The sequence below is a fragment of the Marinomonas sp. BSi20584 genome, from assembly GCF_002792415.1.
In the GTDB taxonomy this organism is placed as follows: Bacteria; Pseudomonadota; Gammaproteobacteria; order Pseudomonadales; family Marinomonadaceae; genus Marinomonas; species Marinomonas polaris.
In genome coordinates this window covers 57,113-113,432 of sequence record NZ_KZ454871.1, presented here as the reverse complement: position 1 = coordinate 113,432, position 56,320 = coordinate 57,113, and the positions used below count along the sequence as shown (strand labels likewise).

Below are 56,320 nucleotides of genomic sequence, written 5' to 3'. Positions count from 1 at the left end.
TTCGCGAACAGGAACACCTGTTACGTCCACACCATTCATGAGGATTTTCCCTTTAGTTGGTCGATCAAGACCGGCCATGAGGCGCATAAGCGTGGTTTTACCGGACAGTGTGCGCCCAAGCAAAACGTTGAAAGAGCCGGGTTCGAGAGACAAATTTACATCGTCGATCCACGTCTCGCCTTCAACAACGCGCGATATATTCTGCAGCGTCAGAGACATTGTAAGTACCTTTTTTGTTGTTATTGTTTTCTAGTGCAAACGCTTCTTGGTCTTCTGCAAGGCTCAAAAATGAATGCACAGTAATCTTGTCTGTATACGGTAAGTACTTACAAAAGCCATGCCAAAAAAATTTTTATACTCTCGGTCAGATTTAACTTATTGAAAAACATGATTTTTATATGACTTTTTGGTTGCTTTAGGTGATTTTCGCTTTCGAAAAAGGACTGTTCACGAGTGTTCAAAGTGTTTACAGTCTCGCAATCACAATGAACATTTCATGCACACTTTGGGTGTTTTACCTGATGTGTTGGAGTTGGAAATGCAAGACGAAGAAAAACAAAAACAAGAAAAAAACGCTGCCGCAACAGCAGAAATAAATTCCGCTTCAGAAACGAATATGGTGCAGACTCACAAAGAGCGAATCCAAGCGTCTTGGTATCGTTGCGAGCAATTTGGCTTGGATCACAGCAGTAGTCCAGATTTTGCGACTTTGCCAAAAGGCACCTTGAGTGACTTGATCGATCAGCATCGTAGCTTGCTGGAGACCACCGAAAACGAAGTGCTGCCGTATTACGAAAATATTCTCAGCAATTCGGCTTGCATGATTGTGTTAGCGGATCGCCAAGGACACGTGCTGAACACATGGGGACAACCGCGTTTTGGTAGTGCTTCACAGCATGGTTTGGTGGGTGGGAACCAGTGGACAGAAATGGGCGTCGGCACCAATGCGATTGGTACTGCGCTGATTACTGGTGAAGCGATTCAAGTCGGCCGGGATGAGCATTTCTTACGTGCCAATCGCTTCATGGTGGGTTCCGCTTCGCCTATCTACAACACCAAAAACGATTTGGTCGGTGTCTTAGACATTTCTTCAGACGCGTATCTTCCGCAGGATCATACCTTTGGCATGGTCAAACTCATGTCCTTGAGTGTGGAAAATCGCCTGATATTTGCCGCCTTTCAGCAAGAGCATTTCATTCTCAGTTTTAATACCAACGTGGTCAGTTTAGACAGTCATTGGTCAGGTATTTTGGTGCTAGATGAAAACGGCACTATTGTGTCGGCAAATCGTCGTGCGGAAGTGGTGCTCGCGCAGGACTTAGCTTTGCTCAACATCAACCAAATATTTGATATCGAAATGCGGGAGATCAAACATCATCCCTATAGTTTGCCGATGAAATTGATCGCTATGGGACGTTATCAGTTCTATGTCAAAGTGATTCCTCCCGTACAGCAGATTATGCGCATACCTGACTTTCGTCAGCGTGCTGATTATGTTGCTCCTCCACAGCCAGAAGCCATTGTTATGAATGAAAAAAATCCGCCATTTGGAAAGGTAAAAAAGCAAGAAATACCGTTATCGACAGCGATTCCAGACAACGTCATTCCAATGGCTGAATTGCAACATGGCGACGACCGAGTAGAGCGTTTAGTGCGCCAAGCTCATAAGATTATGGAAAAAGACATTCCTATCTTGATTCATGGCGAAACGGGCGCTGGTAAAGAGATCTTCGTACGCAGTCTGCATTATCACAGCTCCCGTGCCAAAGAGATGTTAGTGGCGGTAAATTGCGCGGCTATTCCCGCTGAACTGGTTGAGTCTGAACTTTTTGGTTATGAAAAAGGCGCATTTACTGGCGCACAAAATCGAGGCTCCATTGGCTTGATTCGTCGTGCTCATCACGGCACTTTGTTTCTGGATGAAATAGGTGAAATGCCGATGGCAGTTCAGTCGCGTTTGCTGCGTGTATTACAAGAAAGAGTAGTGACACCTCTGGGTTCAACAGAAGCTTTTCCGGTCGATATTAAACTGATTTCTGCCACCAATCGAATCTTAAAAGAGGAAGTGAAAGAAGGGCGTTTTCGTCAAGATTTGTACTATCGTATTTCTGGTCTGAACATAGAATTGCCAGCTCTGCGAGAGCGAACCGACAAAGCGGAATTGATTAAATATCTCCATGAACGTTTACGAAAAGAAGAGCCTGGTCCTGCCTTGTCGCAACCTATGCTGGATTTACTAGTGACTCATCCTTGGCCGGGAAATATGCGCCAACTGGTTCATGTACTTAAAGTTGGTATGGCCATGGCGGATGAAGAAGTATTGGAAGAATGGCATTTGCCTGATGATTTCTTTGATGATCTCGATGCGATGGTGCCAACGGACGATTCCGTGCAACTAAGCTCAACTAGCGAGCAAGATGAACCACTGGAAAAGCTGATTCCTCGATTATTAAACGAGTTCAAAGGCAATGTATCGCAAACTGCGAAAACGGCTGGCGTTAGCCGAAATACGGTGTATAAATACGCTAAACTAAATGAAGAAAATTGAGCCTGCTCGTTTGCTGGCATTAATACATCATTTACCATTTTGAAGGGTGTTTATATTCATGATCTTGAAAGGCGTCATAACCATAGTGTTTGCGTGTCTAGTGTCTGCATGTAGTACGGTGTCTCAGCAGGCTACGATAAGTTTACCTTTGTTGCACGGTTGGCATGAAGGCAAAGAAGTACTTTATATAACGACAGATGTGTCTGATCAGGCTGTAGCAAAAGCAAAAAATGCCAATTATGCGCCTCGGCTGCGTGACGCTGTTCCTCATTATCCGAAACCACCGCAAGTCAAAACAGTGCTAGAGCGTGTGTATGCTTTTCCGAATCAAGAGCAAGCGTGGAGCGTATTTGCTTCCGTTCCAGAGCCATTAGGCTATAAAAGCCAAGATACTCATTACTCACCGCTTTGGTTGATGTACGTCGTAGCATGGAAAGACCCAAGCAAGGCAACAGAGCTGAGGTCTGAAGAAGCGATTCTAACAGCGGAAGATCAGGGTTTGGTTACCATCGAACGAACCGATATCGTGCTCAATTGTCCGGTTATTCCATTCTCTCTTGTTGATTAGTGTCCGATAAAGTAGCGCTCTACCTGGGGCGCTCTTACCTCCTATTACCCATCCTATTTTTGAGTGAAACTATTCAATCAAGAGTCGTATCTATTCTTCATTATGAATAAAATTCAACAAATTAAAATTCAATTCATTTTTGTTCATGATTATGATTGCGTATAACTGTACTCACATAGTAACTAGGCTGATCGCCGCCAATCGAAAACTGGCAAGTGAAAACAAGGAATAAATCCCTATTTCACTTCAGAAAATAGGATACCAGATCACCATGAACAACAACTTTACCTTTACCATTAAGAGCATTTGTCTCGATGAAAACTATCGCCCATCTGACAATACCCGTATCACAACGAACTTTGCGAATTTGGCTAGGGGAGAGAGACGACAAGAGAATTTACGCGACGCATTAAGGATGATTAACAATCGTTTTAATGCCTTGGCGCATTGGGATAACGCAAAGGGAGATCGTTATTCTGTTGAACTTGAAATCGTTTCGGTCGATGTCGATATTGAAGGAAAGGGCCAGTCCTTCCCGACCATTGAAATCCTGAAGACGAATATTCTTGATCACCACACTGAGCAGCGTATCGAGGGAATTGTAGGAAACAACTTCTCTTCCTATGTGCGTGATTATGACTTCAGCGTATTACTACCAAACCATAACAAAAACCAAACGCAATTTAGTATTCCTGACAACTTTGGCGATCTACATGGAAAGCTCTTTAAAAGTTTTGTGAAGTCAGACAGCTTTAAAGAAAAGTTTACCAAGCCGCCAGTTATCTGTCTGAGTGTTTCAGACAACAAAATTTACCAGCGAACAGGAAATCAGCATCCAGTATTGGGGGTTGAATATCAGCCAAATAGCACTTCTTTGACCGAGCAATATTTTCAGAAGATGGGCTTACAGGTTCGATACTTTATGCCTGCAAACAGCGCTGCGCCGTTGGCTTTTTATTTTGTGGGTGATTTGCTTAATGATTACACCAATCTTGAGCTTATTGGCACCATCAGTACGATGGAAACCTTCCAGAAAATCTACCGTCCAGAAATTTATAATGCCAACGCGGTTGCTGGAAAGAGCTATCAGCCTAATTTAAAGAACCTTGATCATTCATTAACGCAAATAGTTTATGACCGTGAAGAACGCAGTCAATTAGCCAGTGAACAAGGCAAATTTGCTGAACAGCACTTTATAAAACCCTACCAAAAGGTACTTGAGCAGTGGTCTGCTAATTACGCATAAACGCGATCATTGATGGTTATTTTCCAACATTATATTTAATAGACGGCATCTTTTATTATGAAAACAGTTATTGAAAAAACAGGTACTAAAAACACACTACTACCCACTTCAACGGCTGGCAGTTTGCCTAAACCCACATGGCTTGCAGAACCTGAGACACTTTGGTCACCTTGGAAACTGGAAGGCGATGAATTAATTGACGGTAAACATGATGCGCTGCGTATTTCACTACAAGAGCAACAGCAAGCGGGTATTGATATTGTCAGTGATGGTGAACAAACTCGCCAACACTTCGTTACCACATTTATTGAACACCTCAGCGGCGTTGATTTTGAGAACCGTCAGACGGTAAGAATTCGTGATCGTTATGACGCGAGTGTGCCAACGGTCGTCGGTCCTGTTGCTCGCATAAAGCCTGTTTTTGTTGAGGATGCTAGGTTTTTGCGTCAGCAAACCAAGCAACCGATTAAATGGGCACTTCCAGGCCCAATGACCATGATTGATACGCTTTATGATGATCATTATAAAAGCCGCGAAAAACTCGCGTGGGAATTTGCCAAAATTCTCAACCAAGAAGCCAAAGAGTTAGAAGCGGCTGGTGTGGATATCATCCAATTTGATGAGCCAGCATTTAATGTGTTTTTTGATGAGGTCAATGATTGGGGAATTGCGACGTTAGAAAGAGCCATTGAAGGCCTTAAATGCGAAACCGCAGTACATATTTGTTACGGATACGGCATCAAAGCCAATACCGATTGGAAAAAGACGCTTGGGTCTGAATGGCGACAATATGAAGAAGCTTTTCCTAAGCTGCAAAAATCCAATATCGATATTATTTCACTGGAGTGTCATAACTCTCATGTGCCAATGGAATTACTCGAGCTGATTCGCGGTAAAAAAGTTATGGTCGGTGCAATTGACGTGGCAAACCATGCTATTGAGACACCGGAAGAAGTGGCCAATACCCTACGAAAAGCCCTGCAGTTTGTCGATGCAGACAAGCTCTACCCTTGTACTAACTGCGGTATGGCTCCGCTGCCTCGCGCGGTGGCGAGAGGCAAGCTACAAGCATTGAACGCTGGCGCAGACATAATTCGAAAAGAGTTGGCTTTGTCGTCGAATTAATGGGCCTCAAGCGTAAAACAATCCCGTTTCAAATTTATGTTTTGAAACGGGATTTTTTTGGCTTTCTGAATTTGCTAATTTAGGTAGGCGTGCAGCTAAAGCTAGTTTTGCTCTGTTTAAACTTCCTGTAACTTTCTCTCAACAAGACCGTCTTCAACTAAAAATTTTGACGGAGCTTGTCCTGTATGTTTGCTAAAAGCAGAGCTAAACGCACTGGCAGATTGGTAACCTATCCTTTCTGCAATGGTGGCCATAGTAAAGGTTTGGCGTCTTAAGAGGTCTTTCGCAATCGCCATACGCCATGCAATAACATATTCCATTGGTGTATAACCCACGGCTTTACTAAAGCGCTGAAAAAAGCTGGAACGAGACAATGAGGCTTCTTTGGCTAATTGATCAATCGTCCATGCCTTACTCACATCTTGATGGATTTTTCGAATTGCTATTGCAAGTCGCTCATCGGCTAAACCGACTAACAAACCAGGAACTTCTGGTGTGTCCATCTTCGTTCTAAAAGCTTCAATCAGCAGAATCTCTAATAATCTAGCCAATACAGAATCACGGCCGGGGCGTTGCGCCAAAGATTCCTCAATAACAAGCTCGACCAGCGTGGTGAGCCTTTTCGCTTCGCGGAGGTGAACAAGTTTCGGAAGAAGCGATACTAGTATTTTTGAATCAGGCGCCTCAAATTGACAATGGCCAATAAGTAAATGCGCATTCAACTCTTGCTCTGCTTCACCTACAAAATAGGTGCTAGCAGCCGTTTTAATGGGCACAGTATCGGCTTCGTCCAGTGCTGGAGCATGGCTGCTAGCTACCGTAAAAGCATGAGCTTCTGGAACAAGGACAAAATCGCCAGCGGTTAGATAAATCGGTTCATCGCCTTTTAATGTGAACTCGCAATTTCCCTCTAGCACGACACAATAGAAAGGATTACCGATTTCTTCGCGTCTAATACGCCACATGCCTGCGGCGTGGACTACCTTAGAAAAAGCGGCTTTTGGCTGCAATAGAGTCACAATACTCGAAAGAGGATCTATCATTTAAACACTATTGGTAATGTAATGTGGATTTTTCATTATATATTGTACATTCGCCTTTAGGTAGAGTTAGCACCTCAATTGCTTAAGGAGCTTTTATGAATAATCTCGTTACCGAATCTAAGAATATCCCAGAGTCTAATCGACAACTTACCCTGTCTATTAGCCCAATTACCCTAACGGTAGAAGGCCGTGAAACACCACTTGAACTTCGTATTACCCTGCCAGTAAGTGGCGATAATATTCCAATTATCTTACTTTCTCATGGTCATGGGCCATCGTCGTACCTGCCTTCTAAAGATGGTTACGCCCCGTTGGTAAACTATTACGCTGAGCAAGGATTTGCCGTTATTCAACCTACCCATGCAAGCTCAAGAGTGGGTGGTCTCGATAATACTCACCCAGATGCGCCACTTTTTCTCAATGAAAGAGTGATTGAAATGAAAACCATTTTGGACAATTTGGCGCAAATTGAGCGCGATATAGTCAGTCTTTCTGGCCGATTAGATAAGGAACGCATTGCGATCGTGGGGCATTCTGCAGGGGCGATGACAGCGGCTATGTTAATGGGCATGACGCTACCACATATACGCAGCGTATTCGATCAGCGTATCAAAGCCGGAGTCCTATTAGCGGCAGTGGGCAAAGGGGGAGATGATTTAATTGAATCAGCAAGAGAAAGGTTCCCTGAAATTAATCCAAATTATTCATCAATGACCACAAAAAACTTAGTGGTGTATGGTGATCAAGATCTTAGCACCCACTTCACAACCCGAGATGCAGACTGGCATGCGGATCCGTACTATATTGCGCCGGGTAGCGATTTTTTGTTGTCATTAATTGGAGGAAAACATGGGTTAGGTGGCATTGCTGGTTATGATGCAAAAGAAACCGATGACGAAGATCCTGATCGTCTCGCCATTACCCAAAAAATGACATCAGCGTATTTAAAATCTGCTTTATATGAGGGTGACAATGCATGGGAACAAGCTTGTGAAGCTCTGCAAGCTTTTGCCAGTAAACACGCTTATGTAGAAAGTAAAGACTGAGCACTTTGAAATTTAAAGATGTTTAAGGCTCCGTTAGCCTAAAAACTAGTTTTGAGTCAGATAAAAATCCCGTTTGATTTTATATTTCGAAACGGGATTTTTGTGTGTTGCAAATAGTACCAATCAGTAAATGGTACGAAGTGAATTAAATGTTCGACACCACTTTTAGCATATCTAGAAACGCATCCACCGATTCCACCGCTGCCGATTCGTGCATGGTGTGGTAGCCTATGGTTGGAATTTGAATTGTGGTGCCATCTACCAAGCCATTTGATGCGGCGATAATGCGACCAAGTTCAGTACTACCTAGCGAGCTTGGCGGCAATCCTTGCTCAGCACGTTTCGCGTTTTCGTTTTCCACGTAACGGTTTTTATACAAATAACTGATGTTGTTTTTTACGCACAGTTCTTCAAGAAGTTGTGTACTGTCTTTATTGAACGTGGCGTTGGCGTCTTTTTCCCTAAGTACCAGAAGCTGTTCATTGGCGGCATCGACATTTGGAAAAGGGCTGGTATCAACCACAAACAAGCGGTTAGTTGAGCCACCAAAGCGACGGAACCACTCAAGCAAATAGCGCCAGCTTTTTCCTGCTTCTTCTTGGGCAGTAAAAAAGGCCGTACCTTTAAAACCATGATCAAAAAGATGCACCAAGGCCGCCGCTGAAATCACGTTATCAAGCTGGCCTTCTAAGCGATTGTCAACGATGTGTAATTGGTCTTTAAACGCAATGGGTGTACCAGCAACCACACCTTCTAACCCTTCGGTTTCGAAAATTAAGTTGTTACGGAATTCACAAACGTAAGAGCTTTTTATTGTGCCTTTACCACGGTAAACCCCAGACCAAGGCTCGTAGGCGTAGATCTCTTCATGGTTGAAACGCTCTGTGACCTTGGTCATCAACTCTTCAGAAACCGAGTTGTTTAATAAATCGGTGCGGTTTGCTGATACAAACGCTGCGTATTGGAATTCATTCGGGCCCGTACACACCAAGCCGTGACGATCTATATGCGCCGAAAACATGGTGCTAAACGGATCACTGCCTTGGGCAACTAACAAACCTTCGTACCAAGTGACTTTTGCCCCTCGCTCTTCCAGTTCGCGTTGTAACACGCGGAAAAATGAATGCTCTGCGCCAACCACACTGGGCGCGCGAATAAGCAGTTTGAGCAGATCGATAAAGTCATCACTAGGCATGCAAATAGGTTCCAAAAAAGGGGTAAGTCGAAGCTTGTTTATAAACTGAATCGGCTGATTTACATAATGTTTTTGTGTAAATAGTGCTAAGTCGTTTTCTTAAAACAAAAATAATGTCGTGTTCGTGTAAAACATCCGCTACTCTTTAATAAAAATTGAATTGAGATACTTAAGGAAGAAGTAAATGTTATTTGGTAACAATAAATTATTGACCCGAATTACTGAATTGGAAAAAGAACTTGTTTCCTTTCAAGAGACTCAAGCCGATCTTAGACAGGAAATGCTGTATTTCGCTATGACATCAGACGGAAAAATAGTCGATGCAAACTCGCTTTTCATAAAGTCCTGTGGTTTCGAAAAAGCTGAATTAACAGGTAAAAATATTCAAGATTTCATTCTTGGCAAGTCTTTAGACAAAGACCATTGTCAAAAAATGTTGGCTGCTATTAGTGGGAAGAAGCACTGGCATGGCGCTTTACAGCTAGAGACCAAGAAAGGTCAAGAAGCATGGTATAGGTCGATTATTCAACCGAAAAAACAAGTTGAAGATGGGCGCGTGCTGTTGGAAGTTTACTCGGCTGAGCTTACGCGAACGATTTCTCAGTCTAAAGAAGTTGAAGACATGTTAGCTGCATTGAACCGCTCGTCTGCAGTGATCGAATTTAGTCTAGATGGCATCATCTTAAATGCTAACGACAACTTCCTTAAAAGTATGGGGTATTCAAAAAGCCAAATTATTGGTAAACATCACAAAATGTTTTGTGATTCGAAAGAAGTTGAGTCTTCAAAATATCAGGATTTTTGGCGTCAACTTAGGTCGGGTAAATTTGTTTCTGAACGTTTCAAACGTTTTGATAGCCATGGAAATGCGGTGTGGTTGGAAGCTTCTTATAACCCTGTTCATGATGACAGCGGAAAATTGTACAAAGTCATCAAGCTAGCAACGGTGATCACCGAGCAAATGGAGAGGGAGTTTGCGATTTCTGAGACTTCCAAAATTGCCTATGATATTTCAAAGAAAACAGATGAAAATACGTTGAAAGGGATGAGTGTTTTAGAATCTACTATTCAGACCATGGATGAACTTTCAGTGCAAATGAGTAGTGCTAGCAAAGGAATAATCGAGCTCAATACTCAGTCATTAAAAGTGGCTGCTTTGGTAGAAAGTATCCGCGGTATTGCAGATCAGACCAACTTGCTTGCTCTGAACGCTGCAATAGAAGCGGCGCGAGCAGGCGAGCAAGGCCGAGGCTTCGCTGTAGTGGCTGATGAAGTTAGACAACTTGCTTCTAGAACAAGCTCGGCCACCGAAGAAATTATCAAGGTGGTTGGGGAAAATAAAAACCTCACCGAAAAAGCTGTATCTCTTATTGAAGAAAGCATGGATAAAGCTCATAAGGCATTAGACCTTTCTACCGAAGCAGGTAATGTGATGAATGATATTCAGATCGGTGCAAGACAAGTCGTTGATGCGGTGGGCCAATTTAACAACAAACTATAGTTGTTCTTGAAACAAAGACTCGACATTCAAATTCCCTAAGAGTTTTGCTCTTAGGGAATTTTGCGTTAAGCAGACTGCTTAAGTTACTAAAACAACGCCATCTGATCGCCTTCCTTTGGTGGAACGGCAAAATGGCGGCAATCGAGATAGCTCAGTCTGTTGTCATCCAATCCATATTTGCGTCGCGCTACGTGAAAGCGTTGGTTAATCAAATCTGCAAAGATGCCTTCCCCAGTCATGCGTTTGCCAAATTGGCTGTTGTAGAGCTTGCCACCGCGCATATCCATAATGCGCTGCAAAACATGCTCAGCTCGATCTGGATAATGCTGGTGGAGCCAATCCGAAAACAAAGGCGCAACCTCGTGAGGCAAACGCAACATTATGTAGTTAATGGATTGCGCGCCAACCTCAGAGCAAGCAGCGACGATTTCTTCTAGCTCGTTATCGTTGATAAAAGGAATCACCGGTGCAACCAAAACCGATACAGGAATCCCAGCATCGCGTAAGGTTTTAATGACTTGTAAACGTGTTTTTCCAGACGCTGTTCTGGGTTCCAAAATACGCTTTAAATCGTTATTGAGCGTCGTCACACTGATCGCTACATGAATCAGTTTTTTCTCTGCCATTTGCGTGAGCAAATCTATATCTCTGAGTATCAAAGTGCTTTTGGTTATTAGCGAGATTGGCTGATGATGCGCCAAGGCGATTGCCAATAATTGACGAGTGATCTTGAGCTGTTTTTCAATCGGCTGATAAGCATCGGTATTAATACCTAATGCAATGGGTTCACAACGATACTTTGGGTGCGCCAGTTCTTCTTCAAACAAAAATGCCGCATTGGTTTTGGCAACCAGCTTGGTCTCAAAATCCAACCCTGGCGACAAATCTAAATACGCATGAGTAGGGCGAGCAAAGCAATATACACAGCCATGCTCGCAGCCTTTATAAGGATTCACCGACAGGCGAAAAGGAATATCAGGAGACGAATTGCGACTAATAATGCTTTTGGCGCGTTCATGACGAACCTCAGTCTTAGGCGAAGAGGTTTCCAATAAGGCAATGGCTTCGTCGTTTTCATCTACTTCAACCAGCGTAATAGCAAAGCGCCCCGCCATATTATTGGCTATGCCGCGCCCCTTGATAGGATTATTGAAAGGAGATTTTTCGCCTTTTTGATCGCTGTTATTGATAAAAGAAGTAGACATAAAAACACCTAGAAAGCTGTACATATAACCAGTATTTTGGTCGTTAGATTTCAATAAAGCAAGCTTGTTATTGTAGGTTTTTAAGTTTGCTCGTGTAGTGTGTTGAGATCTGCTTATTGATAGGTACACTCAATTGAACGATCGATGTGTTTCTAGGAGAGCTGCGTGTTGTTTCAAAACAATCATTTGCCAAATAGTGTTGTGGCTTACGCACAAGATTATGAACATGGTAAATTTGAGCCTTATCATGCTCATAACTGCGCACAGCTGATTCACACGTTAAGCGGTGTGATACGTGTGGAGACTCGTTTTGGTAGTTGGGTGATTCCTCCAAATCGGGGAATGTGGATTCCTGCAGGAATTGAACACAGCCTCCATATGACAGGATTGGTAAAAGTTAGAACGCTGTTTATTGATCCTCTTGCTCGGGCCGATTTGCCCCATGATTGCTCTGTCATTGACGTATCCATGCTGTTAAAGGCACTTATTGTTGAAGCGTTAGAGCTTCCTAACGAAATTGTTTTAGGAGGTCGTGATGAGCGAATTATTGAATTGATTTTGGACGAATTACGTCGTTTATCGAGCGTGTCTTTCTATGTGCCATTGCCAACCTCCGACTCTTTGGTTTCTTTGTGTGAGCATGTCAGTCAGCGTATTGCTCATGATTGGACAAATGCCGATGGTGCTCATATTTTGGGCATAAGCGAGCGTTCTGTTACTCGAAAGTTCCAGCAAGAAATGTCGCTAACATTTGCAGAATGGCTGCGGCGGAAGCGTTTACTTTTGGCTCTGGAGTATCTTGCCAGCGGAAAAAGCGTCTTAGATACCGCGATTCTGATTGGTTACGATAGTCCTAGTGCTTTTAGTGCAATGTTTAAAAGTCGAGTCGGCGTATCACCGACTGACTATTTACTGCAATCTCAATAGACGTAATGAAAGTTACCGTCTCGCTAAGCTTCTTTGTATAAAGGATGGCAAGCGTTGATTAGTGCTTGTAGCGAGGCCTTGGTCGAATCTTCATCAATGGCAACGCCAAAACTTGGTGTAACCTGATCGGACTCAATTTGAACATAGCTCACCGCTTTGCTTTTCGTCTGTTGTCCTAAGGTGTGTTCATGAAAGTCACTGATGTTTATCTGCCAGTTAAAACGCTTTCTTAGCGCATCAAGCATGGCGGACAACAATCCTTTACCTTCGCCAGTCAGTTGCCATGTTTTTTCCTGGTAGCGTAAGGTAGCGCGAATTTCCTGTAATCCGTTTGAGCTATGGCTGCGATAAGTCATTAATGTCATTTGGCCTTTGTCATCTGGGTTCAGCCTGTAGGATTCTCTGAATAAACGCCAAACATCGGCTAGAGGCATTTCGTGACCAGTTTGATCCGTATGATTTTTGACTTTTTTGCTAAAGTCTATTTGTAGTTTGCGTGGTAAAAACAGTCCATGATTTTCCTGTAATAACCAAGCAGCACCGCTTTTGCCAGATTGGCTATTTACTCGAATGACTTCTTCATAAGAGCAGCCAATATCTTTCGGGTCTAATGGTAAATAAGGGATTTGCCAAACAGTCGATGAGGTTAATTTTTGTGCGGCAAAGCCTTTTTTGATCGCATCTTGGTGTGAACCTGAAAACGCCGTAAAAGCCAATGAGCCAGCATAAGGATGCCGAGGATGAACGGGAAGTTCATTGCATTCTTCGACCAACTCCACTGTGCGTCGTATGTCTGAAAAATCCAAATTAGGATGAACGCCTTGGCTATAAAGATTCATCGCCAAGGTGACGAGGTCGACATTGCCGGTTCGTTCTCCATTACCAAATAAACAGCCTTCAACTCTCTTTGCACCAGCGAGTATCGCCATTTCTGCTGTGGCAACGCCTGTGCCTCTGTCGTTGTGAGGGTGCACGCTGATGGTAATGTGTTCTAGAGAAGAAAAAGACGTCATGAAATATTCAATTTGATCCGCAAACACATTGGGCGTGTTTACTTCTACCGTAGTTGGTAGGTTCAAAATCATCGGGCGTTCTTGGCTTGGCTGCCATGTTTTTTTCACTACTTCGCACACTTCTAAGGCAAAGTCAGGTTCGGTAAAACAAAAGGTTTCTGGCGAATATTGAAGAGTCCACTGAGTATCTGGATTTTGCTCGCACAATTGGCGAATGTGTTTAACGCCTTGCACGGCTAATTCAAGCGTCGCTGTTTTGTCTTGGCAAAAGACGACTTCACGAAATACGGGTGCTGTGGCGTTGTAAATATGCACTATGGCTTTTTTTACGCCAAAGAGAGACTGTATTGTGCGTTCAATTAAATCCACACGAGATTGCGTCATTACTTGAATCGTCACGTCGTCAGGGATGTGGCCGCCTTCGATAAGCAAGCGAACAAAATCAAAATCCGTTTGTGACGCAGCAGGAAAGGCAACTTCAATTTCTTTAAAACCACATTCAATTAAATGCTTAAAGAAAGCCATTTTCTTCGCGTGATCCATCGGATTAGCAAGCGCTTGATTGCCGTCGCGTAAGTCTGTTGAGCACCAACGAGGCGGAGCCTTCAACTGCTTTGAAGGCCAAGTGCGGGCAGGAAAATCGATAATTTGAGCTGGGCGATATTTTATAGAAGGCTGGGTTAGCATGATGTTTTCTCTTTAGCATTAGAAATTGAATCCTTATGCTAAAGAGAAGTTTTTTGTCTGTCTGAGCTGTAATTGACAACTATCGTCGCTAAATGGACAGAGCCATCTACAAAAAAGCAATCCACAAAAAGCAGCTTACAAAGAGACGTTACGCTTTTGTCGCATCAGAAAGACAAAGGCGATGCCGCCGACAAGGCCAGTAAGAATGCCAATTGGCATGTCTTCGGGTGGCATGATGATTCTGGAGGCAATATCTGCCGCGACGAGAAATAAAGCGCCAAATAGCGCTGACAAAGGCAAGACTTTGCGATAATCGCCGCCAACCAACAAACGTACGATATGTGGCACCATTAAGCCGACAAAGCCGATGACACCGGAAAAGGCGACGGCTGCGCCAGTAAGTAGCGCGCAGACAACAATCACAATCAGGCGGAATCGTTCGACAGGAACGCCTAAGGTGCTGGCGCTTTCATCGCCAAGAGTCATGGCATTAAGGTAACGAGCGTTGTAAATCAAATAGCCGGAACCTAGTAATAGTGTTACTAGTGGGAACCAAAGTTGTCCCCATTGAGCAAGCCCCAAACCGCCGAGCATCCAGAATATCACCGTATGAGACGAGCGATGATCGCCCATAAATATGAACAGGTTCCCTAAAGCTGTCAGTACAAATGCCACTGCCACGCCCGCTAGAATTAAACGTCCTGCGCTGTGTGCCGAAGAAAAATTCGCTACCGCCAAGACTAGGAACATCGCCAACAAAGCGCCGATAAAGGCAAATACTGGAACGGTAACCACACCCAACACCATACCTGTATGCAGCAAGGCGATAATCGCCCCTAACGCCGCGCCAGAAGACACGCCTAATAAATGTGGATCGGCCAAGGGGTTGCGAGTAACGGATTGCAATGCTGCGCCAACAACCGCCAAAGCTGCACCGACCATGGCTGCCAGTAGCGTTCTTGGTAGGCGCACAGACCAGATGATGTTTTCGCGTCCCATCGACCAGTTAGGCTGCATATTGGTAATCGATAATTTATGACCGATTACGCTCCACACAGTCGACTGGCTAATCGACACAGAGCCGACACCAATCGCCACGCCCATTAATAACAGCAGCAAGATGCTCAACATAATTAACAGTGCAGGTAAGGGAACACGTCCCATGATGGTGAGCTTTTTGATGTCTGCTTTCATGACGCGGTTCTAAAAGCCTCAGCTAGGCGTTTGATCGCATTGATATTACGCGGACCCGGAGTAGCCTCGACGTATTCCAATACTACGAAATGGTTGTTTTTCACTGCTGGAATATTTTGAAAGGCAGGGTTGCTGCGCAAGAAGTTGATCTTCTGCTCTGCGGTAACGTCACCATAATTAACGATAATAATAAACTCTGGTGCTCGGTCAATAACGGCTTCCCAACCAATTTGAGTCCAGCTTTTCTGCACATCATCGACGATGTTTTTACCGCCAGCAGCTTCGATCAGCGCTGTTGGCATGCCGAAGCGACCAGAGGTGAAGGGTTGTTCTTCACCGGAATCGTAAACAAAGACTTTTGGAGCGGTTTTTAATAGCGCTAGATTAGCTTGGAAATTAGCGAGATCTTCTTGATAGCCTTTTACCAAGCGTTGGGCTTGTTCTTCTTTGCCAAAAATTCGGCCTAAGTTGAGCAAGTCTACGTACAGGTCATCCATGGAAACTTTTGCTTTGTCCATGATGTGAATGCAGCTTTCGGTTAACTCGTAAACCTTGATGCCGAGTGGTGCCAAGGTATCAGGGGTAACGCCGCCACCGACGCGCATGCCGTAGTTCCAGCCTGCAAAGTAAAAGTCCGCATCTGCACCTAAAAGCACTTCTTTGCTAGGATATTTTGGTGACAATTCTTTTAATTCGCCGATGCCATTGCGCAGCGTTGGATCAAGGGTTTTCCAGCCTGAAACACCAGTAAATCCAGCCATGTGATCCTGCAAGCCAAGTGCTAACATCATTTCGGTTAAGTTCACATCGTTTGAGACAGCGGCTTTTGGTGCGTGATCGAAGGTCACTTGTCGGTCGCAGCTTTGTACCGTCACAGGATAGCCAGATGCGCTGGCTAAACCTGTGTGTAAAATGCCAAATAATGCGCCGCTGATAAGTAATGAAGTTCGCTTGATGGTTGTTTTGACGTTCGCTGTCATGTGTTTATCCTGTTAATCATTCCGTTAATCATTCCGTTAATCATTCCGTTAATCATTCCGTTAATCATTAATAAAAAAAGAAAATCTGGGTCTTTGCGTGATTGGATGCTCATCAATGATGGTTTCCACATCAAATACTTGTTTTATGCGTTGTTTGGTAAACACATGGCTAGGTGGCGCGCAGGCTTGCATTTCACCTTTCAGCATTACTAAAACTCGGTCGGCATACGCTGAAGCAAGTGCTAAATCATGTAAGGACACGATCAGCGTACAAGGCAATTTTGATAATAAGGCAAGTACATCGAGCTGGTGGCGAATGTCTAGATGATTGGTTGGCTCGTCTAGAATCAATATGTCGGGGCGTTGTGCCAAGGCTCTGGCTATCATAACCCGCTGGCGTTCACCGCCGGACAAAGAATCAAAAGATCGTTCTGCTAAATGCGCCACATCAAGCAAAGCCAATGTGCTTTCAATAATGTGGGTGTCTTCTTCGGAGCGTCCCCAGACTAGAGACTTTGGTGTCAGGCCGATTTCCACCATTTCGAAAACGCTTAGACCAAATTCGCCGCCTGTGTCTTGTAAAACCGTCGCGATACGTTGTGCACATTGGCGAGGTGACAACGACCATAGATCTTTGCCATCGAGCAAGACAGTGCCGTTGCTCGGTTTATTGGTGCGATAAAGACAGCGTAATAGACTGGTTTTTCCTGAACCATTTGGTCCGACAATCGCAAGAAACTCACCTGGCTGGATATTCACCGTGATTGGTTTGAGTAACGCCTTGTCTCGATAAGGAGACCAAGCGACGTCCTTCAGCTGCATGCCAGCGGGCTGGCAGCCAGAAAAAAACGCGTAAGAAGCATCGTCTTTTTGCTTGTCATTTGGAGAGGTTGAAGGTGTTGCACTAATCAAGGCTAGTCAGGTTCCGTTGAATATTTGTTACATAATAACATTTTATATTATAAATACAGTAAATCCTTCTTGTTGCGGAGGATAAATAGCAACAAAAAGTTACTCATATTAGAAAGCACAGACTATACGGAAGGGCGTTTAGCTCAACAAGGTTTGTTGGCTGGTGAATTTTCATCTTCACATGTGTGAATTGAATACAGTGAAACAAGAGGGTTTGCTCAAATAACTAAGAGGCTATTTTAGCTTTTTGAGCAAACCTCTAAATTGATCATAAGTGAGTCCCAGTGATTGAGCTGCGAGTCGTTGGTTGTGTTGATTTTCATTAAGAGCTTGCTGAATTAAGTGTTGTTGCAGCTGAAAGGTCTGCTCTTTCAAGCTCAAAGACGAATTAAGGGAAAAGCCAGACGCTTTTGAATCTATTGTATTTGCCTGTGCCTGTGCGGCTTGTTTATTGATGAGATTGTCGCTTGCTTCTTCATTTGCACAAGTAAAAGGATTGATTACGATTTTCTCAACGGGATCGGCTTGGAAGCCGCAGCGATAAACCGAGCGTTCAATAACATTTTTTAATTCTCGGATGTTGCCTGGCCAATCATAATTTTTTAATGACGTTAGGGCTTTAGGGCTAAATCCTTGAAAATATTCCCAGCCCAGTTCAGTGCTAAGTTTCATGGCAAAGAAATTAGCTAATTCTTCTATGTCTTCTTTTCTATCTCGTAATGGAGGAACTTGAATGACGTCAAACGTAAGACGGTCGAGTAGGTCTGCACGAAATTCGCCTTGTTCGCTCAGGGTCGGTAAATTTGCGTTTGTTGCCGCGACAATTCGAACGTCAACTCGTTGAGTTTTAGCGCTGCCGAGGCGTTCGAACTCACCATATTCAATTAATCGTAACAGCTTTTCTTGTACTCGTAATGACATGGTGCCAAGTTCGTCGAGGAATAAGGTACCGCCGTCTGCACGTTCGAAGCGACCTTGATATCCTTTGGTGGCGCCAGTAAAAGCCCCTGCTTCATGACCAAACAATTCGCTTTCCATCAAGCTATCACTAATGGCTGCGCAGTTGATGCTAATAAAAGGCTGATCCCAACGAGGGGATAAATAATGCAATCGTTCTGCGATGAGTTCTTTGCCGCTGCCTCGTTCACCACAGATCAAGATAGGTCGATTAATTTCTGCCAGAATCGATGCATGATCAAGTGCATCAGCCAGTGCTTGAGAGCTACCAATGACTCTTTGGTTATTTTTCATAAGATTATCGATTGTTCTTAATGTGGTTGGTTTAATTTGCCAAATTAATATGGTTAAAAATACTAAATAATAGTGATTTTAGCCATTAAAAATTAATCCAATAGTACTATGAAAAAATAAATTCATAATAATCATAGAGTTACTGATTTTGGCATGAATGCTGTAATAGCAAGAGAAGAAGCTCATCAATTGCATATGAAACAGGAGATAAAACCATGGGTATTTTTTCAAGAATGACGGACATTATTAATAGCAACTTAACCTCGTTGCTGGATAAAGCCGAAGACCCAAAAAAAATGATTCGAATGATGATTCAAGAGATGGAAGAAACATTAGTCGAAGTACGCTCTAGCTCTGCTCGCGTGATTGCTGATCGTAAAACCACAGGGCGCCGTTTGGAGCGTATGCGCAGTGAAGCAGCAGAGTGGGAAAGCAAAGCCATGCTGGCAATCAATAAAGGGCGTGAAGACCTAGCTCGAGCAGCCCTTTCAGAAAAGCAGAAAATAGAAAAAGAAATAGCAGCCATTGATAAAGAATTGTCTGCTTTGGATGAACACCTTGAGCATTTGAATGAAGAAGTAGGACAGTTACAAATTAAATTGAATGATGCCAAAGCCAAGCAAAAAGCCATGTTGTTACGTCAATCCAGCGTAGAAAGCCGTATGCGTGTGAAGCGCCAGAATCATAAAGAAGCATTAGACGATGCTTTTGAGAAATTTGAACGTTTTGAGCGTCGTGTTGATAGTTTAGAAGGCCAACTTGAATCTATGGATATCGGTATGCAACCAAAAGCAGACTTGAAATCACAAATTGACGCTCTGGCGGAAGATGACGATATCAATGATGAGTTGGCTCGTTTGAAAGAGAAAATGACTAAGACCAACTAAGCTGAATTTGTATCAGTTTATAAAAAAGGAATTGCGCTATGAGTATGGCTGTATTTTTGTTTGTTCCCACCATCATTTTTATGTCGGTAGTGGCGCCTATTTGGTTGCTATTGCATTACCGAAGTAAGAACCGTGCGGTAAAGGGATTGGATGAAGGTGATAAGCGGGAGTTAGAGTCTCTATTAATGCAGGCTGATAAATTGACCGATCGCGTACAAGCATTAGAAAAAATTTTAGATGTGGAAAGCCCAGATTGGCGTAGTCGAGATAATGATGAGTACCGATAATCTTCGGATAGTTGAGTGATAGAAGATTAGCCAGTTAAGAGGAATAAAATGATGAACGATAAAATAAAAGAAAGTATCAAATCCAAAAAGTCTCATGGGTGGGATTTGAACCTATATCGTAATAAGAAAAAAGGTTACTTGGGTGGAGTATGTGCTGGCTTAGCAGATCATTTTGATGTCGATGCATGGGTCGTGCGGCTTTTCACCTTTGGTGGCTTTTTATTTCTTGGTAGCTTTGTAGTGATTGCTTATATCGCGCTTTGGTGGTTTTTGGATGTTCGCCCAAAAGGAGAAGATGGCTACGAATACGAATATGATGAGCGTCAACAAAGTTATCGGCCAAAGAAAATGTTCAAGTACGCTGATAGTGCGAACTCAAGGTTACGTCGCGCTAAAGAAAAATTGGATAACGTAACGAGACGAGTGACAGAGATGGAACGTCATGTCACGTCTAAAAAATTTGATCTAGACCGTGAATTCTCAAAAATTAGGGACTAATCTTTAATCTGTGCAAATAAGGAGGGTTGGTAAATGCAGATAAAAACTTCTTTTTTCCTCTTATTGTTGGGAAACACCTGCCTATATCTAGATGCCGCATTCGCTTTTGTTTTGGCTGTGACGATGGATTGCCTACTGGTTTTGTTATTGAATATTCCTGTTGCTGTTATTTTATACGGCCTAGGACGTTTACTATCAAAACGGTTTTATATTTAAAATAAAAGACCTTGGGAGGTTTGATGAGGGTCAAATGTACTTATCTTTCATCCCTCGTTGGGCATCTTGCTTTGGGGTCAATATTGCTAGTTTGTACTCCCTACCTATATGCAGGTGATTATATTTGGGCATTGCCTGCATGGATGCCTGCACCTATCGTGCCTGTAGATAATCCAATGAGCGAGGAAAAAGTCACGTTAGGTCAGCGGCTTTTTTACGATGCCAATTTGTCTGGTCCAGGTTACATGTCCTGTTCGACCTGTCATATGCCTGAACATTCATTTTCAGAGCCAAGACCCGTTTCTGTCGGTGTCACAGGGCAGTTTCATAGTCGTAATGCCATGTCGATTGTCAATGTGGCTTATATGAAAACACTGACTTGGGCGAATCCTAACGAGGTACGTTTAGAAGACCAAGCAAATGTGCCTATTTTCGGTACTCATCCCATTGAAATGGACACCAAAGGGCAAGAAGAAAAAGTAATTTTGTTTCTACAACGGGACCCTATTTATCCAAATTTATTTCATAAAGCCTTTCCTGATCAAGACAACCCTATTAGCTTTGACACGATTACCAAAGCGTTGGCTTCTTTTGAACGTACTTTAATTAGTTATCAGTCACCTTATGACGATTACAAATACAATCATAATGACAGTGCCATCAGTGAGGATGCTAAGCTTGGTGAGGCATTATTTTTTAGTGCGAGATTGGGGTGTTCTAGCTGTCATACTGGTGTGCATTTTTCCGATGCGACGCAAGCGTCAGCCTTCCATAACACAGGGCTTTATAACTTGGATGGCAAAGGTGCTTACCCAGAAGGCAACCAAGGATTGTTTGAACATACAGGGAAAGAGGCAGACAAAGGACGATTTAGAACACCAACGCTGCGCAATATCGCTCAAACAGCGCCTTATATGCATGATGGCTCTATCGCCACATTAGAAAAGGTGATAGAGCATTATGCAGCTGGTGGACGTGCAGCACAGCAAGGTAAAGCGTCTCCATTAAGGTCTGATAAGTTACATCCGTTTTTATTAACCGACGATGAAAAGCGTCAACTCATGGCGTTTTTAACGAGTCTTACGGACAGCAAATTTATAGACAATCCTCACTTTACGACCCCATTTAGATAGCATGAAATAGACAAAAACCGCCGAAATCAATGATTAAGACGGTTTTTTGGGGCTTTTAATAAGTGTTTTATTAAACCGTGAAGCGTTTAACCTGACTAGCAAGCTCATCAGAATTGCTTAGCGTTTGATGAACCGAATGGCTGATGCGTTTGGATATTTCCATGACGTCTTTCGACATACTGGCAAGATTCGATAGGTTCTCGTTTATCTCGTCAGTGACCTTGCTTTGCTCTTCTGTTGCACTGGCGGTTTGAGCAGTAAAGTCATAGATTCGTCCGGCGGATGTTTTTACAACTGCAATAGATTCCATAGTTTTACGTGAAAGAGAGACGCTGGTGCCAGCCATATCAACACTTTGAGTAATCGAGCTTACTGCATTGCTCACGCCAGACTGTAAGTCATTGATCATCTTTTGAATGTCTTCAGTAGAGGCTTGAGTTTTGCTGGCTAGTTCACGCACTTCGTCAGCAACAACCGCAAAGCCTCGACCTTGCTCACCAGCTCTCGCGGCCTCTATCGCAGCGTTTAACGCGAGTAAATTGGTTTGCTCGGAAATGCCAAGGATGACATCCAATACAGAAGCAATTTTATCGGATCGTTCAGAAAGTTGATTGATGACGCCTGCAGCACCTTGGATTTGCTCTGCAAGGTTATCAAGCTGAGAAATGGCATTGTCTAATTGTTTAACGCCATCATCTGCAGAGCGGTTTAATGCTTCCACTTCAGCCACCGTGTCAGCGGCATTTTGCGCAACCTCACGAGTTGCACCACCCATTTCTTCAACGGCGGTGACCACAAAATCAAGTGATTGGTTTTGGCGTTCGCTTAGGTTAGCAGACTCAGAGGCGGATTCCCCCAAATTAAACATCTCTTGGCGAATATGCTCACACCCGTTACGAACCTGCCCAATCAAGCTGCCGAGACGAGCGACAAAACTGTCTAATTCTCGACTCAATTCGCCAGTTTCATCTGGCTTTGTGCTGTTTATACGGCGTGTTAAATCGCCATCACCAGAGCTGATTTGACGAACTCCGAAAGTGACCAATTGGATAGCTTTTGAAATGTTTCGAGGGGCAAACCAAGCCAGTATGACACTCAAAAGTAAGGCGAAAATCGCGAATATGCCGACTGTCAGTTTAAAGGTGTCAGTGAATTCATTGATTGCTTTGTTTTCAAGTGCAGAGTATTTGCTGATCAGTTCTTCCGAATGATCGTACAAACTGCGAAGTTTGATGAAATTTGTTTGGTTATCACTAACAAACAGGATTATTGCTGCATCGGGGTTATCTTTCATTGATTGGATAATGTCGAGATTGGTAGCAGACCAATCTTTATAGAGACTATCGAAGTTCGCTAATAGGCTAGAGATTTCATCTATATCCGTTGTGAGTAGTCGAAATTGCTGCATGCGATCCAATGCTTGCTTGGCATTAGATAGCGTAGCTTCCTCTAATTCTTTGGCATTGTTTGCGTTGTGCTCAAATACTAACGTGGCCAGTGCGAGACGAGATTGATACAAATCTCTATCGGCATTCTGAATTAGCGAAGTGCCAGAGGAGTATTTACCCATACTATTTTGTAAGTAATTAACCAATGTTTCTGTAGAGATTATAACCAGTAGGAAAACCAACGCTAAGCCGCCAAAAATTAATGTATAGCGACCTCTTATCGTCTTTAGCATCTTCATGAAAATATCCCTGTTGTTGAAGCCTTTGAAAACCAAAATGGTAAACGTTCCCTGCTATACAGCTGTCTTCTCTCAAAGAAACTACATCAATTGGACAATAGCGTTATATTAAAAATGGCACTTGGGATGAATGTGTGCAAGTTGTGTTTAGGTTGTTTTTCGAACAAATTGTAATTTTTTGAAAAGAGAGATATTTAGATAAAAAATCTACTTTGGAAATAGTGACAATAAGTTAACCTTACGGGCTCAAAACATTGGGGAAATTTGTTATATCTGTTATTTGAGACAAACAAGTATCTAAGGCAAACAAAAAGGGGAAATGGAATATGTCAGAATACTTTGCAACTGTTGAATGGAAGCGTGGTTCACAGTTATTTTTGGATAAAAAATACAGTCGTGCCCATGAATGGCAGTTCGAAGGCGGCGTAGTCGTGCCAGCCTCGTCTTCGCCGCATATTGTACCTTTACCCATGTCCGTTGCAGAAAATGTAGACCCTGAAGAAGCATTTGTAGCCTCTATTTCCAGCTGTCACATGTTGTTCTTTTTGGACTTTGCTTCTCGCAAAAAGCTCATCGTCGAACAATACACAGACAAGGCTATCGGCACCTTAGCAATTGGCCCCAATGGCAAGCAAATGATGACCGAAGTTGTATTACGTCCAACCGTCACTTTTGTTGGTGAAAGACCCAGTTCAGAGGTGTTAAAAGCACTTCATCATCAATCCCACGAAGCTTGCTTTATCGCCAACTCGGTACTGACCGAAGTTCGAGTGGATGAGACTTTTTGTGTTTGATTGGTAACCTTAAAGGCACTTTTAATCAAGTGCCTTCTCTCGTTTGAATAAAAAGTGAATCACGCTTGGGTAATCGGTATAAACCAATCCAAAGCTTCAATATTTTTAATCCAGCGTTGAATATTTGGATACTCGGACAGTTGATAAGAGCCGCCTTCCTCCGCCACATGGGTGTAAGGGAACAAGCAAATATCCGCAAGTGTCATGAAATCGCCCACTAGAAACGCTTGTGTTGCCAATGTTTCTTCCATTTGTTTTAACGCAGCATGACCTTGCTGAATACGATCTGGCAACATTTGTTTTTTTAGATCTGTCATGGCGTTGTGAGTTAGCCAAAAACGTGGCGAGGCAATGTTGGGCTCGTGGCTGTATTGCTCCCAGAATAACCATTTATAGACCTTGGCTCTAAGGATTGCATCGGTCGGTAACAAGGCGGATTTGTGTTGTTCTGCAAGATTGTACTGCTCAGCCAGATAGAGAAGCACAGCATTACTTTCGCTCAAGCATTGTCCGTCATCTAACTCCAACACCGGAATTTTACCATTTGGGTTCATCGCTAAGAAGGATTCTGTGTGTGTTTCTCCTTTGGTAATGTCATATTGTTTTAACGTCACTTTCAGATCTAAACAGGCGCATAACAAACGGATTTTATAACCGTTCCCTGAGGGTAAAAAATCGTGCAGAATCATAAGTCTTTCCTTCTTAGTTGATGGTCTGATCTTGCGATAAGACAGAAGTAGAAAAAAGCAAATTAAATTGACGGCTGGCATAACGCATTTTGATCAATGCATTTAAGTTGGAGTGCTTTGAATTAAAGTGAGTAGAAATAAAGTGCGTAGATTAAAGAGAGGATTGCATTGGATACGGAATTATTAAAAACCCTTGTGGCTATTGTCGATCACGGCAGTTTTCAGCGCGCCGCCATGCAAACCTTTCGTACACCATCGGCTATTAGCATGCAGATGAAACGATTGGAAGAACAAGTCGGTACTGAACTGTTTTGCAAACAAGGTCGGGATCAGGTGCTCACTGAAGACGGCCAACAGCTGGTGCATTACGCACGGCGAATCTTGCAGTTGCAGGAAAGCGCGTTGCAATCCATCAAAGGCCCGCAGCAAGGCGTCTTGCTTAATCTGGGGTGTCCGAATGATTATGTGGCGAATTTGTTGATCGTCATTATGTCCGTAATGGAAACGATGCAACCCAATATCCGCTTTCGAATTCGCACTGGCACATCCTCTGAACTAAGAGAATTGATGGACAAAGGCGAAGTGGATTTAGCCCTAGTTACGCGAACACCAGACAGCGACGAAGGCTTAACCTTGTTCCAAGACAAAGGCGTTTGGGTGGCGAAAAAAGGCTTTGACTGGATGGCCCTCAATCCATTGTCATTGGCGCTATACGAATCGAGCTGTAAATTTCACTCCAGCGCCGTTGATGGTTTGCAGAAGAAAGGCACTGACTATCAACTGTATTGTGTCACCGCCAATCTCACCCTTATTGAGAGCCTGTTGATGGCCGAAAAAGCTATCTCCGCCATCGCCAGCATCAGCGTGAATGACTCACTGGAAATCATCGCAAGTGATTTATTACCTAGCCTTCCTGCGGTAGAAATCGCCTTTTCTCGCTCCGCCTCCGCACCAGACTGGCTCACTGTAGCCTGGATTGAAGAGGTTATTGAGCGAGTGGTGATACGGCATCGCAATTAATTGATCCAGATATATATAACAAAAAATATTTCCATGCCTTGAAAGCATATTTGATATGATTAATGCATTACCAACATACACAAGAGTATTTTGAAAAAGCCTTCTTATGAATAATACCAAACTGACGCGTGATGACTGGATTAATGCTGCGATGATGCAGCTTTCAACTGGCGGTATAGATTTAGTTCGAGTTGATAGTCTTGCTAAAAAGCTAGAGATTACTCGTGGTAGCTTTTATTACCACTTTGGTAATCGTCAAGATTTGCTCAAAGCTATATTGGATAAGTGGCGCTTAAGTGCAACAGAAGCCGTTATTGAAGGTTTGAATAGTCGTGAATTAACAGCACAAGACCGATTGCTTGCGTTGATGATGTTACCTCTTCGAGGTGGGAAGTCATTTGATGCGGCGTCAGTTGAGCTGTCACTACGTGCATGGGCTCGACGTGATGATATGGCCCGATCCGCTGTTGAGGAAGTAGATTCCTATAGGATTAAGTATCTTGAAGGTATTTTTCTTGAAATGAATCACTCAGCAAGTCAGTCGAGTGATTTGTCCTATTTGGTGTACTCCTACATGATGGCTACCTCTATTCTTACCACGGGTAATAGTCGCTCAGACCAAGCTGATCGAGCTAAGAGGTTAACTAATTTCTTAGCTGATGTGTGCCCAATCTCAGAGTGCCAACATCGAATTGCATAGTTATTAATAAAGACGCCCTCTCGGTTAAATATCAAGCGGGCGCTTTCTCTTACATATAGCTGACCAATGCTAAAGATATTATTGGAAAGAGTACGATTAATGCCAAACGTATTAGATCAGCCACCAGAAAAGGAATGACCCCGCGAAATATTGTTCGTATATCGACTTCAGGTAGGACTGACTTGAGGACGAATACGTTTAGCCCAACGGGAGGTGTTATTAAACTGATTTCTGTTGCGACTACGACAATGATACCAAACCACACAAGGTCCATTCCCATTTCAGCAACAACAGGATAAAACACGGGTACAGTCAATAACATCATGGACATTGATTCGAGAACCGCACCTAATAAAAAATAAATGATCAATATTACGAAAATCACACCGAGTAATGGCAATTTCATATCATTAAGCCAATTGACAATGTGATAGGGTAAATTTGAAATATTTACTAGGTTTGCAAATACTAAAGAACCTATGAGAATGGCGATTAAGGTCACTGTGGTTGAAGCTGTTTCCTCTAAAGCATCGATGAAAGACCGCCATTTGAATTTGCCGCGGGCTAAGGTAACGATAATAGCACCGATAGCACCGACACCAGCAGATTCAGTTGGGGTAAAAAAACCCATGTAAATTCCGCCTAAAACTAATATTACTAGCAGTGAAAAAGCCCACAGTTGACCAATTGCAGCAAGGCGTTCTTTGAAAGACGCTTTTGTACCTGATCCTGCTTTTTCACCTCTGACGTGAACAACATAAAGTACTGCGCAAATATACAAGCAAACTCCTAGAATCCCCGGAATTACACCTGCAACAAATAATTGTCCTATGTCTGTTTCTGTCATTATTCCATAAAAAACGAGAGCAATAGATGGCGGTATCAAAATCCCTAAGGTGCCACCCGCAGCGATAGAACCTGTAGCAAGTCCTTCGCTATAGCCAAACTGTTTCATTGAAGGGTAAGCGATTCGACTCATGGTCGCAGCTGTCGCAAAACTGGAACCACAAAAAGTACTGAATCCGCCCGATGCTGCAATTGTTGTAATAGCCAATCCACCACGGTAGTGTCCAATCAAAGCATTAGTTGCGACATATAACTCCTCGGCTAATCCAGATCTGCTGATAATATTGCCCATTAAAATGAATAAAGGGATGACTGCAAACTCATAAGATAAGACGGTTTCACTGGCAATGATGCCTAATTGAGCAAGTGCAGGGCTCCATCCTTGAAACCAAGCTAGACCTGCTAGTCCAACTACACCTGTAGTTACAGCAATTGGTACCCTAAGAAATAGCAAAACTAAAAGAGCGGCAAAGGCAATAATCATTTCCATAGTTTATCTCCCTTCCTTATTTTCTGTTTGAAGTGCGTCATCTTGTAGCGTGTCATATTGAGTTTTCGGGATCTTGGTAATCAATGGAATTAAAGCAATAATGGCCAATACACCCATTGCAAACAGTACATACCATTTGGAAAAGCCGAGAAACATAAAGCGTTCTTGAAACAATCGAGTATCTTCCATTTGTTGAAAAAGCATGACGGCTATAGCAGAAAATAAGGCGACTTCTAGAAAGTAGCTAAGCCAACTAATGACTATCCCAAAAGTCCCTTTGAATAGATTATCGAGAAGATCTATACGAATATGCTGGTTATTTTTATGAACTTTAAAAAGGCCAGCATAAAATAAAATCGCTAAAAATATACCGATTATTTCGTATGTGAAACCTAGCGAAGAACCTAAAATAACGCGTCCATATACATCGATAAAAGTGATAATTGCCATAAGCGCTAATACTGTCATTGACAGCTTAGAGCAGAAAAACGCTATGATTGAAAGTAATGAATACTTCATTAAGTTTTCCTTTCAGAGAAATACCTAAATTTAGATAATAAGGAATGCTTTTTAGGCGGTATCATTGGGAGGATAGTTCATAGACTATCCTCCCAATCGAGAAGGTTAGTTACTTTCTACTAACTGCGTTTGTTCATTGTAATAAGCTATCGCGGCGGTTGTATCTACGCCCGCTGCTTTGGCTTTATCAAGCCATTCTATGCGACCGGCTAAAAACGCATCATCTAGGCTAGTGATAAGAGCCTCAGAGGCAACTTTATAGTTATCGCCTAACTTGTCTTGAAGTTTTTTACGAGCAATTAGGTCATTTTCATGCCAAAGACTGCCCATTCTGCGAGCCAGTTTTTCACCTGAAATATTCATAATCGCATCTTGATCGGCTTTGCTGATCTGTGCCCACTTGTCTTTATTTAAGATAATAAATGCACTATTCGAATAAAGTCCCCCTGGTATTTGGGTGACATAATTTATATAGCTGTCTACTTTAAAGCCTGTTAATAATTCGTCGGATAAACTTGTCCCATCAACAATACCTCGGGATAAAAATTCTCTTAGTTCGTTGAGTGATCCGCTAATAGGGACAGCGCCAAGGCTTTTAATCGCATTAGATACGACTGATGTTTGTACCCGTATTTTGGTGTTTTGAAAGTCTTCGGCGTTATTTATGGGTTTATTTTTCATGTGCAAATTGCCGCCAGATGTAACATGTACAGCTAAGGTCACTACATCGTTATGCATACCTGCGGGCTTGAAGTATTTATCAAATACACGTTGGTAGGCTACTGAACTAGCGCCTGCATCTTGAACGCTGAATGGAAACTCCACCATCTCGCTTAAAGGAAAAGCACCTGGCGTATAGCCATGTGGGCCCCAAGCAATGTCGACAATACCTTGGGAAACGGCTTGATAGTTTTTAGTTGGAGGGACAATAGGTTTTGCCGACGGTTGAACTTTTACTCTGCCTTCTGTGACTTTTTCTATTTCGTCAAAGTACTTATGTAAGCCATCTTTTTGTGACCAATGTTGGGAAGGAAACCATTGGTTATAGCGTAATACCATGGTGTCTGCTAGAGCATTAACAGAAACACTTAAGGTAGAAATCGATAGTAGACCAACCGTTAATGCTTGTTTGAAATTTTTCTTCATTTCTCATTCTCCGTTTTTATTATTTTTTATTATTAATATATTTACATACATTAGTGTATGTTTATAGCAAATTAATAATGCTTTTTTAAATAGAATTACAAAAAAGTGTCTGAATAAAAGTTTTCTGCAGGTAAGCCATATCCACTTATGAGGTCATTGCGAGCAGACTCGATAACAATCGGTGCTCCACAGGCATAGACTTCATACAGTGATAAATCAGCGAAGTCTTCCATAATGGCATGATGTACAAAACCGGTTCTGCCAGACCAATTTTCAGTTTTGTCAGAAACAACAGGAACATAATCAAACCAAGAAAGTTCATTACTCCATTGTTCACATAATGTAGACATATAAAGATCTTCTGCACAACGACCACCCCAATATAAACGGACAGGGCGAGTCGTCGAATTAACGATCTTTTGCTCTTCGATAAGTTGCTCAATAATGGCTTTTATTGGTGCAAATCCGGTTCCACTAGCTAATAAAATAATAGAAGCTTGCGTTTTACGTAGATAAAAACTGCCAAATGGTCCTTCAATGGTCACCATTTTACGCTGTGCTAATTCATTGAAAATGTAAGGCGTACCGACACCGTTAGGCTTCAATCTGATGTGCAATTCAATAGCATTATCTTCGACATGTTGAGTTGCCATTGAGTAACTTCTAGTTACCCCATTTGGTAGGGTGATATCGACATATTGACCAGCTCTGTAAGGAAATTCGCTTCCTGGGGCTAACATGAGTTTTAGCAAAACGACGTCAGATGAGACGAGATCTTTATTGAGTACTCGAGAAACTAATTTTTGAATCGAAATACCGTCTAGCTCTGTCACTTCGGGAGCAGTTAAGACAAGATCTTGGTTTGTTTGAGCTTGGCAGCATAATATTGTTTCACCGGCTAGATCCGATGCTTGTAACTGTAATCCAGCAGGGTAAGAGATAGCAGTAGGGGAAATAGGGGTTTCTAACGACGTGCGGCAATCTCCGCAACGACCGTCGCGGCATCCATGCTTTAGCATGATGCCAGATCGCAATGCCGCGTCGAGAATACTCTCACCTGCAATACTTTCAAAAAACTTACCGCTTGGGTTAACTGTAATCATACTCATAGTAGACCTCTAAGTGATTAGCTGGCCGCTTCAAAAGAGGCCAGCTCAGTAAGAATTGATGGCTTAAGAACGAGCTTTTGCCATGGTTAATGCAAGATCTTCGATCATGTCTTCTTGTCCGCCGACTGTTCCTCGTCGTCCTAGTTCTACTAAAATATCGCGTGCTTGAATGCCATACTTTGCTTCTGCACGTTTTGCGAATAATAGAAAAGAGCTATATACACCGGCATAACCTAAGGTAAGCGAATCACGATCAACGCGAATAGGCTGATCCATCATCGGGGTGATTAAGTCTTCAGCGACATCCATGATTTTGTAGAGATCAATACTTGATTCACAGCCCATGCGATTGAGCACAGCGACCAAGACCTCTAGCGGTGTATTTCCTGCTCCTGCACCTAATCCGGCAACAGAGCCATCTATTCGAGAACAACCAGCTTCAATAGCGGCAAGGGAATTCGCCACACCCATTGCCATATTGTGATGGCCATGGAATCCCAGTTCTATGTCGCTACCTAGTTCTGCCTTAAGTAAGCTGATTTTTTCTGTTACTTCATCTGGCAGCATGTAACCTGCGGAGTCAGTACAATAGATACAATTAGCACCATAACTCACCATTAACTTGGCCTGTTCTAGGATTTTTTCTGCCGATACCATGTGTGCCATCATTAAAAAACCGACGGTATCCATGTTCATTTTTCGAGCCATAGTGATATGTTGTTGCGATACATCTGCTTCAGTACAGTGGGTCGCCACGCGGATAGTGGACACACCACAGTCTTTTGCCATTTTCAGGTGATCCACAGTGCCTATACCTGGCAATAGCAAAGCAGATACCTTGGCTTGTTTCATTTTGGGTACTACAGCCTTGAGGTATTCTTCATCACTGTGGGCCGGAAATCCGTAGTTGACCGATGCGCCACCTAGACCATCGCCGTGGGTGACTTCAATCATAGGCATGCCAGCAAGATCCATTGCACTGGCGATGCTGACCATTTCATCTACTGAAATCTGGTGTCGCTTTGCATGCATGCCATCACGTAAGCTCATGTCATGTAGAGTGACTTTTTTGCCGTTTAAGTTCATTGTGTCACTCCTTAATTAGTGTTGAGCCGCTTGGCTGCGAGAAGGTAAATTAATGCTGCCGTTCGCTGCTTTTTCTGCGAACATTTCTGCCGTGCGTAAACCGGCAGCGGTCATGATGTCTAGATTGCCTGCGTATTTTGGTAGAAAGTCTCCAAGTCCTTCCACTTCCATAAACATCGAAACACGATGGCCATCGAATACTGGTCCATTTACTAGGCGGTAACCTGGGACATATTTTTGGACTTCAGCCACCATCTTATGGACGGATTCTGTAATCGCGGCTTGATCTGGTTCACTTTCTGTTAAGCAGTGAACGGTATCGCGCATGATTAATGGTGGTTCAGCCGGATTGATAACGATGATGGCTTTACCCTGTTTCGCACCACCTATCTTTTCAACGGCTCCAGCGGTTGTACGAGTAAACTCATCAATATTTTGACGTGTACCCGGCCCAACAGATTTAGACGATACTGTGGCAATAATTTCACCATAATCAACAGGTTGAACTTGAGACACTGCAGCTACCATAGGAATGGTCGCTTGGCCGCCACAGGTCACCATATTGACATTCATTTCTAGGTTGCTTGCGTGATCGTTTAGATTTACGGGCGGTACGCAATACGGACCAATTGCTGCCGGAGTGAGATCTATCATAATGACGCCAAGCTCATTTAATTTGCGGGAATTTTCCGCATGAACATAAGCAGAAGTTGCGTCAAAGGCGATACGAATATCATCCTTTATTATGTGTTCTAAGATCCCGTCAACGCCCGCAGAGCAAGTTTTAATACCCATTTCCGCGGCACGTTGTAGTCCGGCAGATTCAGGGTCAATACCTACCATCCAAACTGGTTCGATCCACTCAGATCTCTGCATTTTTATCAACAAATCTGTACCAATGTTGCCAGGTCCAATAATGACCGCTTTCAATTTTTTACTCATGGGATTGCCTCTAAATTGACCTTAACCACAGACCACGGCTTGACCTTCACAGCTATAAATCTCTGCTATAAGTTCTTTTCGTGTCGTTAATAATTTGCGCTGATTGAAATTGCCCTTGTCTGTCACTTCTCCTAACTCGATGGATGTAGGAGTCTCTGCTAACACAATTTTCTCAATTTTTTGCGAAGAGCCTCTTGCTTGAGCATTTATTTCGTCAAGGGCTTCTTTAAAGATTCCGTTAAGCAAAGCACTTTCAAGAAGCTGGGTATGATTTAGTTCACCGCCTACTAATTTATAAATACTAGGCGTAGGGAACACGATTAAGCTAAGGTAATCTTTATCATGGCCCGCTATGAGGACGTCGGTAACTAACCCTTTAAGTGCTTCAACACAGCGTTTTTTCATGGTGGCGACGCACACCCAAGTGCCTGTCGACATTTTGAAGTCTTCGGAGACACGGCCATCGAACATAATTCCCGCAGATGGGTTCTCAGGGTCGGCTAAATAGCCAGCATCACCGATTTTATAGAAGCCATCCAAGTCAAAGCTTTCGTGAGTGTTTTTGGCGTCATTCAGATAACCTCGGAAAACATTCGGTCCCTTGATACGCATTTCAAATTTATTGTCATTGGGTGCCAGTTTTATTTGCACGCCGGGCATAGGAATGCCGATGTTTCCAAATTTTTCTAATACCCAGTGAACACTGGTGTTGGCTGGTGCCGTTTCTGTTGATCCCCATTCGGTAGAAAACAGAGGGTTGCAATTGTGTTTAGCCGCCAGTGTTTTAAGCTCTCGCCACACTGGCTCTGATAAGGATGCCGCTGCGTAAAATACCATTTGTAGGTTTTCAAAAAAGGCAGTAGAGAGGGCCTTATCCTGCTTAAGTAATGGAAGGAGGGCCTCATAACCTTTAGGGACGTTGAAAGAAAGCGTTGGCTTTACTTCAAGAATATTTGCCGCTGTTTTTTCAACCATACCCGGCATGGGACGACCTTCATCCACATATAAACTACCACCATTTCTTAGCACCAAATTGAAATTATGATTGGTGCCAAAAGTGTGGCTCCAAGGCAGCCAATCTAAAACTACAGGTGGCGTGGTTTCTAAAAATGGCAAACATTGGACAATCATTTGTTGGTTAGAGCACATCATTCTATGAGTCACAACGACGACTTTGGCGTGTCCTGTTGAGCCTGATGTCAGCATATATTTAGCTGCAGTATCCGCATCGACTCTGTCATATAACTCGTCAATAATGGCAGTGACTTCAACATTTGATAAATCGTGCAGAGTAGTTGTCGCTTGCCGTACCTTGTCTAGAGCATCAATACCAGACGAAACAAGAACTAGGTGATCTCCACTTAAAGAAGCTAAGGCTGAAGCAGAAGCTTGGCCATCTTCGGCATAAATGATGCTTGGGTTTAAATTTTCTACAGCAGCCGCTAAGCGATCATATTTACCTTCAAACATTGAGTACGCTACAGACAACGATGTGACAGGAATACCAATGTGCATCGCCGCCATTTTTATCAAAGCATGATCTATGGAGTTTGCCGAGATGATTAAAATAGGGCGTTCAAACGTCACGCCTGAGGCATAAATACCTTGAGCAATTTGCTCTGCTTTTTTTAGAAATTGGGCGTAGGTAAATGTACGCCAACCGTCTTGTGGCTGATGAATATTTTTCCGCTCGGCAATAAAAACTGTATCAGGCTTTTCTTTCGCCCATTTCTTTAGCCAATCTCCTACTCTTTTCTCATAGGGCAATAAAGCCATATTCGATTCAAGAATGATCTCACCCTTGTCATTACGCTCTGCGTTGACAGAAGGTGTAGGCAACTGCCCAAACACCGATAGCATTTCCATAACAAACCTCTTTTTATTGTTATATTTGATGGGCTCACCTCTTGTAGCGGTGTGTACCTGTCAAACTGGTAGAACTGTTCTCAATGATTTTAAAAACTATTTAGTGATAACCTGTATGGTTTCTAACCCCTTGAAATGAAACTCTACGGTCTGCCCTGCATTGAGCGTTACCATAGGCGCGAGAGCTCCAGACAAAACGACTTGGCCGCGTCGTATTGGACGTCCTAACGACACCATCTTGCGGACTAGCCATAAGGTTGCATAAAGTGGGTTTCCTAAACAGGCTGCTCCTGTTCCAGAAAACGCTATGTTTTCTGCACTTACTTCTACTTCGAGTTGTGTGAAATCGATGCCATGTGGTGAATAGAAAGTGTCACCGGGTACATATAAAGCGGAAGAAGCATTGTCGGCTACAGTATCCACCAAGGTGATTTTCCAATCGGCTATAGCTGAATCGACAATCTCTACAACTGGGAAAAAGTAATCAATGGCCGACTTGAGTTCTGATAGTGTGATATCAGCTTCTTCAATGTCACGATTGAAAACAAAACCGATTTCACCTTCTGCTTTTGGCGCGATCATTGAGTGTCGATCTAGATTTTGGTCTTTACGAATTTCCATATCGGCAAATAGTAAGCCAAAGTCTGGTTCATTGACGTTGAGTTGTTGTTGGACTGCTTCGGATGTCAGTCCTACTTTATAACCAATGATTCGCCCTCCATCCTCGACACGTTTATCACCGACGAGGGTTTGAATTGCATAAGCATCTTCCACCGTTAAACCTTCATATCGTTGACTGATCGGTGCAATAGGCTGACAAGTCCTGCGGGCTTGAATGAGTTCTTCTGCAATAGTACTTAGGTCATTAGACATAGTTTTTCTCCTCAGACAGCTTTAGCAAGTTGAGTTAGCAGGGTGTTTGCATTGCTTATCGCAGAGTTGAACTCTTCAACCATACTATCGACTATCTCTGCCGTGGTTTCTTTACTGCGGATTCGACCAACGCCATGGCCTGCAGACCAGACATCTTTCCAAGCTTTGTTTGCAGTAGAAATGTTGCCAGAGAAATCAATAGCTGCAGGGTTGTCGACACTTGGATCAATGTCAGCTTTTTCCAAACTTTGGCGCATCCAGTTAGCTTTAACACCACTAACGGCTTTTGTTTCAATGACATCGCCCATTTGAGCTTCTACCAACATGTCTCTATAGGCATCGGATACCAAGCTTTCTTGAGCACCAATAAAGCGAGTACCGGATAGAGCAAAATCGGCTCCGGCTACTAACATAGCAAGCAAATCATTTCCCGTTGAAATACAGCCTGCGATACCCAACGGACCATTCCAAAACTGCCGAACTTCGGCAATAAACGCCAATGGGTTATAAGTCCCAGTATGACCACCTGCGCCATTGGTTACTAAAATGAGCGCATCGACTCCAGCGTCTACGGCTTTTTTAGCCATGGCTGGGGTAATGACATCAGCAATGACTTTGCCACCATATGATTTTACTGCTTCCATGACTCGCGTAGGAGATCCAAGAGCGGTCGAAACAATGGCGGGTTGATAGCGTTTGACTAATTCAATTTCGGCATCAAAGCGATCATAGGTTTTATGCACGATCATATTGAACAGCCAAGGTAGATTCTCACTATTGAGCGCTTGATGAATCTGAGCCATCCATTGGTCAAGATCTTCAACGGTTCTAGCATTGGCCGCGGGCAAACTGCCGACTACGCCACTTTTAGAGGAGGCAATGGCCAATTCTGGTGACGATACCAAAAACATAGGAGCCACAATTAATGGCAGCTTTAAACTGTTAGATGAGGTGTCAAATAAGTTCATAGTCGTTTCCGTTTTATTTTTATTTTACGGCCCAACCACCATCACTATGGATGATGTTGCCAGTGGTGAAAGGCGATAACTCGTTGCTAGCTAGAACGAGGTAAAGGTGGGCATGATCTTTTGGTGAAGCGATACGATTTAGCGGTACTGCATTTGCCGCATTTTCTCGAAATCCCTTGATGCTATTGAGTGGCTGGGCACGATCTGACACTCCAGATACTGACGCCATTGCGGTATCCGTTGCGCCAGGCGAAACACCATTAACTCGTATCTCTGGCGCTAATTCGTGCCCGAGCTGCTTAATAATGCCGACAACAGCATGCTTACTTGCCACATATAAAACACCACCTCCACCCGCGTAGAAGCCAGAGTTTGATACGGTTAGTACAACTGAGCCGCCGGTCTTTTTTAATTCTGGTGCGGCCGCTTTTACGCCGTTGATATAGCCCAAAACATTGACATGAAAAAGCTTATCGAAGGTTTCGGATAGGCTGTCTCCATCGAGTTTGTGCAAAGGCGTGAAATAATCAAACAACGCCGCATTGCCAATAAAAGAATCTATTTTTCCGAAATGCTCTACAGTGGCCGTGACCATACGTTGGTTATCGGCAAACGATGCGACATCACCTTGTAAGGTGAAAATGTCTTCAGATATCTCTGAGCGTAATGCCGCAAGTTTGTCTGCATTTATGTCCATCACCGCAACGTTTGCACCTTGTTCGAACATGTATTCGACGACACCACGACCTATGCCATCGGCTCCACCTGTTATCAACACTACTTTGGATTGCATTAGCTTCATGTCTAGCACTCTAAATAAATGTATTAATGTTTTTGCAAGTGAGCGTTGCATTCGGCATTAGAATCAGTCGTTTTTTAAGCTTTAATGAGCCCTCTACTTTTAGCCAAGTGTCGTAGCGACGGCCGCTAAAAATATACTCTTCATCGAGTCCGCGTGAGCGAATGCTTTGAAACGTGGAATACACAATGTATTCACCTTCGTTTTCACCAAGAAATACTTCTACACCGGCAACAATATGAATATTTCGTGTCCCAGGGTTTTCTGCCCAAGCAGAGGGCTGATTAAAACGGGCGACACGGCGTTTAAGGTCGCGCATAGTGTCATCAAAAAACGCCATATGTTGGCTGTCAAAAAAACCATGTTCTAAAGGGTTTTCACGGCGACGATTTTCCATCCCTGGCATCCAATAATGGATTTCAGGGTGAAGAAGGTTCAACCAATCTTCGAACCTTTCTTCATCAAGAAGTCGATACTCTTTTGCCAAAACCATACTCACATGATGGAATTCTTCCGCAGACACAGGGGTAAGATCTTCACTTTTATAAAACATTATTAAGCTCCCTTTATTCCTGTTTTATCTGCATTGACGCCAGCTTCAGTCCGGCCATGATTTCGATTAGGCATGGCAGCCCAATTTGGTGATTTCAGTAGATCTCCCCAATATTGGTAAAAAGCACGTGAATTAGCTTCGTTTAGTTGGCCAAAATAGACATTTGCGGGCAAATCGGTTTCTTCCAGGCAGGAGTTTTGACCTAAGCCGACAAACAGATCTTGTTGAGACGTGACTCGGCCACGTGCGGTTTTAGTGCAGTACTCCCAATTTTCCCCGTCGTCCATTTCAAATACGCCAGTTGGCGAAAAGGTCATCATGGCACCTTTGCGCCATTTTTCTTTAACGTCATCTGGTGCGCTCTTATTAACAACAACCCAAGTGAATAACTCTATTTTATTGGGGCCTCTGGGTTGCCAAATTCGCACCGTATTTTGGCCAGGCAAAAATGAAAAATTAGGAAAAATAGTACAAGAGGAAACGGAGCCAATCATGTTCGACCGGAAATCCCCTAAACGCTCAGCGACAGACGGTTTTATGGTGTGCAAATATTTATTGAGTGCACTTTCGCCAAGGACAGCGACATTGCCGACAGTGTCCAAAGCAAATTCATAGCCATGTCCATTCCAGTTAACGGAATAAGATTCTTCGAAGTCACTGACCTTAGATACTGCGCCACCCAGCATAGCGCGAGCGGCTGAGTCATGAGTCCAGCCTGCGTGCAATATATCGCCAACAAAGTTCTCGGCTGCAATTTTCCAATTACAATCCATGGTCGAACGAATGCAGCCACCAACAAATTCAGTACCGCCTTCTTGATTGTCGAATAAAGCGTCTAAGTACCAAGTCATTGGGCCTAAATATTCTGCTAAAGATGGTGCGGCAGCATCGAAGGTCGCGAAGATTAAACCTTTATAAGAATCGATTTGAGCGACTTCCCTTAATCCCCACTGTGACGCATCGAAGTTGCTGCTTTCGTAAATACCTGATTCATGTTGACCAATTAGATTTCCTTCAATATTGAAAGACCAACCGTGGTAGTTACAGATAAAGCCCCGAGCATTCCCCGATTCAGAAAAACATACTTTATTGCCGCGGTGTGGGCAGGCATTGATAAACGCCTTATGGGAGCCATCTTTTTGGCGCACCACAATGACATCGTCTTCGCCCATTGTGGTGGTAAGGTAGTCCCCGGCTTTTTTGAACTGGGATTCATGGGCGACAAATAGCCAGCAGCGAGCAAAGACCTTTTCTAGCTCCTGATCATAGATATCTTGACGATGAAAAATCTCCCCTGAAATACGTGCATTGGGAATATCACAAAAACTGTCTATGTCAGGCAATGTGTCGGTTACGTCTATTGTTTTTATTTTGTTAGCCATGTTTTCAGCCTCTTAGCCTTTCGCAATCAAGTTTTGGTCTTTATTGCTTTCATTAATCAAGGCGAATAATTCGTCACCTTCCTGTTCTATTGGGTAAGACTTGATATTGATTTCACAGGGGAAACCTCTTGCTTCTCCTGTCGGTATATGAAATGTGCCCCAATGCACAGGACAAACGATTAGATCATCTTCAATATCACCTTCCGCCAGTGACGCGGTGGCATGACTGCATAAATCTGCAGTGGCATAAAATTGTCCACCTAAGTTATAGACAGCGATGTCGCCATGTTCAGCATTATCAATTTTACGAACCGTGTTATCTGGTACATCAGAGACGTTACAAAGAAATAGTCGTGTCATAATTTCAGCTCTTTGTTGGGTTCTTTTTCAGTTCTACGAAGCCCAATCCAGTTACCCATTCTGGGACAGGTTGATATTCGATTAATTCGCTAGAATCTGCTTCAACCGCCGCCATTGCGCAGACAAAATTGCGTAATTCCATGGCTCCATTACCGCCTTCTGACAGAATTTTTTCGTCACTTAGTGCCATGATGGATGCTTCATCCAATGACAGGCAGAACGCTAAAATTTCGCGATCGAAGTCTTCATTTACTGTGCCGGATTCTTTAGTGCCAACCCAATGGCTAATTCCACCGCTACCAATCACCGCAATACGCTCATCACCTTTAAATGCCTTTACTGCTTTGGCAATTGCTTGTCCTAGCTGTTGGCTGCGTTGCATGCTTAAAAACGGATCAACTGCGCTGGCAAGGTAAACAGGAATCGCTTTAATTTCCTTGCCTTTAATTTCTGATGCGCGTTGCACTATTTTTTGAAAAGGAATCGAAAATGAATGATCTGTGGTGAATGAACGTGCCACAGCCCAATCGAATCCATTTGCATGTCCATGGGTGGCAATGTGCGTTGCAAGAGCCTCGTTATTTGGTATGAGCTGTCGCTTAAGTCCAGGCATTTGATCAAGAGGGCCATCTAGGTCGCCCGTCGCGATACAGTATTGTGGTAAGCATGTTGTACCAAATAGCATGTAGTGGTCATTGCCTATAATAATGACGGTATCAACATCCAAATCGGCCAAATGAACAGCACAGGTTTCATAAGCTCCCCACGCTTTATCCGCGATGTCTTTAGCCGGTGCATCCGGCGCAACAAACATGATTGGGTCATGAGGAACTAAAAATCCACTTACTATTGTCGCCATTGTCTTATCCCTTTATTGATGCAGAGTGAACGCCGTTAGATCCCAGCTTTTGGTTATAAGTCTGCATGGAATTGTCCGGTGACATTTCGACCCAATACCCCATCGTCAACATTGGATTGACCCCCATTTCTTGTAGTGCTTTCACATCAAATGTGAGTATTTTTTCGATGTCTGATTTGTCTAAGGCAAATCGAGACAGAAATTTATTTGGATCTTCTTTGTATTTCACTTTAGAAAAACGATCGACAGACAGGTTCCAAAGTACTCGTTCAATTACGTCCCGTTTCATAAATATCCCCTTGGGTATTTGCTCAGCCGCCAACAAATGCAGTAACGACATTCATGAATTTTGAGCGCTGTTCAGACTGAACCCAATGACCGCACTGACCAAAAACATACAGATCTGCGTTTGGTATGTTGTTCACTAGGCGTTGTCCGCACTCAAGAGGTACAACGGCATCTTCACGACCATGAAGGACTAAAGTCGGCGCGGTAATTTTTTGTAAAGCACCTTCAGGAAAGCCTTTTACTAAGGTTTCTCCGTCATCATTTGGCTTGGGGATAAGTTTACGTAAGGCTTCTTGGGAGCCTGAGCGAGCACTTGCCTCATAGCGAGATTTCACTAACTCATCGGTGATCAGAGACTTGTCGTAAGGGAACAGTGCCATTAACTCGCGCATATTATTTTCGGAAGGTTCATAGCGCCATGCACCAGCTAGGCCAGGTGTTTGTACAAAAGTACCTGCAGGTGTACCTAGTAGAGCCAGTTTATTTAGACGGTCTGGTGAAAAAAGAGCTAAACCAACACCGACTGCTCCACCAAAAGAATTGCCTACCAAAGATGCCTTTTCAATACCAACCGCGTTCATGAATTCGACTAAATGATTGACCCAAAATTTAATATCGTATTGGGTGTCTTCTTTAAATTCTGTAAAACCGAATCCTGCAATATCAGGTACAAAAACGTGAAAATGTTCGCCAAGCTCAGCCATGACGCCATTCCAGTTTGTCCAACCAGACACACCAGGACCTGAACCATGCAACAACAATAAAGGCTCACCACTGCCGCATTCAAAGTAGGCTGTTTTATGACCTGCAGCCATTACAAATTTACGATCTAATTCTTTCATTATTATCCCTCAACATACAACACTGTATGTTTGTAGTATCGATACATACATAAGTGTATGTCAATATGTTTTTTCTCCTTTTTTGTTAAGAGTGGTTTTTTTTGCAATGTTATCTTTGAAGTTAAAAGACAATTTTTATTATTAATTGAAGCGATAAATTAAGAGGTACATGAAGAAAGGAATAAAATATAAGAAGAGATAAATATTTGAAAAATATAAATAAAATTGAAATTCTGAGTGACACTAATTCTAATTGTGATTCGAAGTCATAGCGGAGAATTTTCTCCGCTATGACTTGTAATTATGAGCATAAATTTCATGGATGAGAGAGATGTCCATACACCTTAATGCTCGGTAACAAAAACGGCCATAGTGTCTTTTTTAAAGCTTTAAACACGTATGGCTGATCGTCAGGGTAACAAATGTAATCCCAAAGCCTTAACTCAACCGGATTATTTTCTAATCCAACCAAAACGCGACCTTCCGCTATTTCGGTTCGGTTTTGGAAAAATACCTCAAGGTTTTTCAGCGCTATGAAGCCTTATTAAATGATATGGGAATTGTCTTACTCATTGCTGTAGCAGCCGTCGCCATGATTTATGAGTCTGGCGATTTCTCTGGTTGGGCAAGATGCATCGGCGTATTTTGTACTGGTGTATTGGCTTACCTACGCGTCAACATCTTATGGGGTTTGCTGGTGGGAATGATAGTAACGGTTGTACTAAGATGGATAAGCGTTGCCTAAACTATCTTTAGTTTTCCGTGATTGTATAAAACCGTTCAACATTTTTCGTTACTTCACCCCAATGAGACGCTTTCACCCTGGCTTGATGTTTTTCAAATGCGGCTTTGTCGGTGAATTCTTCATAGACAGAAAAGCGTTGAGGGTTGGTTGAATCTCTGGTCACAGTGAAGGTAATGCAACCTGCTTCTTGATGAGTCAGCGCTATGTGGTTTGGTAGCTCTGCCAATACTGCGTCTAGATCTTCACTTGGAACTTCAATGTGGCCGCTAAGGGTGATTTTTGACATGGTTAGCGCTCTCTATTTATTTAGGCTTTGATCAAGATCATACACCATATAAGTGACGGAAAAAGGTAGATGGTCGAAGTGTTTAGTGTCGCCTTTTACGAAGCCAAGTTGTTCGTACCAATCTTGCAATTTAATGTGTTCACCGATCACGCCAATGCTGATGAAGTCGAGCTGGTCAGCATTAGCCTGTTCAATAATGTGTGCCACGAGTTGTGATCCGATGCCTTTGCTTTGTTGCTCAGGTAAAACCGATAATCGGTTCAAGTAGGCTTTGCGAACACCGGTTGAATTGGCGGGTACTTCGTAAGCCACACAAGCAATGGGCTCTTGGTTGTCTGTTAAAACAAAGTAGCGTTCGCCGCGCTCAAAATCTTTTTCTACCCAGCTGCTTTCACAAAAGGATGGATGCTTTGGGCCGTTTTCTTGGTTGATCGCAAACTGTTTAGCCACAGGGCAGTTTGCTTCACGAATGAGTTGTGCAATGGCATCGGATTGATCTGCGAATACTTCTTTTATCTGTCTCATGGTTTTCTCTTTTGTTTTTTTAGACTCTTTTTTTAGAAAGGGCCCAATTGAATTTCACAGCGCTGACGGCGAGTAATATCAATATCACACCGAGTATTTGCGTTAGGCTGATGTGGGTAGCAAAAGCCAAATGGTCGACAAACAAGGCGGTGATTGGATAGATAAATGACAGTAGTGCAATCAAGCTGGTGGGTAGTTTTTGAAAGCTGTCATACATGATGATGTACATAAATCCGGTTAGCACGGCACCGAGAATCAACAAGTCGATCCACTGACTGGTTTGCGTTGGTAAGTTGTCAAAATCGGCAAAGGGCAGGAGCATAAAAACACCCACGATAACCTGCACCAAGGCGACAAAGGTTGATGGTACCTGACTGACTTTCTTGGTCACTAAGGTGGTCACGGTATAAAGCAGCGCCGCACCTAAAGCGAGTAATAACCCGAATAGGGCGGAAGCGCCTTCACGGCTCATGTCATCAGAAAACAGTGCCTTGATCTCGTTGAAATCCAGTTCGGCAATTAAAAACAACCCGACAAGGGCTAGCGCCAACCAAAATAACAAACTGCCAGATAGCTTTTTTTTGGTGAGTAACGCGCCAGTTAAGACTAAAAATAATGGCTGCATATGGTAAGCCACAGTGGCGATAGAAAAGGGAATGTAATTGAACGAGGCAAATAGAAATATCCAGTTTCCTACTAAAGTAATGCCGCCCAAAATAATCATCAGCAAGACGCTGCGCTGGAAGTATTCGCGACGAAGTAATCCCGCATAGTAGGCGTACCCCCCCAGCACCAGAGTACCTATAACACAGCGAAACAGCACCACATTCCAAAACGCTTGACCTGAACTGATAACAAAATAGCCGATAGTGCCAGACAGTATCATCGCTAGGATTAGTTCAATGCTGCCGATTGTGTTGCTGGAACGATTCATGTGGGATTCCTCAAATAGTCCTCTTAGTAAAATGTTCAGCTGAATACCTTTTTTCGAGGAAGTGTTCTATGGTGAATAGAATAGAACCGAAAGCCCTACTTTGGCAGATATAAAAATAGGTAAATATCATAAAACACTGTCTATATCGGAGGTAAAAGTGCGAAATAACCTAAAAAAAGAAGAGTATGTCTTAGACGGCATTGATACTAAGCTCATCGAACTGCTTTATGCGAATGCAAGAACCCCTGTTACCGAGCTAGCGCGTTCTGTTGGAATGACCGCCCCCAGTGTCAATGAACGACTCAAACGTTTGGAAGAAAGTGGCGTGATAGCGGGCTATCGAGTGGAAGTGAACCCTAAAGTGCTGGGTTATAGTTTGATGGCGATTGTGCGTATGCGCCAGCTGCCAGGCAAATTAAAAGCGTTAGAAGCGTTAATTAGTTCGATACCGGAATTTGTTGAATGCGATAAAGTCACTGGTGAAGATTGCTATGTTGCTCGTTTATATTTGAAAGACATCAGCGAGCTAGACCCCATTTTAGATCGAGTGTCTGAACTAGCCGATACCAATACTTCGATTGTGAAATCGACTCCAGTGACACGACGTTTGTTGGTTTAAAGCGTGTTTACCTCAATCTGTGTCAGTCACTCGTCTCTGTTCCAATAAGTCCATTACCCTGATGTCGAGTGTTAAGAGTCACGTGTACTTGTAGGCCTGGATGATTGTCTTGAAGTTCTAGCTTCCCTTGATGAAAGTGTGCGATGGCTTTGATTAATGGGAAGCCTAGTCCATATCCGGGGCTTGTGCGGCTTGATTCTAGGCGAAATAAACGCTGTAGGGCTTTGTCTTTAAATTCATCAGGTATGCCTGGGCCGTTGTCTTTGACAATGAAGCCTGAGGTGGTGGTAATCAATTCGATAGCACCACCAGAACCTGTGTATTTGCAGGCATTTTCTAGGGTATTAAACATGGCGCGGAAAATAAGCGTTTTGTCACCCTTAATGTGGGGCTGAGCAGTGGCAATAAATGACAGAGTTTGCTGCTTATCTTGAGTCAACGGTTGTATTAGGTCGATAACATCTTCTGCTATTTGATTAATATTCACAGTGTCAAAGTGGGAGTCAGTTTGCTTATGTTCTAGCCTGCTTAGCTCTAGCATGGCGCTAAACGTCGTTAGAATATGATCCAGCTCTTCAAGCATTTCTTGTAACTGGGATTCGTTAATAGGTGCTTCATCTAAGGTGTTTAGGTGGCTTTCGAGGCGTAGACGCAGTCTGCCAAGTGGTGTACGAAGATCGTGGGCGATGGCATCAGTTACGCCTGAGACAGCATGGAAAGAATCTTCCAGTTGATTGAGCATTCTGTTTATGTAGTTAGCAAGTAGGTCGAATTCATCTTGGCGATGGCTAACGGTGACCCGTGCACCTAGGTCACCGGATTGTATGACCTTGGCGGTGTCGTTGATGTTTTTGATGCGGCTGAGGAGTTGTGTCGATAAGTAGCGTCCAGATAGCACACCCAACCCTAGGGTTAGTAGTAAAGCCAATATGCCAGCCCGAAGAAATTGCGTTTGCAAGAAATACAAGTTTTCATCATCAAACGCGACCAATAAGCGTCCATGGGTGAGTGTTGTAATACAGCCTATGTAAAAGCGCAGATCGTTAGCACTGTCGACAAAAAAGGTCGTTTGCGCAGGGCAAGTTGCAAGGCTAGTTGGTAAGCGGGTAAGGTTTCCGTATGTTGTATGCGCATTTTCATAGGCAAGCACTAGGTTGTTAACTTGCTTGGCCTGACTGGTAAATTGAAGCAGGTATTCATCTTCGTTCATTTGTTGGTTGAACAGGCGTTGTTGCTGCGTAATAAGCTGAATTTGCTGTTGATAGCTGCGGCTTATCTCCCCTACGCTGAGTTGATAGAGCACAAAAAAAGCCACCGCCATTAAGGTGATTAATAGGGTCGTGTAAAGCAGAGTAAAGCGCCAAGCAAAGCTAGCTCGTCGCTTTTTCAACCAACCGGTAACCAACGCCGCGTATTGTTTCAAGGATCGGGGGAAGGTCATCGGTTTCTACCTTTTTTCGTAAGCGTGCCACGTGAACATCAATGACATTGGTCTGTGGGTCGAAGTCATAATCCCATACAGCCTCAAACAATAAGGTGCGGGTAACGACTTGTTTAGGGTGTTCCATTAAATAGCGTAGGATTTGGAACTCTTTTGGCTGAAGGTTGATTTCTCTTCCAGCTCGCCAAACTTGTCTCGTAAGTAGATCCATTTTCAGGTCAGACACTTGTAACAAAGTACTTTGTTGCACAGCTGCCATGGGTTGTCTTCTGATGAGTATTTCAACGCGAGCTAGAAGTTCGGCAAAGGCGAAGGGTTTGACAAGGTAATCGTCTCCGCCTTCACGTAGCCCTTTGACTCGCTCATCAACAGAATCTAATGCGCTGAGTATTAAAACTGGTAAGGTTTTTTGGGCGCTGCGCAATGTATTGAGAACTGTCATACCATCTAATTTTGGAAGCATGCGATCCAGGATGATCAGCTGATAATCCCCTTCTAATGCTTGGAACAGAGCATCTTGTCCATCACTGGCGACGTCCACTTGATAGCCCTGTTCTGTGAGGCCTTTTTTAATAAAACCTTGTGTGACGATATCGTCTTCAACTACCAAAATTCGCACTATTTGTTCCTATCATTGTGAGCCTGCCATTCTTACGTTTATCATTTTCGTGTCTGCCATTTTTGTTTCTATTACGGCGGCGGCTCTTATGTTAAGCAAGTTTTTCCAATGCTGACATACAAGTTTTTTCAATACTGGCATAGAGGAACTGCTTATTTTTGAAAAAAGCGACGCATTTAGCGTCGCAGTGAGGGAATTACTTCACCTGATTTTGCGTCCATTAATATTTTTGTCGAACCAGATGGTCCTAGCAATTCGACTTCATAGAATGTTAATCCACGTTTGTGTTCTAGCTCGATGGATTCAATATAAGAACCTTCTTGTGGATTAGAAAGCGCTATTGCATTTTTAATGGAAACGCCTTGTTGTAGTGCTTCCAGTGCGGCTTGATCATTGTCATCTAATTTATTAAAGCCCATGAAACGTAGAGATTTAGAGTGTCTATCTATTTCTTCACCGCTGTACAGTGCATATTTTGCTTTGTATCTTACTCCTTCTTTTAGGTCGATCCCTTTGATTTCATACACCAGAATGTTGTCTTCGTCATCCAGTTCGATTTCCATCACAGTAGAAGGAAAATCAGCTTGGAACTTTTCTAGGAGGCTATCCAAAGAAACTTTACTAGATTTTAGTGCCTGTAGCATAAGTTGATCTTCTTGATAGTCATCGCTGTCTTTTGCGTGCACCGTGCTGCTCATCAAGATAGCGCTTGTGCATAAGGCGACAAATGTACTTATCGAAAAAAAGGTAGTGAAGATAACGCTAAGCTTTGCTTTAAGAGTCATGATTATTAACCTATATAGTGTGGTTGTTTGAATGAATATGGCGACACTATAGCTGGCAGTTATTAACGACAAGATGGCCGCAACATTAAACTTTGTTCATCTTGAGTGAAGGCTTTTTATCTAGCGATATACGGTTACCTGTAAAACAGTGTAGAATTTCTAATTATTATCGCTATAACTATTCGCGCAACCATCAACGAGAACTTATGACTTCTGACAATTCTATATTCCCCGACAACCCATTATTACTCGACAATCAGTTGTGTTTTGCCTTGTACTCGACTTCTCTTGCGATGACGCAGTTCTATAAAGAGCCGCTTTCTGCTATCGGCCTGACGTATCCGCAATATACGGTGATGTTGATTTTATGGGAGCAAGATGGGGTGAGTTTGAAACACATCAGTGATGCGCTTGGGCAAAAATCTGGTGCGCTAACACCCGTGATAAAGCGCATGGAAGCCGATGGCTTAGTTCAGAGGCTGCGTGGTGTGGACGATGATCGAAGTTTAAGTATTGCCTTGACTGAAAAAGGTAAAAAGCTGCGCGAACAAGGTTTAGAAGTGAACCGCTGTGTTGCTGAGGCCTGCGGAATCGATATGGATGAAGTTGTGGCTTTACGTGAGCAGCTAGTAGCCCTTAGAAAAAAACTTGTAAAATAGTGCTTGCGCAATAATAGTTATTGCAATAACATAAATCCATCAGCTCAGGTAACTGAGCTTTTATTTTACTATATAGTTATCGCGATAATTATTATTTAGATAACTTAATCCAATGATGTCATTCTAGGAGCAATATTATGCAAGCAGTTTATAGCGCAACAGCAACCTCTACAGGTGGCCGCGATGGTCGTTCTGTTTCATCTGATAACAAATTGGATCTTGCTCTAAGCACGCCAAAAGAATTGGGCGGCGCTGGCGGTGAAGGCACTAACCCAGAGCAGCTTTTCGCAGCAGGTTATTCTGCTTGTTTCATCGGCGCATTGAAGTTGGTTGCATCTCAACAGAAAGTAAAAGTGCCTAATGACGTTAACGTCACAGCAACTATTGGTATCGGCGCTAACACTAAAGGCGAAGGTTTTGCTATCTGCGCAGATTTAGAAGTAAATATTCCAGGTGTAGAAAAAGACGTAGTAGAGCAATTGGTTGAAGCAGCTCACAAGGTTTGCCCATACTCAAATGCAACGCGTGGCAACATCGACGTAAATTTCACTATCAAGTAAGCGATATATAAAATTTATTAGGTTAGTTTCAAAAATCCCTTTTGCATGAAGTTGCACAAGGGATTTTTTTGTTACGTTTTAATCAGGGACTTAAGCGACTACACTGATGCTTGGTATGATAAATTTTCTGATTTAAATAGAGGTGAAAAAGCATGACACATCGAAAGCTCGAACAGCATGAGATAGAGAAAGCACTTAACCAATTAAATACAGAAGCGTCACAAGACTGGTCGATAGAAGATGAAAAGCTCAGTAAAACTTTTAAATTCAAAGACTTTCAACACGCTTTTGGTTTTATGACCATGTGTGCGATCTACGCTGAAAAGCAAGACCATCATCCAGAATGGTTTAATGTTTACAACAAAGTCAGCATTCAACTGACGTCCCACGATGTATCTGGCATTTCCGATAAAGACTTTGATCTTGCCAAGAAAATGGAAGCCTTTGCATTGTCTGCGTAACAGATAATTCACGACAACGCGCAGGCTTCGGGTTTCGATTATTCGCTAATTAGTTAGAATAGCCGCCAATAGTTGACTGGAAGTCGGTACTAATCCCACTTTAATCTCGAAAGGTTTGAACACCTTGTTGATGATTTCTGCCGTGTAGTTGCCTTTGTCGTTTTCGATTTCGGATAAGGTTTTACGAGAGACGCCGCACAGTTTTGTGTAGGCGTCTTGTCTAATGCCAAGAACGCCAACGCGTAATTCTCGCAGTGCGGCGCCTTGTGTCATTTCATCCAACAATAAACTTTTGATGATCTGATTAATCGCGATTAATTGTTCTTCTTTTGTCATCGGCTCTAAGCTTTTAGACGCACGCTGACGAGTGCTGCTTGATGATTCTGGCGCGTCAGCCTCAATAGCAATAGGGCTTTCAGCAAGGTTTTTAATAGAGTCATCAATAGTACTTTCTATCGCTTTTTTGGTTTTGCTTTTCTTCGGCGTTTGGGGATCTGTGGTAGAGACTTTCACAACTTCAGTAGATACGATCACTTCAGGCTGAGAATCTTTTTTTTCTTTAGAATGTTTCTTGGTTTCTAGTTTGTCCTGCTTCTTCTTTTTTTGCTCATTTTTCTTTGATTTGGCTTTATGCTTCTTCAATGGTTGAGCGCTGTCTAACTGTCCTTTCATCTTCATTTTGTCGTCTCCGTAGGCCTTATAAAAAAGCGAGGTTGAGTACCGTGAATGAAATAAGAGTACAGAGCTAATATGACAGATAAGTAACAATAACGGTGAAAACGATTTTATTTTCTGAGTGTGGCTACTTGATTGTCTTGATATAACGTCCTCAATCCTGTTCTAGGACGCTTTCCCTGTATTTTCCTTTCATAGTGATTTCTTTCTAAAGCATCTTGAAGAGGAATTACATCATGAGAGGATTTGCGAGTTTCATTCTATTGGTGGCCTGCTGGGCGTCGAATGCGTCCGCGTATTCGGTGGGTTTTGATCAGGTTCAGTTGTACACAGACAGCGATAGACCGTTAAAAGCCAGTGTTTGGTATCCATCCCAGACGATATTTCCCACTGAAAGAATCGCGGAAAACGCGGCGTTTTTGGGAACCGATGTGGTACGAGTTGGAACGCCGCAGGCGGGTAAGTTTCCGCTGGTAGTGATTTCTCATGGTTATCGTGGTAACTGGCGTAATCAAAATTGGCTCGCTACGAAGTTTGCACAAGACGGTTATGTCGTGGCGTCGCTTGATCATCCTGGTACTACCTCTTTTGATCATTCCCCACAAGCGGCGGCTCAGTGGTGGCAACGCGCTGGAGACTTATCGCGCTTGTTGGATTGGTTGTTGAACGAGTCTTACCTATTGCCAAATATCGATGCTAACAATATCACTGCTATTGGCCATTCATTGGGTGGTTGGACTGTGATGTTGCTTGCTGGCGCGCAATTTGATCGTGACCAGCTAAAGCAAGAATGTGTTCTTAAAAATAATCCTCGAGTGTGTGGTTTGATGACTGAACTTGGTTTGAATCAACCACAAATAGGCGAGCCGACTGGCAGTTTAAAAGATGAGCGAATCAAGCGAGTTGTGTCGTTAGATTTAGGTTTGGCGAGAAGCTTGTCACGCCAAAGTTTACAGGTCTTAACGATACAAACATTGATCCTTGCGGCGGGTGTCGATATTGGCGATTTACCACAAGCGGAAGAGTCTGGTTTTCTCGCACAGTATCTACCAAAAAATACCTATGAATACATAGTGTACCCAGACGCAGCGCACTTTAGCTTTATGCAGCTTTGTAAACCGGGCGCTATTGAAATGATAGAAGAGGAAGATCCGGGCGATGGTATTGTTTGCCAAGATGGTAATTGGCGTACTAGGGACGAACTTCACCAGGTTATGCATCGGAACATCATTCGATTTATCCAAGCTTCTTAACCCTTTATATTAGCGCGCCGAAAGGCGCTCGGTGTCTGTTGTGTCACGCGAGAAAACTCCCGATGGAAGTTAGATTTCGTCTGAAAGCCAGAATCCATATAAATTTGGGTGATGGCTTTGTCGGTTGATAGCAGTAGTGTTTTGGCTCGTTCAATACGATATTCGTTCACTACTTGCGAAATGTTGCGACCGTAAACTTGGTTAATGGCAGCAGAGATTTGACGCGCTGGAATACAGGCTTTTCTGGCGAGTCTATCGAGTGTTAGGTCTGGATCGAGAAACGCTTCTTTGGTGCTAAGAAGCACTTCTATTTTGTGCACTATGTCTTTTACTTCATCATCGGTTAATGGGTGATGAGGCTTGTCTTTTGATTCTTCTACAGGCGTTGTTTTTCCATTATGATCGGATGATTCGTTAACGCTGGGTGCAATGCTTAGGCTCATCATAATGACGGCGATTGCCAAAATAGGCAGTAATACAGCATGACCAATGGCGAGAATAATCAGCGCATGTTCGCCAGCAAAAAAGGAGAAATCGACAGCCAAAGCTCCATCAATCATGGCAGACATTAACAGCATGGCACCTGCAATACGTTCGGCTTTTAGAGCATTGTCGATATCGGATAAGCGTACTTGTTCAGGTAGGTTTGATGTTTTAAATGAGGCGCGAATCAATGCAATGCCATAGCCCACATAAAGCAGCGTTAACATTGGGTCCAAAGGTGGTCGCCAGAATGGATAGCTGAAAGACGCCAAGGTAACAAAAATAGGCGGTAAAACATGCCAAACTTTAAACTTATGGCGCTTATGAGCGCTTGAAAAACAGTACCAAGCGGTAACGGGAATACAAGATGCCAAGATAGGTTGAATCAAACGAAATAACGAATAATCAAACGTCCAGCGTAGACCAACCACGGTCGTCGTTAGCGCACACAAAGCAATAAAAACAAACGCTGATGGTGTGGTTTCTTCGCGACGAAAAAACAAGACGCCAGCCAAGATAGCTAACAGCAAGGCAACTACAAAAGGTAAGGGAATAGCGATCATTTTGGTTCCATCTTTTATCACTCAGATCTTTATTATGTCCTAGATCCTTATCAAGAACGTCCTTAAACCTGATTTAGGACGCAAATCTTTTCTTCGCCACGTACTTTTAAGCCTTCAATGTCCCTCGGGATTAGTCAAAGGAGAAAAGTATGAATTGGTATTTTGATGCGTGGAAACGTTATGCGCAATTTTCAGGAAGAGCATCACTAGAAGCATTTTGGATGTTCTTTTTGGTGAATTTTTTGATCTCGGTAGTGTTTGTCTTGTTGGAAATCTTCTTTCAAGCAACGTGGAAAATAGAAGCGATTTATAGCCTGTTCGTTTTCTTGCCAATGTTGTCTTTAACCATACGCAGACTGCATGACACCAAACGTTCAGCTTGGTGGTTGCTGGTGGTTTTGCTTCCCGCAGTAGGCATGGTGGTTTTGCTGGTGTTATTAGCTTTACCAAGTGAGCCAGACAGCGATTTTTCTAATTATCCACAAAACAACGCGATGCTATAAACAGGAGCTAAACATGAAAGATGTTAATAACTTACCCCACTTATCCACCATGTTATGCTCAATTTTGCTACTTTTGTCGGTTTCTGCGTGCAGCAGTGAAGCAAAAAACACGAATGAAAGTAACTTGGCATTTTCAGATAATATAAAAGCTGTGGTCTACATCGAATCGCCGAAAGTTGGGACTTTATTGCAGCTGCGAGGTATCGCAGGAAAAGGTGTGCTTATCGCCAAAAAAGACAATCGACAAGAAGAGCAAACAACTTGTGTTTCTTCACCGATTCGATTCGCAGCAGGTGATTTCGGTGGTGATAGTATTGGTATTCAATCCGTTGAGCCTATTCGACTGCTTATTTACTCCGACAAGGTCGCAGAAAAATTGGTGAGAGGAGATGAAGTCGTCAGCGAACATTATGTTATTACCGATCAAAACGATGCCGGACTTGGCGACATCAAAATCGAATCTGGTTTAACGCTCAGTTATGGTTTTGTTCTTAACCCCGGCGAATGGTCTTGGTCGTCGGTATTTGGTTTGGATCACGACGAAGTGGATTGTGGACTGTTAAAAAGGTTAGCGTTATGAAATGCTGATCTGAGCGCTGTTGTCAGTGCAGGTGGTTTTTATTTAACTTAGTCAAAAGGAATAACATGTTTTCGCATATTTATTACGGCGTTAGTGACTTCGAGCGAGCTTATGGTTTCTACAGTAAGCTAATGACTTGTTTGGCCATGCAAGAGCGTTTTTGTGATCGAGACTATCCTTGGGCTGGTTGGAATAGCGATAGCTCAAACGGTCGACCTTTATTCGTTATCGGCAAACCCTTTAATGGTGAAGCACACGATGCTGGCAATGGACAAATGATTGCCTTCAGTGCGAAAGATAGAGCCACCGTCACGGCTGCCTACAACTTAGCCATTGAAAACGGCGCCACATGTGAAGGTCAACCCGGACTGCGTAGCGAATACCATGAAAGCTACTTTGGCGCTTATTTTAGAGACTTAGACGGCAATAAAGTTTGTGTTGTGTGTCATGAGGTTGAATGACATAAGGAGATGACTTTAAAGTTGGAAAAATATAAATAAAATCAATTAGTTAAGTTTTTATTTCTAGATGAGATAATAAGAATACAAATCGTTTTCTTTTCAGATCTTATTTGTTTTCACTATTTTGCGCCTAAGATCGGTTGCAGCTTCTATATATTGTCGCTATATTTCCGAAACTTGAGAGTCCAAGGAATAGCCAAGTTAACTTGTGCAGTAGGTGCTTTCACTAATGTCATTTTTTGGCAGGCGTGTGAGCACTTGGAAATCAACATACCCTGCCTTGGTTATTAATTGCAGAGGTAAGTATTATGATTCGTAAATTGTGTGCCGAAGATATTAATGAAGTCGTATCCATTTGGTATTCGGCCTCAGTGAAAGCTCATGATTTTATTGCTGAAGAATTTTGGCACTCGCAAAAAGAGCCGATGCGTGATGTTTATATACCCAATAGTGAAACTTGGGTTTATCACCTAGAAGACCGCATTTCAGGCTTTATTTCTTATTATCAAGGCTTCATCCCAGCTCTGTTTGTTTCCCCAAGTGATCAATCTAAAGGTATTGGTACTGAATTGCTCACTACACTGAAACAATATTATAACCAACTCAGCCTGACGGTTTATGCTGAAAATACTCAGGCTCATTCATTCTATATTCGACAAGGTTTTATCGAGCTAGAACGAAAGTTGTGTGAGCATACTGGGCATGAAGAGATCTTAATGTCTTGGGCTTTATAAACATATAAAAGTATTTCTAAAGGATTCAAAGTATACGATGTGTGTATTTTGAATCCTTTTTGTCTTAATTTCGTAGCGATAGGATGAGCTAGTTTATCTAAGGCGACGTAAGAAACAAGTTGACGTATTTACCATGAAAAAAGTAAATGTAATAGGAACAACCGGAAGCGGGAAATCAACATTTTCACAGCGCTTAGCTAAAAAAATAAATGCACCTTATATCCAAATGGACCAAATTTTTTGGAAGCAAAATTGGCAAGAGTCTCAAGATTCTGAATTTTTTCAAAGAATTGAAGATGTTTTATCTGAAAGTACATGGGTTCTAGACGGTAATTATAGTAGAACGAATATTATAAAATGGCGTGACGCAGATACTATAATATGGATAGATTACTCATTTTGCAGAACATTATTTCAACTATTTAAACGTACTATCAAAAGGATAATCTCAGGAGAAGAGCTATGGCCAGAAACAGGAAATAGAGAATCCTTTGCCAAATCCTTTCTATCGAAGAAATCGATTTTTATTTGGTTTTTTAAAAATTATAGTCACAACAAACAAGGCTACTCAAAGTTAATGTATTCTTCAAAAATTAAGCACATTAATGTCATTCGCTTATGTAGTCCAAAAGAAGCAGATTTATTTTTGAAGAACATAGAAGCGTAGAGTATTATTTTTATATTTTATGAGTTAGTTGTTGCAGCTACATTAATTTAACTTTATCGCTAGTCAGATTTGACTACTCCAATCAAAAGCCAGCTTATTTCCCCTTTTATTGAAGAGAAACAAACTGGCTTTCTTGTAATTAAGTTAAGAAGTCGAAAACTGAAGCACGGCCCCGACGAATCGTTTCAGTCCATCAGTCTGAGGGTTGGGCAAGATTGTTTTTGGATCGCCTTGTTCCCAGGTTTTGCCTTGGTGCATGAAGACAACTCGGCTGCCGACGTCGCGGGCGAAGTTCACTTCATGGGTCACCAGCACTAAGGTGATGGCTTCTTTCGCCAGTTGCTAGAGTACTTTTAAGACTTCGCCATCGTCATGTGTGGGAACAGGTTGAAGTTTTGGAAAATCATACTGACACTAAGCGCAAGACGACGAGCCTGAATGTCTTTTGTGGCGACTTCTTAAGCGATAACATATTTATTTTAAAAGGGAATTGATTTGAAAAAGACAATAGCTGTGATGATTTGCCTTCTGCTTTTTGGCTGCTCTCATGTTCCATTAGGCAGCATGCTTAAGCTGAGTGCCTTTGATGAAAATAGTTTTTTAAGCTTAAACCCACATGAATTGAGAAGTCGAATTCAGATCGATAAACCGGTTGAAATAGACATATCCAAAACAGCGTTATCATTGAATTTAGAAACATCGAATGGATGGCTAGTTTTTGATTATCCATTGAAGGTTCTCTCTATTAAAAATATTCATCAGGATGACAATAACTGGTTTATATCGGCGATGGAATTTACGGAATATGAGTTTGCTTTATCAGATGAGGCTGTTCACAACTTTCAAGCTTTACAAGAAAAAATGCAGTTGGAAAAGCCTAAAAGCTACCGTTTGAATATTGATACCGAACTTGAAAAACTACCTGATGATCAAGACGAGATTATACTATCTATCTTTGTAAGGCTGTCTGCAGAAAGTGATTACATTACCTTGTTTGATAGGGGATCTGTTGATGTTGAAGGGCATAACTAAAGCAAGTGGAAGCCAAACCATTAATTTTGAGTCAGAGTGGGATGCCCTGTTCACTAAAATTAAGGAATAAGCTGCGTAGTTAATAGATTCGTATTAGACATATCAACAATCACTCAACAGGATTTGGAAAATATTTACCAATACATCATGCCCGGTGGAAGACATCTAGATGGATATTAGATTTGATCCTATTGCTATCGATACACACTTTTTCAATATGTAGCATGAGATGTTTATTAGTTTTAGGTTAAAAAATGAGAATGTTTATAAAGATATGAATATATTAAAGGAATAGAAGATGGCTGATGCAAGTGTTGCGTTTGATGATGCAATTAAACATATAATGAAAAATTCAGAACAGTATCTTTACCAGTTTAATTTCTCAGCATGCGAGCTTTGGTTATGCAATGAATTATGTAAAATTTTGAATTTCGAAGCTGGCACTGGTGTATCTA

Annotated in this window: 64 protein-coding genes and 1 pseudogene (2 of these 65 cut by a window edge); 30 read left to right on the top strand and 35 right to left on the bottom strand. The window is 42.7% G+C overall.

From position 1 onward, the window contains the following. Positions 1-219 carry the start of an ABC transporter ATP-binding protein gene (locus TY87_RS04490; protein ID WP_100186143.1) on the bottom strand. 870 nt of this gene lie to the left of the window's left edge, so only the first 219 of its 1,089 coding nucleotides appear in the window; its start codon is at positions 217-219; its stop codon lies beyond the left edge, outside the window. Between the two features lie 277 nt (positions 220-496). Between TY87_RS04490 and TY87_RS04485 the strand changes: the two genes are divergently transcribed. The 4 genes from TY87_RS04485 (at position 497) to TY87_RS04470 (ending at position 5,487) form a co-directional block, all read left to right on the top strand. Continuing rightward, positions 497-2,548 (top strand): sigma-54-dependent Fis family transcriptional regulator, encoded by a 2,052-nt coding sequence (locus TY87_RS04485; RefSeq protein WP_442919205.1) that lies wholly within the window; start codon positions 497-499, stop codon positions 2,546-2,548. 58 nt (positions 2,549-2,606) lie between these two features. Beyond that, positions 2,607-3,116 (top strand): DUF7482 domain-containing protein, encoded by a 510-nt coding sequence (locus tag TY87_RS04480; RefSeq protein WP_100186142.1) that lies wholly within the window; start codon positions 2,607-2,609, stop codon positions 3,114-3,116. A 271-nt stretch (positions 3,117-3,387) separates the two neighbouring features. Continuing rightward, positions 3,388-4,362, top strand: a complete 975-nt coding sequence (locus TY87_RS04475) for a DUF1852 domain-containing protein (protein WP_100186141.1) — start codon at positions 3,388-3,390, stop codon at positions 4,360-4,362. Positions 4,363-4,419: 57 nt separating this feature from the next. Then, entirely contained in the window at positions 4,420-5,487 is a 1,068-nt protein-coding gene (locus TY87_RS04470; RefSeq protein ID WP_100186140.1) for a methionine synthase, read from the top strand. 116 nt (positions 5,488-5,603) lie between these two features. Here the strand turns inward: TY87_RS04470 and TY87_RS04465 are convergent, their stop codons facing one another. Continuing rightward, positions 5,604-6,530: an AraC family transcriptional regulator gene (locus TY87_RS04465; protein ID WP_100186139.1), complete on the bottom strand. Its 927-nt coding sequence runs from the start codon at positions 6,528-6,530 to the stop codon at positions 5,604-5,606. Between the two features lie 95 nt (positions 6,531-6,625). On the opposite strand from TY87_RS04465, the gene TY87_RS04460 reads away from it, so the two are divergent. Further along, positions 6,626-7,576, top strand: coding sequence for an alpha/beta hydrolase family protein (locus tag TY87_RS04460; protein ID WP_100186138.1), 951 nt, complete (start codon positions 6,626-6,628; stop codon positions 7,574-7,576). A gap of 145 nt (positions 7,577-7,721) precedes the next feature. Here TY87_RS04460 and TY87_RS04455 read toward each other — a convergent pair whose 3' ends face one another. Beyond that, positions 7,722-8,771, bottom strand: coding sequence for a peptidase M42 (locus TY87_RS04455; RefSeq protein WP_100186137.1), 1,050 nt, complete (start codon positions 8,769-8,771; stop codon positions 7,722-7,724). 184 nt (positions 8,772-8,955) lie between these two features. On the opposite strand from TY87_RS04455, the pseudogene TY87_RS22980 reads away from it, so the two are divergent. Both TY87_RS22980 and TY87_RS22975 read left to right on the top strand, forming a co-directional pair. Next, positions 8,956-9,729, top strand: a pseudogene (locus tag TY87_RS22980) (PAS domain-containing protein); the annotation flags it as partial. A gap of 3 nt (positions 9,730-9,732) precedes the next feature. Next, the gene (locus tag TY87_RS22975) at positions 9,733-10,272 is read left to right on the top strand and encodes a methyl-accepting chemotaxis protein (protein WP_442919206.1); all 540 of its coding nucleotides are present in this window, start codon (positions 9,733-9,735) and stop codon (positions 10,270-10,272) included. 86 nt (positions 10,273-10,358) lie between these two features. On the opposite strand, the gene TY87_RS04445 is transcribed toward TY87_RS22975, so the two are convergent. After that, on the bottom strand, positions 10,359-11,477 hold the full coding sequence (locus TY87_RS04445; protein WP_100186135.1) for a PA0069 family radical SAM protein: 1,119 nt from the start codon (positions 11,475-11,477) through the stop codon (positions 10,359-10,361). A gap of 165 nt (positions 11,478-11,642) precedes the next feature. Between TY87_RS04445 and TY87_RS04440 the strand changes: the two genes are divergently transcribed. After that, positions 11,643-12,404 (top strand): AraC family transcriptional regulator, encoded by a 762-nt coding sequence (locus TY87_RS04440; RefSeq protein ID WP_100186134.1) that lies wholly within the window; start codon positions 11,643-11,645, stop codon positions 12,402-12,404. Between the two features lie 23 nt (positions 12,405-12,427). Here the strand turns inward: TY87_RS04440 and leuA are convergent, their stop codons facing one another. The 5 genes from leuA to pspF all read right to left on the bottom strand — a co-directional run bounded on the left by leuA (position 12,428) and on the right by pspF (position 18,441). Then, entirely contained in the window at positions 12,428-14,104 is a 1,677-nt protein-coding gene (leuA, locus tag TY87_RS04435) for a 2-isopropylmalate synthase (protein ID WP_100186133.1), read from the bottom strand. A gap of 135 nt (positions 14,105-14,239) precedes the next feature. Beyond that, positions 14,240-15,298, bottom strand: coding sequence for a FecCD family ABC transporter permease (locus tag TY87_RS04430; protein WP_100186132.1), 1,059 nt, complete (start codon positions 15,296-15,298; stop codon positions 14,240-14,242). Beyond that, on the bottom strand, positions 15,295-16,278 hold the full coding sequence (locus TY87_RS04425; RefSeq protein ID WP_100186131.1) for an ABC transporter substrate-binding protein: 984 nt from the start codon (positions 16,276-16,278) through the stop codon (positions 15,295-15,297). Before TY87_RS04425 ends, TY87_RS04430 begins: the two co-directional genes overlap by 4 nt. Before the next feature lie 60 nt (positions 16,279-16,338). Further along, positions 16,339-17,190 carry an ABC transporter ATP-binding protein gene (locus tag TY87_RS04420; protein WP_100186130.1) on the bottom strand — a complete coding sequence of 284 codons (852 nt, stop codon included), beginning with the start codon at positions 17,188-17,190 and terminating at the stop codon, positions 16,339-16,341. A gap of 234 nt (positions 17,191-17,424) precedes the next feature. Next, the gene (gene pspF, locus TY87_RS04415) at positions 17,425-18,441 is read right to left on the bottom strand and encodes a phage shock protein operon transcriptional activator (RefSeq protein ID WP_100186129.1); all 1,017 of its coding nucleotides are present in this window, start codon (positions 18,439-18,441) and stop codon (positions 17,425-17,427) included. A 215-nt stretch (positions 18,442-18,656) separates the two neighbouring features. On the opposite strand from pspF, the gene pspA reads away from it, so the two are divergent. From pspA to TY87_RS04390, 5 genes are read left to right on the top strand one after another with little or no spacing between them, the layout of a single operon-like run. After that, on the top strand, positions 18,657-19,328 hold the full coding sequence (gene pspA, locus TY87_RS04410; protein WP_100186128.1) for a phage shock protein PspA: 672 nt from the start codon (positions 18,657-18,659) through the stop codon (positions 19,326-19,328). A gap of 38 nt (positions 19,329-19,366) precedes the next feature. Next, positions 19,367-19,615, top strand: a complete 249-nt coding sequence (pspB, locus tag TY87_RS04405; protein WP_072838742.1) for an envelope stress response membrane protein PspB — start codon at positions 19,367-19,369, stop codon at positions 19,613-19,615. Between the two features lie 48 nt (positions 19,616-19,663). Next, entirely contained in the window at positions 19,664-20,113 is a 450-nt protein-coding gene (gene pspC, locus TY87_RS04400; RefSeq protein WP_084122207.1) for an envelope stress response membrane protein PspC, read from the top strand. A gap of 33 nt (positions 20,114-20,146) precedes the next feature. Beyond that, entirely contained in the window at positions 20,147-20,329 is a 183-nt protein-coding gene (locus TY87_RS04395; RefSeq protein WP_072838743.1) for a hypothetical protein, read from the top strand. A gap of 23 nt (positions 20,330-20,352) precedes the next feature. Next, positions 20,353-21,462: an MbnH family di-heme enzyme gene (locus tag TY87_RS04390; RefSeq protein ID WP_072838744.1), complete on the top strand. Its 1,110-nt coding sequence runs from the start codon at positions 20,353-20,355 to the stop codon at positions 21,460-21,462. Between the two features lie 70 nt (positions 21,463-21,532). On the opposite strand, the gene TY87_RS04385 is transcribed toward TY87_RS04390, so the two are convergent. After that, complete coding sequence (locus TY87_RS04385) at positions 21,533-23,149, bottom strand: methyl-accepting chemotaxis protein (RefSeq protein WP_072838745.1); 1,617 nt, start codon at positions 23,147-23,149, stop codon at positions 21,533-21,535. Between the two features lie 326 nt (positions 23,150-23,475). Here TY87_RS04385 and TY87_RS04380 point away from each other — a divergent pair, with 326 nt between their 5' ends. Further along, positions 23,476-23,943, top strand: coding sequence for an OsmC family protein (locus TY87_RS04380; RefSeq protein ID WP_072838746.1), 468 nt, complete (start codon positions 23,476-23,478; stop codon positions 23,941-23,943). Between the two features lie 59 nt (positions 23,944-24,002). Here the strand turns inward: TY87_RS04380 and TY87_RS04375 are convergent, their stop codons facing one another. After that, positions 24,003-24,632, bottom strand: a complete 630-nt coding sequence (locus TY87_RS04375; protein ID WP_100186127.1) for a glutathione S-transferase family protein — start codon at positions 24,630-24,632, stop codon at positions 24,003-24,005. A 168-nt stretch (positions 24,633-24,800) separates the two neighbouring features. On the opposite strand from TY87_RS04375, the gene TY87_RS04370 reads away from it, so the two are divergent. Together TY87_RS04370 and TY87_RS04365 are read left to right on the top strand one after the other, a co-directional pair. After that, positions 24,801-25,652, top strand: a complete 852-nt coding sequence (locus tag TY87_RS04370; protein ID WP_100186126.1) for a LysR family transcriptional regulator — start codon at positions 24,801-24,803, stop codon at positions 25,650-25,652. Positions 25,653-25,758: 106 nt separating this feature from the next. Continuing rightward, a complete protein-coding gene (locus TY87_RS04365) occupies positions 25,759-26,352 on the top strand; it encodes a TetR/AcrR family transcriptional regulator (protein ID WP_100186125.1) in 594 nt (197 codons plus the stop codon). 49 nt (positions 26,353-26,401) lie between these two features. Here the strand turns inward: TY87_RS04365 and TY87_RS04360 are convergent, their stop codons facing one another. The 16 genes from TY87_RS04360 to TY87_RS04285 form a co-directional block, all read right to left on the bottom strand. Beyond that, positions 26,402-27,688, bottom strand: coding sequence for a TRAP transporter large permease (locus TY87_RS04360; protein WP_100186124.1), 1,287 nt, complete (start codon positions 27,686-27,688; stop codon positions 26,402-26,404). Positions 27,689-27,691: 3 nt separating this feature from the next. Beyond that, a complete protein-coding gene (locus TY87_RS04355) occupies positions 27,692-28,207 on the bottom strand; it encodes a TRAP transporter small permease (RefSeq protein WP_100186123.1) in 516 nt (171 codons plus the stop codon). Positions 28,208-28,312: 105 nt separating this feature from the next. After that, on the bottom strand, positions 28,313-29,353 hold the full coding sequence (locus TY87_RS04350; RefSeq protein ID WP_100186122.1) for a TRAP transporter substrate-binding protein: 1,041 nt from the start codon (positions 29,351-29,353) through the stop codon (positions 28,313-28,315). Between the two features lie 95 nt (positions 29,354-29,448). Next, positions 29,449-30,462, bottom strand: coding sequence for an FAD-binding oxidoreductase (locus tag TY87_RS04345; RefSeq protein ID WP_100186121.1), 1,014 nt, complete (start codon positions 30,460-30,462; stop codon positions 29,449-29,451). Between the two features lie 63 nt (positions 30,463-30,525). Then, positions 30,526-31,548, bottom strand: coding sequence for a 4-hydroxy-2-oxovalerate aldolase (dmpG, locus tag TY87_RS04340; RefSeq protein WP_100186120.1), 1,023 nt, complete (start codon positions 31,546-31,548; stop codon positions 30,526-30,528). A 15-nt stretch (positions 31,549-31,563) separates the two neighbouring features. Then, complete coding sequence (locus TY87_RS04335) at positions 31,564-32,490, bottom strand: acetaldehyde dehydrogenase (acetylating) (RefSeq protein WP_100186119.1); 927 nt, start codon at positions 32,488-32,490, stop codon at positions 31,564-31,566. Positions 32,491-32,511: 21 nt separating this feature from the next. After that, positions 32,512-34,356 carry an AMP-binding protein gene (locus TY87_RS04330; protein WP_100186118.1) on the bottom strand — a complete coding sequence of 615 codons (1,845 nt, stop codon included), beginning with the start codon at positions 34,354-34,356 and terminating at the stop codon, positions 32,512-32,514. Between the two features lie 96 nt (positions 34,357-34,452). Further along, positions 34,453-35,229, bottom strand: coding sequence for a 2-keto-4-pentenoate hydratase (locus TY87_RS04325; protein WP_100186117.1), 777 nt, complete (start codon positions 35,227-35,229; stop codon positions 34,453-34,455). Positions 35,230-35,240: 11 nt separating this feature from the next. Continuing rightward, positions 35,241-36,197, bottom strand: a complete 957-nt coding sequence (locus TY87_RS04320; protein WP_100186116.1) for an NAD(P)H-dependent flavin oxidoreductase — start codon at positions 36,195-36,197, stop codon at positions 35,241-35,243. A 19-nt stretch (positions 36,198-36,216) separates the two neighbouring features. Beyond that, the gene (locus TY87_RS04315; protein WP_100186115.1) at positions 36,217-36,999 is read right to left on the bottom strand and encodes an SDR family NAD(P)-dependent oxidoreductase; all 783 of its coding nucleotides are present in this window, start codon (positions 36,997-36,999) and stop codon (positions 36,217-36,219) included. Between the two features lie 10 nt (positions 37,000-37,009). Continuing rightward, complete coding sequence (locus tag TY87_RS04310) at positions 37,010-37,549, bottom strand: 3-phenylpropionate/cinnamic acid dioxygenase subunit beta (RefSeq protein WP_100186114.1); 540 nt, start codon at positions 37,547-37,549, stop codon at positions 37,010-37,012. A gap of 2 nt (positions 37,550-37,551) precedes the next feature. Continuing rightward, complete coding sequence (locus TY87_RS04305) at positions 37,552-38,931, bottom strand: aromatic ring-hydroxylating oxygenase subunit alpha (protein ID WP_100186113.1); 1,380 nt, start codon at positions 38,929-38,931, stop codon at positions 37,552-37,554. Between the two features lie 12 nt (positions 38,932-38,943). Then, positions 38,944-39,291 (bottom strand): non-heme iron oxygenase ferredoxin subunit, encoded by a 348-nt coding sequence (locus tag TY87_RS04300; RefSeq protein ID WP_100186112.1) that lies wholly within the window; start codon positions 39,289-39,291, stop codon positions 38,944-38,946. A gap of 4 nt (positions 39,292-39,295) precedes the next feature. Beyond that, complete coding sequence (locus tag TY87_RS04295; protein ID WP_100186111.1) at positions 39,296-40,150, bottom strand: DODA-type extradiol aromatic ring-opening family dioxygenase; 855 nt, start codon at positions 40,148-40,150, stop codon at positions 39,296-39,298. A 4-nt stretch (positions 40,151-40,154) separates the two neighbouring features. Continuing rightward, a complete protein-coding gene (locus tag TY87_RS04290; RefSeq protein ID WP_100186110.1) occupies positions 40,155-40,439 on the bottom strand; it encodes an extradiol ring-cleavage dioxygenase in 285 nt (94 codons plus the stop codon). A 22-nt stretch (positions 40,440-40,461) separates the two neighbouring features. Then, the gene (locus tag TY87_RS04285) at positions 40,462-41,280 is read right to left on the bottom strand and encodes an alpha/beta fold hydrolase (RefSeq protein ID WP_100186109.1); all 819 of its coding nucleotides are present in this window, start codon (positions 41,278-41,280) and stop codon (positions 40,462-40,464) included. Between the two features lie 502 nt (positions 41,281-41,782). On the opposite strand from TY87_RS04285, the gene TY87_RS04280 reads away from it, so the two are divergent. Then, a complete protein-coding gene (locus tag TY87_RS04280) occupies positions 41,783-42,025 on the top strand; it encodes an AzlD domain-containing protein (protein WP_100186108.1) in 243 nt (80 codons plus the stop codon). Between the two features lie 7 nt (positions 42,026-42,032). Here the strand turns inward: TY87_RS04280 and TY87_RS04275 are convergent, their stop codons facing one another. The 3 genes from TY87_RS04275 to TY87_RS04265 are packed head-to-tail and all read right to left on the bottom strand — an operon-like array spanning position 42,033 to position 43,770. After that, positions 42,033-42,311, bottom strand: coding sequence for a putative quinol monooxygenase (locus TY87_RS04275; protein WP_100186107.1), 279 nt, complete (start codon positions 42,309-42,311; stop codon positions 42,033-42,035). 12 nt (positions 42,312-42,323) lie between these two features. Beyond that, positions 42,324-42,836, bottom strand: a complete 513-nt coding sequence (locus TY87_RS04270; protein WP_100186106.1) for a GNAT family N-acetyltransferase — start codon at positions 42,834-42,836, stop codon at positions 42,324-42,326. Between the two features lie 19 nt (positions 42,837-42,855). After that, on the bottom strand, positions 42,856-43,770 hold the full coding sequence (locus TY87_RS04265) for a DMT family transporter (RefSeq protein ID WP_100186105.1): 915 nt from the start codon (positions 43,768-43,770) through the stop codon (positions 42,856-42,858). A gap of 157 nt (positions 43,771-43,927) precedes the next feature. On the opposite strand from TY87_RS04265, the gene TY87_RS04260 reads away from it, so the two are divergent. Continuing rightward, a complete protein-coding gene (locus TY87_RS04260) occupies positions 43,928-44,389 on the top strand; it encodes an Lrp/AsnC family transcriptional regulator (protein ID WP_100186104.1) in 462 nt (153 codons plus the stop codon). 22 nt (positions 44,390-44,411) lie between these two features. Here TY87_RS04260 and TY87_RS04255 read toward each other — a convergent pair whose 3' ends face one another. From TY87_RS04255 to TY87_RS04245, 3 genes are all read right to left on the bottom strand, one after another. Then, entirely contained in the window at positions 44,412-45,830 is a 1,419-nt protein-coding gene (locus tag TY87_RS04255) for a sensor histidine kinase (RefSeq protein ID WP_100186103.1), read from the bottom strand. Continuing rightward, a complete protein-coding gene (locus TY87_RS04250) occupies positions 45,760-46,449 on the bottom strand; it encodes a response regulator transcription factor (protein ID WP_100186102.1) in 690 nt (229 codons plus the stop codon). Before TY87_RS04250 ends, TY87_RS04255 begins: the two co-directional genes overlap by 71 nt. Positions 46,450-46,625: 176 nt before the next feature. Beyond that, positions 46,626-47,234 (bottom strand): PepSY domain-containing protein, encoded by a 609-nt coding sequence (locus TY87_RS04245; RefSeq protein WP_100186101.1) that lies wholly within the window; start codon positions 47,232-47,234, stop codon positions 46,626-46,628. Between the two features lie 206 nt (positions 47,235-47,440). On the opposite strand from TY87_RS04245, the gene TY87_RS04240 reads away from it, so the two are divergent. From TY87_RS04240 to TY87_RS04230, 3 genes are all read left to right on the top strand, one after another. Beyond that, complete coding sequence (locus TY87_RS04240; RefSeq protein ID WP_100186100.1) at positions 47,441-47,893, top strand: MarR family winged helix-turn-helix transcriptional regulator; 453 nt, start codon at positions 47,441-47,443, stop codon at positions 47,891-47,893. Between the two features lie 137 nt (positions 47,894-48,030). After that, complete coding sequence (locus TY87_RS04235) at positions 48,031-48,453, top strand: organic hydroperoxide resistance protein (protein ID WP_100186099.1); 423 nt, start codon at positions 48,031-48,033, stop codon at positions 48,451-48,453. A 152-nt stretch (positions 48,454-48,605) separates the two neighbouring features. Further along, the gene (locus TY87_RS04230) at positions 48,606-48,914 is read left to right on the top strand and encodes a 4a-hydroxytetrahydrobiopterin dehydratase (protein WP_100186098.1); all 309 of its coding nucleotides are present in this window, start codon (positions 48,606-48,608) and stop codon (positions 48,912-48,914) included. A 45-nt stretch (positions 48,915-48,959) separates the two neighbouring features. Here TY87_RS04230 and TY87_RS04225 read toward each other — a convergent pair whose 3' ends face one another. After that, positions 48,960-49,592 (bottom strand): helix-turn-helix transcriptional regulator, encoded by a 633-nt coding sequence (locus TY87_RS04225; RefSeq protein WP_100186097.1) that lies wholly within the window; start codon positions 49,590-49,592, stop codon positions 48,960-48,962. Positions 49,593-49,825: 233 nt separating this feature from the next. On the opposite strand from TY87_RS04225, the gene TY87_RS04220 reads away from it, so the two are divergent. Beyond that, entirely contained in the window at positions 49,826-50,842 is a 1,017-nt protein-coding gene (locus TY87_RS04220) for an alpha/beta hydrolase family protein (RefSeq protein WP_100186096.1), read from the top strand. On the opposite strand, the gene TY87_RS04215 is transcribed toward TY87_RS04220, so the two are convergent. Next, complete coding sequence (locus TY87_RS04215) at positions 50,839-51,888, bottom strand: helix-turn-helix domain-containing protein (protein ID WP_100186095.1); 1,050 nt, start codon at positions 51,886-51,888, stop codon at positions 50,839-50,841. The genes TY87_RS04220 and TY87_RS04215 overlap by 4 nt on opposite strands. 149 nt (positions 51,889-52,037) lie before the next feature. Here TY87_RS04215 and TY87_RS04210 point away from each other — a divergent pair, with 149 nt between their 5' ends. The 8 genes from TY87_RS04210 to TY87_RS04175 form a co-directional block, all read left to right on the top strand. Further along, positions 52,038-52,391 (top strand): DUF805 domain-containing protein, encoded by a 354-nt coding sequence (locus TY87_RS04210; protein ID WP_100186094.1) that lies wholly within the window; start codon positions 52,038-52,040, stop codon positions 52,389-52,391. 13 nt (positions 52,392-52,404) lie between these two features. Then, on the top strand, positions 52,405-52,971 hold the full coding sequence (locus TY87_RS04205) for a hypothetical protein (RefSeq protein WP_100186093.1): 567 nt from the start codon (positions 52,405-52,407) through the stop codon (positions 52,969-52,971). 65 nt (positions 52,972-53,036) lie between these two features. Next, the gene (locus TY87_RS04200) at positions 53,037-53,432 is read left to right on the top strand and encodes a VOC family protein (protein ID WP_072838762.1); all 396 of its coding nucleotides are present in this window, start codon (positions 53,037-53,039) and stop codon (positions 53,430-53,432) included. A 308-nt stretch (positions 53,433-53,740) separates the two neighbouring features. Then, complete coding sequence (locus TY87_RS04195; protein WP_100186092.1) at positions 53,741-54,166, top strand: N-acetyltransferase; 426 nt, start codon at positions 53,741-53,743, stop codon at positions 54,164-54,166. 133 nt (positions 54,167-54,299) lie between these two features. After that, positions 54,300-54,833, top strand: coding sequence for a shikimate kinase (locus tag TY87_RS04190; RefSeq protein WP_072838764.1), 534 nt, complete (start codon positions 54,300-54,302; stop codon positions 54,831-54,833). A gap of 69 nt (positions 54,834-54,902) precedes the next feature. After that, on the top strand, positions 54,903-55,151 hold the full coding sequence (locus tag TY87_RS22590) for a hypothetical protein (protein WP_175550752.1): 249 nt from the start codon (positions 54,903-54,905) through the stop codon (positions 55,149-55,151). Positions 55,152-55,328: 177 nt separating this feature from the next. Beyond that, entirely contained in the window at positions 55,329-55,865 is a 537-nt protein-coding gene (locus TY87_RS04180; RefSeq protein WP_139248844.1) for a hypothetical protein, read from the top strand. Positions 55,866-56,163: 298 nt separating this feature from the next. Further along, positions 56,164-56,320, top strand: the 5' end (the start) of a protein-coding gene (locus TY87_RS04175) for a hypothetical protein (protein ID WP_100186091.1). It continues 458 nt past the right edge of the window; the window shows 157 of its 615 coding nt (coding positions 1-157); its start codon is at positions 56,164-56,166; its stop codon lies off the right edge, out of view.

Excerpts from the sequence above, each read along its gene's own strand:
- TY87_RS04485 (WP_442919205.1), top strand. The coding sequence starts at position 497 with ATGCACACTTTGGGTGTTTTACCTGATGTGTTGGAGTTGGAAATGCAA.
- TY87_RS04480 (WP_100186142.1), top strand. The coding sequence starts at position 2,607 with ATGATCTTGAAAGGCGTCATAACCATAGTGTTTGCGTGTCTAGTGTCT.
- TY87_RS04475 (WP_100186141.1), top strand. The coding sequence starts at position 3,388 with ATGAACAACAACTTTACCTTTACCATTAAGAGCATTTGTCTCGATGAA.
- TY87_RS04470 (WP_100186140.1), top strand. The coding sequence starts at position 4,420 with ATGAAAACAGTTATTGAAAAAACAGGTACTAAAAACACACTACTACCC.
- TY87_RS04465 (WP_100186139.1), bottom strand. The coding sequence starts at position 6,530 with ATGATAGATCCTCTTTCGAGTATTGTGACTCTATTGCAGCCAAAAGCC.
- TY87_RS04460 (WP_100186138.1), top strand. The coding sequence starts at position 6,626 with ATGAATAATCTCGTTACCGAATCTAAGAATATCCCAGAGTCTAATCGA.
- TY87_RS04455 (WP_100186137.1), bottom strand. The coding sequence starts at position 8,771 with ATGCCTAGTGATGACTTTATCGATCTGCTCAAACTGCTTATTCGCGCG.
- TY87_RS22975 (WP_442919206.1), top strand. The coding sequence starts at position 9,733 with ATGGAGAGGGAGTTTGCGATTTCTGAGACTTCCAAAATTGCCTATGAT.
- TY87_RS04445 (WP_100186135.1), bottom strand. The coding sequence starts at position 11,477 with ATGTCTACTTCTTTTATCAATAACAGCGATCAAAAAGGCGAAAAATCT.
- leuA (WP_100186133.1), bottom strand. The coding sequence starts at position 14,104 with ATGCTAACCCAGCCTTCTATAAAATATCGCCCAGCTCAAATTATCGAT.
- TY87_RS04430 (WP_100186132.1), bottom strand. The coding sequence starts at position 15,298 with ATGAAAGCAGACATCAAAAAGCTCACCATCATGGGACGTGTTCCCTTA.
- TY87_RS04425 (WP_100186131.1), bottom strand. The coding sequence starts at position 16,278 with ATGACAGCGAACGTCAAAACAACCATCAAGCGAACTTCATTACTTATC.
- pspF (WP_100186129.1), bottom strand. The coding sequence starts at position 18,441 with ATGAAAAATAACCAAAGAGTCATTGGTAGCTCTCAAGCACTGGCTGAT.
- pspA (WP_100186128.1), top strand. The coding sequence starts at position 18,657 with ATGGGTATTTTTTCAAGAATGACGGACATTATTAATAGCAACTTAACC.
- pspB (WP_072838742.1), top strand. The coding sequence starts at position 19,367 with ATGAGTATGGCTGTATTTTTGTTTGTTCCCACCATCATTTTTATGTCG.
- pspC (WP_084122207.1), top strand. The coding sequence starts at position 19,664 with ATGATGAACGATAAAATAAAAGAAAGTATCAAATCCAAAAAGTCTCAT.
- TY87_RS04395 (WP_072838743.1), top strand. The coding sequence starts at position 20,147 with ATGCAGATAAAAACTTCTTTTTTCCTCTTATTGTTGGGAAACACCTGC.
- TY87_RS04390 (WP_072838744.1), top strand. The coding sequence starts at position 20,353 with ATGAGGGTCAAATGTACTTATCTTTCATCCCTCGTTGGGCATCTTGCT.
- TY87_RS04385 (WP_072838745.1), bottom strand. The coding sequence starts at position 23,149 with ATGAAGATGCTAAAGACGATAAGAGGTCGCTATACATTAATTTTTGGC.
- TY87_RS04380 (WP_072838746.1), top strand. The coding sequence starts at position 23,476 with ATGTCAGAATACTTTGCAACTGTTGAATGGAAGCGTGGTTCACAGTTA.
- TY87_RS04375 (WP_100186127.1), bottom strand. The coding sequence starts at position 24,632 with ATGATTCTGCACGATTTTTTACCCTCAGGGAACGGTTATAAAATCCGT.
- TY87_RS04365 (WP_100186125.1), top strand. The coding sequence starts at position 25,759 with ATGAATAATACCAAACTGACGCGTGATGACTGGATTAATGCTGCGATG.
- TY87_RS04360 (WP_100186124.1), bottom strand. The coding sequence starts at position 27,688 with ATGGAAATGATTATTGCCTTTGCCGCTCTTTTAGTTTTGCTATTTCTT.
- TY87_RS04355 (WP_100186123.1), bottom strand. The coding sequence starts at position 28,207 with ATGAAGTATTCATTACTTTCAATCATAGCGTTTTTCTGCTCTAAGCTG.
- TY87_RS04350 (WP_100186122.1), bottom strand. The coding sequence starts at position 29,353 with ATGAAGAAAAATTTCAAACAAGCATTAACGGTTGGTCTACTATCGATT.
- TY87_RS04345 (WP_100186121.1), bottom strand. The coding sequence starts at position 30,462 with ATGAGTATGATTACAGTTAACCCAAGCGGTAAGTTTTTTGAAAGTATT.
- dmpG (WP_100186120.1), bottom strand. The coding sequence starts at position 31,548 with ATGAACTTAAACGGCAAAAAAGTCACTCTACATGACATGAGCTTACGT.
- TY87_RS04335 (WP_100186119.1), bottom strand. The coding sequence starts at position 32,490 with ATGAGTAAAAAATTGAAAGCGGTCATTATTGGACCTGGCAACATTGGT.
- TY87_RS04330 (WP_100186118.1), bottom strand. The coding sequence starts at position 34,356 with ATGGAAATGCTATCGGTGTTTGGGCAGTTGCCTACACCTTCTGTCAAC.
- TY87_RS04325 (WP_100186117.1), bottom strand. The coding sequence starts at position 35,229 with ATGTCTAATGACCTAAGTACTATTGCAGAAGAACTCATTCAAGCCCGC.
- TY87_RS04320 (WP_100186116.1), bottom strand. The coding sequence starts at position 36,197 with ATGAACTTATTTGACACCTCATCTAACAGTTTAAAGCTGCCATTAATT.
- TY87_RS04315 (WP_100186115.1), bottom strand. The coding sequence starts at position 36,999 with ATGAAGCTAATGCAATCCAAAGTAGTGTTGATAACAGGTGGAGCCGAT.
- TY87_RS04310 (WP_100186114.1), bottom strand. The coding sequence starts at position 37,549 with ATGTTTTATAAAAGTGAAGATCTTACCCCTGTGTCTGCGGAAGAATTC.
- TY87_RS04305 (WP_100186113.1), bottom strand. The coding sequence starts at position 38,931 with ATGGCTAACAAAATAAAAACAATAGACGTAACCGACACATTGCCTGAC.
- TY87_RS04300 (WP_100186112.1), bottom strand. The coding sequence starts at position 39,291 with ATGACACGACTATTTCTTTGTAACGTCTCTGATGTACCAGATAACACG.
- TY87_RS04295 (WP_100186111.1), bottom strand. The coding sequence starts at position 40,150 with ATGGCGACAATAGTAAGTGGATTTTTAGTTCCTCATGACCCAATCATG.
- TY87_RS04290 (WP_100186110.1), bottom strand. The coding sequence starts at position 40,439 with ATGAAACGGGACGTAATTGAACGAGTACTTTGGAACCTGTCTGTCGAT.
- TY87_RS04285 (WP_100186109.1), bottom strand. The coding sequence starts at position 41,280 with ATGAAAGAATTAGATCGTAAATTTGTAATGGCTGCAGGTCATAAAACA.
- TY87_RS04275 (WP_100186107.1), bottom strand. The coding sequence starts at position 42,311 with ATGTCAAAAATCACCCTTAGCGGCCACATTGAAGTTCCAAGTGAAGAT.
- TY87_RS04270 (WP_100186106.1), bottom strand. The coding sequence starts at position 42,836 with ATGAGACAGATAAAAGAAGTATTCGCAGATCAATCCGATGCCATTGCA.
- TY87_RS04265 (WP_100186105.1), bottom strand. The coding sequence starts at position 43,770 with ATGAATCGTTCCAGCAACACAATCGGCAGCATTGAACTAATCCTAGCG.
- TY87_RS04255 (WP_100186103.1), bottom strand. The coding sequence starts at position 45,830 with ATGACCTTCCCCCGATCCTTGAAACAATACGCGGCGTTGGTTACCGGT.
- TY87_RS04245 (WP_100186101.1), bottom strand. The coding sequence starts at position 47,234 with ATGACTCTTAAAGCAAAGCTTAGCGTTATCTTCACTACCTTTTTTTCG.
- TY87_RS04240 (WP_100186100.1), top strand. The coding sequence starts at position 47,441 with ATGACTTCTGACAATTCTATATTCCCCGACAACCCATTATTACTCGAC.
- TY87_RS04235 (WP_100186099.1), top strand. The coding sequence starts at position 48,031 with ATGCAAGCAGTTTATAGCGCAACAGCAACCTCTACAGGTGGCCGCGAT.
- TY87_RS04230 (WP_100186098.1), top strand. The coding sequence starts at position 48,606 with ATGACACATCGAAAGCTCGAACAGCATGAGATAGAGAAAGCACTTAAC.
- TY87_RS04225 (WP_100186097.1), bottom strand. The coding sequence starts at position 49,592 with ATGAAGATGAAAGGACAGTTAGACAGCGCTCAACCATTGAAGAAGCAT.
- TY87_RS04220 (WP_100186096.1), top strand. The coding sequence starts at position 49,826 with ATGAGAGGATTTGCGAGTTTCATTCTATTGGTGGCCTGCTGGGCGTCG.
- TY87_RS04215 (WP_100186095.1), bottom strand. The coding sequence starts at position 51,888 with ATGATCGCTATTCCCTTACCTTTTGTAGTTGCCTTGCTGTTAGCTATC.
- TY87_RS04210 (WP_100186094.1), top strand. The coding sequence starts at position 52,038 with ATGAATTGGTATTTTGATGCGTGGAAACGTTATGCGCAATTTTCAGGA.
- TY87_RS04205 (WP_100186093.1), top strand. The coding sequence starts at position 52,405 with ATGAAAGATGTTAATAACTTACCCCACTTATCCACCATGTTATGCTCA.
- TY87_RS04200 (WP_072838762.1), top strand. The coding sequence starts at position 53,037 with ATGTTTTCGCATATTTATTACGGCGTTAGTGACTTCGAGCGAGCTTAT.
- TY87_RS04195 (WP_100186092.1), top strand. The coding sequence starts at position 53,741 with ATGATTCGTAAATTGTGTGCCGAAGATATTAATGAAGTCGTATCCATT.
- TY87_RS04190 (WP_072838764.1), top strand. The coding sequence starts at position 54,300 with ATGAAAAAAGTAAATGTAATAGGAACAACCGGAAGCGGGAAATCAACA.